56 protein-coding genes and 1 pseudogene (2 of these 57 cut by a window edge) are annotated in these 57,671 nt (G+C 39.1%); 15 read left to right on the top strand and 42 right to left on the bottom strand.

The genetic code is table 11. The features are described 5' to 3' along the window. From HHO41_RS13920 to HHO41_RS13910, 3 genes are all read left to right on the top strand, one after another. Positions 1-1,282, top strand: partial view of a glutamate-1-semialdehyde 2,1-aminomutase gene (locus HHO41_RS13920; protein WP_169099633.1) — the 3' portion only. The gene continues 14 nt to the left of window position 1, outside the view; 1,282 of the gene's 1,296 nt are visible here — the last part of the coding sequence; its start codon lies beyond the left edge, outside the window; its stop codon occupies positions 1,280-1,282. A gap of 328 nt (positions 1,283-1,610) precedes the next feature. Further along, a complete protein-coding gene (locus HHO41_RS13915; RefSeq protein WP_169099631.1) occupies positions 1,611-6,077 on the top strand; it encodes a glutamate synthase-related protein in 4,467 nt (1,488 codons plus the stop codon). A 474-nt stretch (positions 6,078-6,551) separates the two neighbouring features. After that, a complete protein-coding gene (locus HHO41_RS13910; protein ID WP_169099629.1) occupies positions 6,552-7,619 on the top strand; it encodes an FUSC family protein in 1,068 nt (355 codons plus the stop codon). 31 nt (positions 7,620-7,650) lie between these two features. Here the strand turns inward: HHO41_RS13910 and HHO41_RS13905 are convergent, their stop codons facing one another. From HHO41_RS13905 to fabL, 7 genes are all read right to left on the bottom strand, one after another. Continuing rightward, positions 7,651-7,980: a spore coat protein gene (locus tag HHO41_RS13905; RefSeq protein ID WP_169099627.1), complete on the bottom strand. Its 330-nt coding sequence runs from the start codon at positions 7,978-7,980 to the stop codon at positions 7,651-7,653. A 20-nt stretch (positions 7,981-8,000) separates the two neighbouring features. After that, positions 8,001-8,267, bottom strand: coding sequence for a ferritin-like domain-containing protein (locus HHO41_RS13900; protein WP_169099625.1), 267 nt, complete (start codon positions 8,265-8,267; stop codon positions 8,001-8,003). A gap of 111 nt (positions 8,268-8,378) precedes the next feature. Beyond that, the gene (locus HHO41_RS13895; RefSeq protein WP_169099623.1) at positions 8,379-10,157 is read right to left on the bottom strand and encodes an ABC transporter ATP-binding protein; all 1,779 of its coding nucleotides are present in this window, start codon (positions 10,155-10,157) and stop codon (positions 8,379-8,381) included. Positions 10,158-10,310: 153 nt separating this feature from the next. Further along, complete coding sequence (ntdP, locus tag HHO41_RS13890; protein ID WP_147535588.1) at positions 10,311-10,841, bottom strand: nucleoside tri-diphosphate phosphatase; 531 nt, start codon at positions 10,839-10,841, stop codon at positions 10,311-10,313. 205 nt (positions 10,842-11,046) lie between these two features. Next, positions 11,047-11,298, bottom strand: a complete 252-nt coding sequence (locus HHO41_RS13885) for a YgaB family protein (RefSeq protein WP_169099621.1) — start codon at positions 11,296-11,298, stop codon at positions 11,047-11,049. 191 nt (positions 11,299-11,489) lie between these two features. Next, positions 11,490-11,699 carry a gamma-type small acid-soluble spore protein gene (locus HHO41_RS13880; RefSeq protein ID WP_169099619.1) on the bottom strand — a complete coding sequence of 70 codons (210 nt, stop codon included), beginning with the start codon at positions 11,697-11,699 and terminating at the stop codon, positions 11,490-11,492. A gap of 117 nt (positions 11,700-11,816) precedes the next feature. Continuing rightward, positions 11,817-12,566, bottom strand: coding sequence for an enoyl-[acyl-carrier-protein] reductase FabL (gene fabL, locus HHO41_RS13875; RefSeq protein ID WP_169099617.1), 750 nt, complete (start codon positions 12,564-12,566; stop codon positions 11,817-11,819). Between the two features lie 131 nt (positions 12,567-12,697). Between fabL and HHO41_RS13870 the strand changes: the two genes are divergently transcribed. Continuing rightward, a complete protein-coding gene (locus HHO41_RS13870) occupies positions 12,698-12,877 on the top strand; it encodes a hypothetical protein (RefSeq protein ID WP_169099615.1) in 180 nt (59 codons plus the stop codon). A 48-nt stretch (positions 12,878-12,925) separates the two neighbouring features. Here HHO41_RS13870 and mutY read toward each other — a convergent pair whose 3' ends face one another. Then, positions 12,926-14,020: an A/G-specific adenine glycosylase gene (gene mutY / locus HHO41_RS13865; RefSeq protein ID WP_169099613.1), complete on the bottom strand. Its 1,095-nt coding sequence runs from the start codon at positions 14,018-14,020 to the stop codon at positions 12,926-12,928. A gap of 192 nt (positions 14,021-14,212) precedes the next feature. Between mutY and HHO41_RS13860 the strand changes: the two genes are divergently transcribed. Beyond that, on the top strand, positions 14,213-15,193 hold the full coding sequence (locus HHO41_RS13860; RefSeq protein ID WP_169099611.1) for a metal-dependent hydrolase: 981 nt from the start codon (positions 14,213-14,215) through the stop codon (positions 15,191-15,193). An 86-nt stretch (positions 15,194-15,279) separates the two neighbouring features. Here the strand turns inward: HHO41_RS13860 and HHO41_RS13855 are convergent, their stop codons facing one another. Further along, positions 15,280-15,549 carry a YfhJ family protein gene (locus HHO41_RS13855; protein ID WP_169099609.1) on the bottom strand — a complete coding sequence of 90 codons (270 nt, stop codon included), beginning with the start codon at positions 15,547-15,549 and terminating at the stop codon, positions 15,280-15,282. Positions 15,550-15,697: 148 nt separating this feature from the next. On the opposite strand from HHO41_RS13855, the gene HHO41_RS13850 reads away from it, so the two are divergent. Next, complete coding sequence (locus HHO41_RS13850) at positions 15,698-15,877, top strand: small, acid-soluble spore protein K (protein ID WP_169099606.1); 180 nt, start codon at positions 15,698-15,700, stop codon at positions 15,875-15,877. 50 nt (positions 15,878-15,927) lie between these two features. On the opposite strand, the gene HHO41_RS13845 is transcribed toward HHO41_RS13850, so the two are convergent. Continuing rightward, on the bottom strand, positions 15,928-16,254 hold the full coding sequence (locus HHO41_RS13845) for a YfhH family protein (RefSeq protein WP_169099604.1): 327 nt from the start codon (positions 16,252-16,254) through the stop codon (positions 15,928-15,930). 86 nt (positions 16,255-16,340) lie between these two features. Beyond that, on the bottom strand, positions 16,341-17,162 hold the full coding sequence (gene recX / locus HHO41_RS13840) for a recombination regulator RecX (protein ID WP_169099602.1): 822 nt from the start codon (positions 17,160-17,162) through the stop codon (positions 16,341-16,343). 117 nt (positions 17,163-17,279) lie between these two features. Between recX and HHO41_RS13835 the strand changes: the two genes are divergently transcribed. Together HHO41_RS13835 and HHO41_RS13830 are read left to right on the top strand one after the other, a co-directional pair. Then, a complete protein-coding gene (locus HHO41_RS13835) occupies positions 17,280-17,405 on the top strand; it encodes a YfhE family protein (protein WP_169099600.1) in 126 nt (41 codons plus the stop codon). Positions 17,406-17,498: 93 nt separating this feature from the next. Beyond that, positions 17,499-17,597 (top strand): annotated as a pseudogene (locus HHO41_RS13830) (YfhD family protein); the annotation flags it as partial. A 217-nt stretch (positions 17,598-17,814) separates the two neighbouring features. Here the strand turns inward: HHO41_RS13830 and HHO41_RS13825 are convergent. From HHO41_RS13825 to HHO41_RS13800, 6 genes are read right to left on the bottom strand one after another with little or no spacing between them, the layout of a single operon-like run. Further along, a complete protein-coding gene (locus HHO41_RS13825) occupies positions 17,815-18,225 on the bottom strand; it encodes an NUDIX hydrolase (protein WP_348981281.1) in 411 nt (136 codons plus the stop codon). Continuing rightward, a complete protein-coding gene (locus HHO41_RS13820) occupies positions 18,209-20,071 on the bottom strand; it encodes a 2-aminoethylphosphonate aminotransferase (RefSeq protein WP_169099596.1) in 1,863 nt (620 codons plus the stop codon). Before HHO41_RS13820 ends, HHO41_RS13825 begins: the two co-directional genes overlap by 17 nt. Next, positions 20,064-21,194: a phosphonopyruvate decarboxylase gene (aepY, locus tag HHO41_RS13815; protein ID WP_169099594.1), complete on the bottom strand. Its 1,131-nt coding sequence runs from the start codon at positions 21,192-21,194 to the stop codon at positions 20,064-20,066. The genes HHO41_RS13820 and aepY overlap by 8 nt, the downstream gene beginning before the upstream one ends. Beyond that, positions 21,191-22,711 carry a phosphoenolpyruvate mutase gene (gene aepX / locus HHO41_RS13810; protein WP_169099592.1) on the bottom strand — a complete coding sequence of 507 codons (1,521 nt, stop codon included), beginning with the start codon at positions 22,709-22,711 and terminating at the stop codon, positions 21,191-21,193. Before aepX ends, aepY begins: the two co-directional genes overlap by 4 nt. Positions 22,712-22,732: 21 nt before the next feature. Further along, positions 22,733-24,151, bottom strand: coding sequence for a Mur ligase family protein (locus HHO41_RS13805; protein WP_169099589.1), 1,419 nt, complete (start codon positions 24,149-24,151; stop codon positions 22,733-22,735). Between the two features lie 20 nt (positions 24,152-24,171). Then, the gene (locus HHO41_RS13800; protein ID WP_169099587.1) at positions 24,172-26,787 is read right to left on the bottom strand and encodes a putative amidoligase domain-containing protein; all 2,616 of its coding nucleotides are present in this window, start codon (positions 26,785-26,787) and stop codon (positions 24,172-24,174) included. 217 nt (positions 26,788-27,004) lie between these two features. On the opposite strand from HHO41_RS13800, the gene HHO41_RS13795 reads away from it, so the two are divergent. Beyond that, entirely contained in the window at positions 27,005-27,688 is a 684-nt protein-coding gene (locus tag HHO41_RS13795) for an N-formylglutamate amidohydrolase (protein WP_169099585.1), read from the top strand. Between the two features lie 8 nt (positions 27,689-27,696). Here HHO41_RS13795 and speE read toward each other — a convergent pair whose 3' ends face one another. Further along, positions 27,697-28,575, bottom strand: coding sequence for a polyamine aminopropyltransferase (gene speE, locus HHO41_RS13790; RefSeq protein ID WP_169099583.1), 879 nt, complete (start codon positions 28,573-28,575; stop codon positions 27,697-27,699). Between the two features lie 258 nt (positions 28,576-28,833). Here speE and HHO41_RS13785 point away from each other — a divergent pair, with 258 nt between their 5' ends. Beyond that, positions 28,834-29,721: a selenium metabolism-associated LysR family transcriptional regulator gene (locus HHO41_RS13785; protein WP_169099581.1), complete on the top strand. Its 888-nt coding sequence runs from the start codon at positions 28,834-28,836 to the stop codon at positions 29,719-29,721. 90 nt (positions 29,722-29,811) lie between these two features. Here the strand turns inward: HHO41_RS13785 and HHO41_RS13780 are convergent, their stop codons facing one another. The 12 genes from HHO41_RS13780 to HHO41_RS13720 form a co-directional block, all read right to left on the bottom strand. Further along, entirely contained in the window at positions 29,812-30,402 is a 591-nt protein-coding gene (locus HHO41_RS13780; RefSeq protein ID WP_169099579.1) for a CDP-alcohol phosphatidyltransferase family protein, read from the bottom strand. A 60-nt stretch (positions 30,403-30,462) separates the two neighbouring features. After that, positions 30,463-31,470: an ABC transporter ATP-binding protein gene (locus HHO41_RS13775; RefSeq protein ID WP_169099577.1), complete on the bottom strand. Its 1,008-nt coding sequence runs from the start codon at positions 31,468-31,470 to the stop codon at positions 30,463-30,465. Then, on the bottom strand, positions 31,467-32,183 hold the full coding sequence (locus tag HHO41_RS13770) for an ABC transporter permease (RefSeq protein WP_248278466.1): 717 nt from the start codon (positions 32,181-32,183) through the stop codon (positions 31,467-31,469). Before HHO41_RS13770 ends, HHO41_RS13775 begins: the two co-directional genes overlap by 4 nt. A gap of 89 nt (positions 32,184-32,272) precedes the next feature. Continuing rightward, a complete protein-coding gene (locus HHO41_RS13765; protein WP_169099573.1) occupies positions 32,273-33,175 on the bottom strand; it encodes an ABC transporter permease in 903 nt (300 codons plus the stop codon). Beyond that, positions 33,162-34,424 carry an ABC transporter substrate-binding protein gene (locus tag HHO41_RS13760; RefSeq protein ID WP_169099571.1) on the bottom strand — a complete coding sequence of 421 codons (1,263 nt, stop codon included), beginning with the start codon at positions 34,422-34,424 and terminating at the stop codon, positions 33,162-33,164. Before HHO41_RS13760 ends, HHO41_RS13765 begins: the two co-directional genes overlap by 14 nt. A gap of 227 nt (positions 34,425-34,651) precedes the next feature. After that, positions 34,652-35,404, bottom strand: coding sequence for a glycine/sarcosine/betaine reductase selenoprotein B family protein (locus tag HHO41_RS22395; protein WP_348981280.1), 753 nt, complete (start codon positions 35,402-35,404; stop codon positions 34,652-34,654). Then, complete coding sequence (locus HHO41_RS13745) at positions 35,376-36,374, bottom strand: lysylphosphatidylglycerol synthase transmembrane domain-containing protein (protein ID WP_348981278.1); 999 nt, start codon at positions 36,372-36,374, stop codon at positions 35,376-35,378. Before HHO41_RS13745 ends, HHO41_RS22395 begins: the two co-directional genes overlap by 29 nt. A gap of 41 nt (positions 36,375-36,415) precedes the next feature. After that, positions 36,416-37,588, bottom strand: a complete 1,173-nt coding sequence (locus HHO41_RS13740) for a TVP38/TMEM64 family protein (protein ID WP_169099565.1) — start codon at positions 37,586-37,588, stop codon at positions 36,416-36,418. A 23-nt stretch (positions 37,589-37,611) separates the two neighbouring features. After that, entirely contained in the window at positions 37,612-38,343 is a 732-nt protein-coding gene (locus HHO41_RS13735) for a YdjY domain-containing protein (RefSeq protein WP_169099563.1), read from the bottom strand. Positions 38,344-38,661: 318 nt separating this feature from the next. Continuing rightward, positions 38,662-40,545 carry an ABC transporter ATP-binding protein gene (locus HHO41_RS13730; RefSeq protein WP_169099561.1) on the bottom strand — a complete coding sequence of 628 codons (1,884 nt, stop codon included), beginning with the start codon at positions 40,543-40,545 and terminating at the stop codon, positions 38,662-38,664. Beyond that, positions 40,542-42,269 carry an ABC transporter transmembrane domain-containing protein gene (locus HHO41_RS13725; RefSeq protein WP_169099559.1) on the bottom strand — a complete coding sequence of 576 codons (1,728 nt, stop codon included), beginning with the start codon at positions 42,267-42,269 and terminating at the stop codon, positions 40,542-40,544. The genes HHO41_RS13730 and HHO41_RS13725 overlap by 4 nt, the downstream gene beginning before the upstream one ends. A gap of 64 nt (positions 42,270-42,333) precedes the next feature. After that, positions 42,334-42,702 carry a MarR family winged helix-turn-helix transcriptional regulator gene (locus HHO41_RS13720; RefSeq protein ID WP_169099557.1) on the bottom strand — a complete coding sequence of 123 codons (369 nt, stop codon included), beginning with the start codon at positions 42,700-42,702 and terminating at the stop codon, positions 42,334-42,336. Positions 42,703-43,046: 344 nt separating this feature from the next. Between HHO41_RS13720 and HHO41_RS13715 the strand changes: the two genes are divergently transcribed. Beyond that, a complete protein-coding gene (locus HHO41_RS13715) occupies positions 43,047-43,772 on the top strand; it encodes a DUF3784 domain-containing protein (protein ID WP_169099555.1) in 726 nt (241 codons plus the stop codon). Between the two features lie 43 nt (positions 43,773-43,815). Here the strand turns inward: HHO41_RS13715 and HHO41_RS13710 are convergent, their stop codons facing one another. The 3 genes from HHO41_RS13710 to HHO41_RS13700 all read right to left on the bottom strand — a co-directional run bounded on the left by HHO41_RS13710 (position 43,816) and on the right by HHO41_RS13700 (position 46,321). Beyond that, on the bottom strand, positions 43,816-45,354 hold the full coding sequence (locus HHO41_RS13710) for a flotillin family protein (RefSeq protein ID WP_169099553.1): 1,539 nt from the start codon (positions 45,352-45,354) through the stop codon (positions 43,816-43,818). Between the two features lie 12 nt (positions 45,355-45,366). Continuing rightward, positions 45,367-45,897, bottom strand: a complete 531-nt coding sequence (locus HHO41_RS13705; RefSeq protein WP_169099551.1) for an NfeD family membrane protein — start codon at positions 45,895-45,897, stop codon at positions 45,367-45,369. Between the two features lie 241 nt (positions 45,898-46,138). Further along, complete coding sequence (locus tag HHO41_RS13700) at positions 46,139-46,321, bottom strand: hypothetical protein (protein WP_169099439.1); 183 nt, start codon at positions 46,319-46,321, stop codon at positions 46,139-46,141. A gap of 304 nt (positions 46,322-46,625) precedes the next feature. Between HHO41_RS13700 and HHO41_RS13695 the strand changes: the two genes are divergently transcribed. Continuing rightward, positions 46,626-47,153 carry a helix-turn-helix domain-containing protein gene (locus tag HHO41_RS13695; protein WP_169099549.1) on the top strand — a complete coding sequence of 176 codons (528 nt, stop codon included), beginning with the start codon at positions 46,626-46,628 and terminating at the stop codon, positions 47,151-47,153. Between the two features lie 20 nt (positions 47,154-47,173). Further along, on the top strand, positions 47,174-48,157 hold the full coding sequence (locus HHO41_RS13690) for an alpha/beta hydrolase (protein WP_169099547.1): 984 nt from the start codon (positions 47,174-47,176) through the stop codon (positions 48,155-48,157). Between the two features lie 106 nt (positions 48,158-48,263). Here HHO41_RS13690 and HHO41_RS13685 read toward each other — a convergent pair whose 3' ends face one another. Then, positions 48,264-48,422, bottom strand: coding sequence for a hypothetical protein (locus HHO41_RS13685; protein ID WP_169099545.1), 159 nt, complete (start codon positions 48,420-48,422; stop codon positions 48,264-48,266). Between the two features lie 315 nt (positions 48,423-48,737). Here HHO41_RS13685 and HHO41_RS13680 point away from each other — a divergent pair, with 315 nt between their 5' ends. Then, the gene (locus HHO41_RS13680; protein WP_169099543.1) at positions 48,738-50,039 is read left to right on the top strand and encodes an NCS2 family permease; all 1,302 of its coding nucleotides are present in this window, start codon (positions 48,738-48,740) and stop codon (positions 50,037-50,039) included. 35 nt (positions 50,040-50,074) lie between these two features. Here HHO41_RS13680 and panF read toward each other — a convergent pair whose 3' ends face one another. The 6 genes from panF to HHO41_RS13650 all read right to left on the bottom strand — a co-directional run bounded on the left by panF (position 50,075) and on the right by HHO41_RS13650 (position 54,287). Beyond that, entirely contained in the window at positions 50,075-51,508 is a 1,434-nt protein-coding gene (gene panF, locus HHO41_RS13675) for a sodium/pantothenate symporter (RefSeq protein WP_169099541.1), read from the bottom strand. After that, positions 51,505-51,789: a YhdT family protein gene (locus tag HHO41_RS13670; RefSeq protein ID WP_169099539.1), complete on the bottom strand. Its 285-nt coding sequence runs from the start codon at positions 51,787-51,789 to the stop codon at positions 51,505-51,507. The genes panF and HHO41_RS13670 overlap by 4 nt, the downstream gene beginning before the upstream one ends. A gap of 143 nt (positions 51,790-51,932) precedes the next feature. Continuing rightward, a complete protein-coding gene (locus HHO41_RS13665; protein WP_169099537.1) occupies positions 51,933-52,514 on the bottom strand; it encodes a hypothetical protein in 582 nt (193 codons plus the stop codon). A 164-nt stretch (positions 52,515-52,678) separates the two neighbouring features. Further along, positions 52,679-53,113 carry a GNAT family N-acetyltransferase gene (locus tag HHO41_RS13660; RefSeq protein WP_169099535.1) on the bottom strand — a complete coding sequence of 145 codons (435 nt, stop codon included), beginning with the start codon at positions 53,111-53,113 and terminating at the stop codon, positions 52,679-52,681. Positions 53,114-53,210: 97 nt separating this feature from the next. Continuing rightward, the gene (locus tag HHO41_RS13655) at positions 53,211-53,663 is read right to left on the bottom strand and encodes a S1 domain-containing RNA-binding protein (protein WP_169099533.1); all 453 of its coding nucleotides are present in this window, start codon (positions 53,661-53,663) and stop codon (positions 53,211-53,213) included. 297 nt (positions 53,664-53,960) lie between these two features. Then, positions 53,961-54,287, bottom strand: coding sequence for a YnfA family protein (locus tag HHO41_RS13650; protein WP_169099655.1), 327 nt, complete (start codon positions 54,285-54,287; stop codon positions 53,961-53,963). A 188-nt stretch (positions 54,288-54,475) separates the two neighbouring features. Between HHO41_RS13650 and HHO41_RS13645 the strand changes: the two genes are divergently transcribed. Further along, on the top strand, positions 54,476-55,153 hold the full coding sequence (locus HHO41_RS13645; RefSeq protein ID WP_169099531.1) for an HAD family hydrolase: 678 nt from the start codon (positions 54,476-54,478) through the stop codon (positions 55,151-55,153). A 50-nt stretch (positions 55,154-55,203) separates the two neighbouring features. Here the strand turns inward: HHO41_RS13645 and HHO41_RS13640 are convergent, their stop codons facing one another. Together HHO41_RS13640 and HHO41_RS13635 are read right to left on the bottom strand one after the other, a co-directional pair. Then, positions 55,204-56,388, bottom strand: coding sequence for an ABC transporter substrate-binding protein (locus tag HHO41_RS13640; protein WP_169099529.1), 1,185 nt, complete (start codon positions 56,386-56,388; stop codon positions 55,204-55,206). A gap of 515 nt (positions 56,389-56,903) precedes the next feature. Then, positions 56,904-57,671 carry the 3' portion of a Na+/H+ antiporter NhaC family protein gene (locus tag HHO41_RS13635; RefSeq protein WP_169099652.1) on the bottom strand. Its footprint extends 567 nt past the window's final position, so only the last 768 of its 1,335 coding nucleotides appear in the window; its start codon lies off the right edge, out of view — the gene reads right to left on this strand; the stop codon is at positions 56,904-56,906.

Below are 57,671 nucleotides of genomic sequence, written 5' to 3'. Positions count from 1 at the left end.
CTCAGAAAGAATACATAATGAAGCACTGCAACACATCGTCGGTGGAGTGAACAGTCCCTCACGTTCCTTCAAAGCAGTAGGTGGTGGCGCACCGGTTGTCATGGAAAGAAGCCAAGGGGCATACTTCTATGATGTTGACGGCAATCAATATATCGATTATTTAGCCGCATACGGTCCAATTATTACCGGACATGCTCACCCACATATTACTGAAGCGATAAAAAAAGCAGCGGAAACAGGAGTTTTGTTCGGCACGCCAACACCGCACGAAGTTAAGTTTGCAAAAATGTTAAAAGAAGCAATTCCGTCCCTTGATAAAGTTCGTTTCGTTAATTCAGGAACCGAAGCAGTTATGACGACAATTCGTGTGGCCCGTGCCTATACCGGTCGAGATAAAATCATTAAATTTGCCGGTTGTTATCACGGTCATTCAGATCTAGTCCTTGTGGCTGCCGGCTCTGGTCCATCAACCTTAGGTACTCCAGATTCTGCAGGTGTACCAAAAAGCATCGCCCAAGAAGTGATTACCGTACCATATAACGATGTTGACGCCTACAAGGAGGCGCTTGACAAATGGGGCGATCAAGTCGCTGGCGTTTTAGTTGAACCGATTGTCGGCAACTTTGGAATTGTTGAGCCAAAACCAGGCTTCCTACAAGCAGTTAACGATTTAACACACGCAGCTGGAGCTCTAGTGATTTACGACGAAGTCATTACTGCGTTCCGCTTTATGTACGGTGGCGCTCAGGATCTACTCGGAATTAAACCAGATTTAACCGCACTTGGAAAGATTATTGGTGGCGGTTTACCGATTGGCGCGTATGGTGGTCGAGCAGATATTATGGAAAAGGTCGCTCCACTTGGTCCAGCATATCAAGCTGGAACGATGGCAGGTAATCCAGCATCAATTTTAGCAGGTATTGCTTGTCTTGAAGTGCTCCAGCAAAAAGGTGTATATGATTATCTTGACGAATTAGGTGCAGTGCTTGAAGAAGGCATTTTAGCTGCGGCAAACGAACATCAAATCCCGATTACCATCAACCGTTTAAAGGGTGCATTAACGGTTTATTTTACAAACGAAAAAATTGAAAACTACAAACAAGCTGAAAATACGGATGGCGAAACGTTTGGGAAATTCTTCAAATTAATGCTTCACCAAGGAATTAACCTTGCTCCTTCCAAATATGAAGCATGGTTCCTCACCATTGCCCATACAAAAGAAGATGTCGAAGCTACCATCAATGCCGTAAATCATGCATTTTTCATGCTTAAAAATGAATAATTATACAATACACCAAAACAAACCAGAAGAAATGTAAATCTTCTGGTTTTCTTATTAAACCTTGCAGAATGTACATTTCCGGTTACCAAAATTTCTTAAAATTACCACTATAAATACCATTCATTCATATGCACGATTAATTGATTTCTGAAAATTCCTATGATAATATTAAAATACCATTGTGTTAATATTACAATTCTTTAATCAATGCTTGGAAATTCATATCTTTTTTCGATAATTCCAAGCTTTTTTTAGTTTATTTACACAAATATCGATATTAGGAGGTGAAACGGCTTTGTAAGGTATTCCTTTAATAAAGCCGAGAAATATGAATCAAAAATGGAGCCCTTCTCTATTTAGTGATTTCCGTAAGCAAGAGCACGATGCTTGTGGAATCGTGGCAAGTCTAGAAAAGAAAAAAATACCTACTAGGGAAAATATCTTTCATTGTATTGATGCCCTAGTACTGATGAATCACCGCGCTGGCTTTATTAATGGTGAGGGTGATGGAGTCGGGATTCATATTGATATCCCTCGCCAGTTATGGAAGGAAAAGATTGCAAACACAGGTGCTGATTCAAGCGTAACAGACCGCGACAATTTTGTTGTTGGCCACATTTTTATTACCAAAAATGCCGGACCAAAGGAAATCATTCAAACACTGCAAAAAAAGCTATCAAAACATGGCTTTGAAATAGTTTTTCAATCAGACCAAGTCACAGATTCTAGCGCACTCGGTCCAATCGCTATTCAAGAAAATCCTGTCTTTTGGCAATTCGCTTGCCTTGCCCCTGTATCCGGAAAGGAATTATCACAAAAGCTGTTTGAAATGACCGTTGAATTCGAAAAAAATGAAGCGGTTCATGTTGCCTCTTTAAGTCAATACATTGCTGTATATAAAGTAATGGGCGCAGGCGATATACTCCCTAAATATTACGACGACCTCGCTAGCCCAAGTGTCGCATCAACGATTACATTAGGGCATAACCGATATTCAACCAATACATTATCTAGTTTTTTCAGAGTTCAACCATTTGCAGTACTAGGGCATAACGGTGAAATCAACACGATTGCCAAATTACGTGATGAAGCAAGAATGATTCAAGTTCCATTAGTAAAAGATGGCAGTGACTCTCAAGATTTGAGCAGAATCATTGAGACATTTATTTGCCGTGATGGCTACTCTTTGTTTGAGACAATGGATGTTTTATTTCCACCAATCATTAATGAAATCAAGGCTTTCCCTGGGCATTTAAAAGACCTATATACTTATATTCGTGAGGCATGGGGTCATTTCGCACAAGGGCCTGCAGGTATAGTTTCCCGTTTTGCAGATGAAGCCGTATTTAGTGTTGATGCCCTTGGTCTAAGACCACTATGGATGTTGGAAACTGAAAAATCATTCCTATTCGCTTCAGAGCCTGGTATTATCGCAACAACAGAATATATGAATGATCCAAAGCCTCTTGCACCTGGCGAAAAGGTTGGCTTTAAATGGAATGGCGATAACTTAAAGACCTATTTCATGAAAGAATATCAGGAGGAAGTATACGAACGCTTTACTTCTAGAATTGAATTTAAGGATGCTGGAAAAAGAATTCATCCACCAAAAACGGAAAAGACGATTACAATTAACTACCCAACGAAAATTACAAATGGGCAATATAAAGCTTTTGGATGGGAACGAGATCATATTCAATTAGTTGAGCAAATGGCAGAAAAAGGTGTTGAACCTATCCGTTCTCTTGGTCATGATGCACCACTTGCCAGCTTGAATTTAGAGCGCAGAAATATTCCCGATTTTATCAAAGAAAGTGTTGCAGTTGTTACCAATCCTGCCATTGACCGAGACCGAGAAACTGAACATTTCTCAACCCGTACCATTATTGGAAAGCGTCCTGCACTCTTTTCAAAGGGAGAAGCGGGTGTCGTCGTTGAGCTTACAACACCGCTATTAATTGAAGGAAAAATTGGCTATGATTGTTCGGCTGAAATTGAGCAACCTAGTTTTGATCAATTAGTTCACATCTTTCAAACGAATAAATTAGTTTCATATTTACCAACAACCTTTACTGCAAATGAAAATATCCAAGATGCGTTAACTCGCTTAACCGATACTGCTATCGAAGCCGTAAAATCAGGTAAAACCTTATTAATTCTCGATGATGCCGATGCACATCAACAAGATTCATACTGGATTGACCCACATCTTGTCACTTCAGCAATCGATCAAGGGCTAGTAAAAGCGGGTGTACGCAGAGATTGCTCTATTTTACTTCGCTCGGCTGCAATCCGTAATCTTCATGATGTCATGATCGCTTTCGGTTTAGGTGCAGATTGTATTAGCCCGTATTATATGTTCACAACAGTTGTCGATGACTCATTAAAAACTGTTAAAAATCTATACAGTGCTCTTACTAAAGGTGTTGAAAAAGTCATCTCCACGATTGGTATTCATGAATTACGAGGTTATGGACGCTTATTCTCAGCAATTGGATTGAATCAAGAAATTGCTGAAACACTTAATATTACTAACTTCTTTGGTTCGAAGAATCTAGTCTACAATTTTGAGACACTAAAAGAAGATTCACTACTTCGGGCAATTGATTATCATAATGAAAACGAACGAATTGGTAAAACGTTTAATCTTTTCCCAAGAATTTGGAAAGCAATTGGTGAAATGGCTGCTACAGGCAGTTACGATGTCTACCGTGATAAAATTTCTGAACAAGAAGTTCAAAATCCTGTAACCATCCGTCACTTAATTGATTTTAAAAAGGCAAATCCAATCGGAACTTCTGAAGAGGTAGATCTTCGCGTTGGCGAGCATGATTTACCATTCGTGATTGCTTCGATGTCGTTTGGATCACAAAATGAAATTGCCTTCCGGGCTTATGCTGAAGGAGCCAACCGACTAAATATGGTCAGCCTAAATGGTGAAGGCGGCGAAATTAAGGATATGCTTGGCAAATATCCGAAAACACGCGGTCAACAGGTTGCTTCAGGGAGATTCGGGGTTAACGCTGAACTATTGAACTCATCAAATTTACTTGAAATTAAGATTGGTCAAGGTGCTAAACCAGGTGAAGGCGGACATTTACCAGGCTCTAAGGTTACGGCTAAAATTGCTGAAGCGCGAAATGCAACAATCGGTTCGGATTTAATTTCACCATCAAATAACCATGATATTTACTCAATTGAAGATTTGGCTCAGATGATACATGAATTAAAAACAGCGAACGATAAAGCCAAGGTCGCAGTTAAGGTCCCTATCGTACCTAACATCGGTACGATTGCCGTTGGTATCGCTAAAGCTGGCGCCGATATTATTACCCTAAGCGGCTTTGATGGCGGTACTGGAGCGGCAAGAATTCACGCGATTCAGCACGTTGGTCTGCCAGTGGAAATTGGTGTAAAAGCGGCACATAACGCTCTTTTAGAAGCAGGCTTACGACATCATGTAGAATTATGGGCTGATGGTGGAATCAAGAGTGCTAAGGATGTCCTTAAAGTCATGCTGCTTGGTGCAAACCGAATTGGTTTTGGCACCCTATCCATGGTTGCAATTGGTTGTACAACATGCCGTGGTTGTCATTTAGATACATGTCACGTCGGAATTGCGACACAAATTGAATCTGAAGCTCAAGCAAAATCCCATGGCTTACGTCGTTTCGTTCCAAGACAATCAGAACTGGCAGTACAAAGTATTGTCAATCTATTTACCGCTTTTGGCTCAGAATTGAAACATTTGGCAGCTTCAATTGGTATTAAGAATCTTCAAGATGCTGTTGGTCGTTCTGATTTACTTGAACAAACACACGGAACTGGTCAGTTAGACTTAACTTATCTATTAAAGGCATTGGATATAAGTCCATTAAGTGCAAAAGAAGCTGTTGCTTCCTTTGAATCTTCACAGCTCCAGGTTGCTGTTGGTGCGGAATATTTGGATTCAGTTGTTGCTGACCTCCATCATTCCCGTGAATTTAAATCAGTCAATTCCGAGCAGCGCGTCCTTGGTAGTCGTGTCTCCTGCCATCGTGTACGTGGTCGTTTAGATGGTTCATATCATGATTTACCACCTGTTAATTTAAAATATAAAGGTTCTATTCCAGGTAATGGCTTAGGTGCTTACAACTGTGACGGAATCAATATTGAAATTAGTGGGGGCGCCCAAGACGGTATCGGTAAAACGTCGTTTGGCGGCAGTATTCAAGTATTTAAATCAAAAGGAAATGATGGGAAATTCTACAATGGTTCCGTAGGTAAAGGCTTCGGCTATGGCGCACAAAAAGGCCTGCTAGTAGCTCAAGGCGATGCAGACGCTCGTGCTGGAATACGTTTATCTGGTGCCGATATCATTATTGGTGGTCAATTAAAACAACCGATTCCTGAAAATGAAACTGGTAATATCGGTACGAATGCTAATATTAAAGGATTTGCCTTTGAGTACATGACCAACGGAAGAGGCCTCGTTCTCGGTGACCCAGGACCATGGATTTGCGCTGGTATGACCGGTGGTGTCATTTACCTCCGTCATCAGCCGGAAATGGGCTTAACAAAAGATGCAATTGCTCGCAGAATTGCTAAAGGTGCTAAAGTTAACGTAACACCACTTACCGAAAAAGGAAAAGCTGATATTAACGAATTGCTAGGTGTATACGTAGAAGCACTTAAATCACAAGGGCAAACAGAAGAGTCTGAAAGTTTAGCGCAGCTACTTGTAAATCCTGAAAAATATTTTGTTCAAGTAGTCCCTGTAAAAGAACAAGCTGACCCGTCTGTATCAACTGAGTGATTTGAAAAGCGGAAGGCGCCCGTTTATCGGCGACAAGCACAAGACGAGACGGCTAGAAGGTTGATTTTTACCTTCTGGACGGATTGTTCGAAAAGCGGAAGCGGCTGGCCCAGGAGCGGCAGGCATAAGACGAATCACGCAAGAGACGTTAGTCTCTGGAGTGAGTTGGCTTATGACCCGAGCTCCTAGCCGCTGTAGCTAGACACGCTTGTGACCTCGAGCCGATGGCGCCTGAAGCTAGACACAAAACTATATTCAAAGCTTTTATTAATTTAATTTAAACTTAAAATCGTCTGCAAATATTGCAGGCGATTTTTTTCATAAAATATCTCTTGAACTTGTGTAGTAAACATTGTATAGTACAATATTGGTTTTGCTTTTTATAGTTGAGAAACACTCTATGCTATTAATTATCGAGAGCAAACAATCAACTTTGCATTCTCATACAAAAATGTGGATAGAAAGGAATATTTTATGAAGCTCGGAGCCCGCATCTTCAAAACGGGAATCGCCATTATCCTTGCACTTTTACTATCAGAATTATTACAACTGCCTTCACCTATTTTTGCTGGTATTGCGGCAATTTTTGCTATACAACCAACTATTTACCGCTCATATTTATCCATCGTTGAGCAAATTCAAGGCAACCTAATCGGAGCAATCCTTGCCATATCATTTGTGTTGCTGTTCGGAAACCACGTTATCATAATTGGTCTGGCAGCAATCATTGTCATCACAATTAACCTAAAGCTAAAAATTGAAAATACAATTGGACTGTCATTGGTAACATTAATTGCCATCATGGAAACTCCAGGAGATGAATTTATTCAGTTTGGCATTATTCGCTTTTCGACCATTATGCTTGGAGTTCTTTCCGCTTTTATTGTCAATCTGCTGTTTATTCCACCTAAATACGAAAATAAACTTTATAGCAAGGTGACCGAGGTAACCGAAGAAATCATTCGCTGGATTCGCTACAGCATTCGCCATGCCTCAGAGCATCGCCTTTTAAAGCATGATATTAGTAAAATAAAAGATTCAATGCTAAAAGTTGATCAATTATTTTTGATGTACATGGAAGAACGCAATTATTTCAAGAAAATTAATCTGGTGAAATCCCGAAAGCTTGTTGTATATCGGCAAATGGTAGCAACCGCAAAACGCGCCTTAGAGGTGCTCAAGCGATTGCATCGCTATGAACATGAACTGCAGCAATTGCCGTTAGATTTCCAACTAGCTGTTCAGACTCAGCTTGACTGCCTCATCAATCATCATGAACAAATGCTTTTGTTATTTATCGGTAAAATTAAACCGAATGCTGCACTTGACAATCAAGAGCAATGTATGAGCAATCAGGAATTATTCGATTTATTTTTAACACAGCAACAAGCTTTTGGTGATTCGCATTCGCCAATCCAGTTCCATTCAATGCAAGTTATTTCTGCGATTATTGAATACCGGGAACAAATTGAGCATTTAGAAATGTTAATAACTAGCTTCCAATCGTTCCATGACAACAAAAATATCGTCATTCAGAAATAAAACAGTGGCTGAGAAGTTCAGCCACTGTTTTTTAGTATGGATATTGTGAAGAATATCCGTTGAATTGCTGGTAGGCCTGGTCAATTTTCTGCTGCTCTGCTGCTTCAAGCTTGTACCAGCCTTTTTGGAACATTACATTAAACAAATCTCGAGAACATTGATGAGTTTCAGTTAACATTTGTAAGAAATCAGCATGCAACTGTGTATGACTCGCTTCACGAACCGCACTGTTTAAGCTGTCCGTTATATATTTACATGTACTTAAGCCATCATTTATATAATCCCGATCGTTCATTTCCGGGCCTTTAACTTGTGGTAATTGCCCAGTTTGTTGATTAGCAATTTGATTTTGATTTTGCATACGATAAATCCCCCACTCTTTTATTGAAGTTGTTGTCCACCAGGCATATTTGCCAATACACTTTGATTATTAACTTGTAAATGCGTCAATAGTTTTTGATAATGCTGCTGATGTATTTGCCCAACCTTCTCTAATGCTTGTTGAATTTCTTGATCTTGTACCTGCCCCGCTAAAAAGTGGAACTTCTTAAACGCAAGCAGTTCCCATGATAATGCATCCTTAATGTAAGAGAGATCCTTTGTCGTAATAGCATCGGGAGGAGTTTGCATCGTTGTTTGTGATTGCATGTATTGTAGACCCCTTTCAAAAATATCTCGTAACATTCTATAGAGTTATCTTGGACAGAGTAAAATATGATTGTAAAAAATAGGGATTATACAACAAAAAGCCCAAACCGATTATAAACTGGTTTGGGTCTCGATGCTTTGTTTTGGTTCGAGTTGTTGGACCTGAAACAGGCGATAATATCCGCCTTTTTTCTCCATTAATGCTTCATGGCTGCCAATCTCAACAATTTCACCGTGTTCGATTAAGACGATACGATCGGCGTGTGTAATCGTCGATAAGCGATGTGCCACAACAAATGTGGTTCTTTCTCTTGCAAGTTTGTCTAACGCTTCCTGAATCAGATGCTCACTTTCCAAATCTAATGCCGATGTTGCTTCATCAAGGACAAGAATCGGTGGATTCTTCAAGAAGACTCTGGCGATAGCGATACGCTGCTTTTGCCCACCTGAAAGCTTCACACCTCGTTCGCCAACCTTTGTTTGATAGCCTTCAGGGAGGTTCATAATAAATTGATGGGCATTGGCTGCTTTAGCTGCTGTAATGACTTCCTCTTCCGTCGCTGTTGGCTTACCAAGCAAAATATTCGTCATAACAGATTCGCTAAATAGGATGTTATCCTGGAGCACCATACCAATTTTATCCCTTAAAGAGCGAACCTTGAACGATGTAGTATCAACTCCATCGAGAAGGATCTTCCCCTTTGTGACATCATAAAAACGGGGAATTAAACTAACTAAAGAGCTTTTTCCGCCCCCACTCATCCCAACAAGGGCAATCGTTTCTCCCTGTCTAACATGAAGAGAAATGTTTTTCAGTACAGGCTCTTCATTTTCATTATAGGCAAATGTAACATTATCAAAAACAATGTCCCCTTGGACGTTTTTACATTCAATTGCATCATCAGAATCTTGAATATCATACTTTTCATCCATAAATTCAAACACACGGTCCATTGAGGCAATTGATTGTGTTATTGTCGTTGAAGAGTTGACTAATCTTCTTAATGGACTGTATAACTTTTCTATATATGAAATAAAGGCGACCATTGAACCTAAGCTTAAATCATCCTGAATCACTAAATAAGCGGAGTAGCCAATTACGATTAATGGAGCTACATCGGTGATAGTATTCACAACTGCAAACGATTTAGCATTCCAGCGAGTATGGTCAATTGCTTTCGTTAAAAAATTTCGATTTTGCTTATCAAATTGGGTTTGTTCAAAATCCTCTATTGCAAAGCTTTTAATGACTGGCATTCCTTGCACACGCTCATGTAAGTAGCTTTGGACTTCAGCTAGAGCTTGCGAACGGGTTCTCGTTAATATTCTGAGGTTCCCGAAAAAGTAACGAACGGAAAACGCGTAAAACGGGAACAAAATCAGTGAAACCAACGTCAATGAGGCATCCATCGAAAACATAATGACAATAGCAATTACAATCGTCGCAACATCGAGCCAGATGTTCATCAAACCAGATATTACGAACGTTTTCGTCTGCTCAACATCATTTATAACTCTGGAGATAATTTCACCAGATCTCGTATTTGCATAGTATTTGAAGCTTAGCTTTTGGATATGATTGAACAGACGGTCACGGATATCATATAAAATCCGATTTGCTGTCCACTGGGCAAAATACTGCCGGTAATATTCTATCGGTGGACGCAGAACAACAAATATGAGAATCATTAATCCCATTAGCACAAATAATTTATCTAATTTTTCTTGGTTTGAAAGTATTTTGCTACCAATAATGTCATCTAGCACATATTTGAGTATTAACGGGGTAATCAACGGAATCGCAAATTTTAAAATACCAATAAATATAGTGCCGATTATTTGAAATTTATAAGGCTTAACAAAATGTAAATATCGAAATATGTTGCCCAATAGATTACTCTCCTCCTACGAACAAAAGCGCAAGCACTCGTTTAGCGAATATATCTATTCGCACAGTTTAGACCATTTTAGTTTTTACAAAAGAAAACCTGTTGATTATTATCAACAGGAACTTTATACTTACCCACTTTATCCATTTTACCATTATCGTCGATAAGTTAAATACCTTTCATACCAAATATCAATAAAATCAGGTGCAAAAGGGCCTTTCCTTTGACGAATCCATTGTATCAGCTGATCTACATTTCTTTTTAAGATTTGATCAATGATGTCTGGATACTTCATTTCCTTGCGATGGCGCTCGTACTCATCTTCATCGAGCAAATTAAACGTCATATCCGGAAATACTTTAATATCCAAGTCATAATCAATATACTTTAATGCCTCATTATCAAAAATAAATGGTGAACTGATATTGCAATAATAATAAATCCCATCCTCACGAAGCATTCCGATGACATTAAACCAATATTGCGAATGGAAGTACACAATTGCTGGCTCTCGTGTAATCCATGTTCGGCCATCTGACTCCGTTACCATTGTGCGATCATTGCCACCAATGACTAAATTTTGCGTCCCTTTTAAAATGGTTGTTTGTTCCCAGACGCGATGGATGTGCCCATTGTGTTTATAGCTATGAATTTGTACTGTTTCACCTTCGATGGGAACGCCCACTAATCTCCCCTACTTTCATTCAGGACGCTTTGTAACCTAAACAAAATATTCATTAAATTTTTATTACAAAAATAAAAAAGGCACAAAGAACTATTCCTATTTTCTACTATTATAACGGTAAATCGCAGAATTTAAAACAAAGAGCCATTGAAAAAGGAATCAACGGCCAAATTTTGGGTGTTTTTTATTAAAATTCCTAAATAATTTAACAAATTGGTTTAAGTTCCTGGTAAGACCGAATGACTTCCTCTGTTTGCTGTTCAAAAATGGCATGGATTTCTCTTAATGCTTGTTTCTTGGTGATGATATCGGATTGCACTTCTTCCAATGTTGTTACATCTTGGTGTTCTAGAAGTTCTTGCTCGCGTTTTTGTGATAGCTCTAATTCCGACTGAATCTCCAACAGTTGTTCCATTGTTTTCATTTGCGCCGAAATTAAACGGTTAAAGTTGTTCATTTCCTCCACCGTCCCCAGGTAAGTTTCGTAGTATATATGTATTCGTTATTGGATTTGAAATACCTTTGACTTATTATGTGGATTTAGATGAAGTTTTGTCGATTATTCTCAAACATAAAAAAGACACCCTTCATAAAGTAAAATGTACCTTTTGTAGGAGATTTTACTTTAAAGAGTGTCTTTTTTAGTCATTAGCTTTGGCCGAATTGACCAGAACTATTTTGTGACTTGTTTGATTGAGATTGTTGATTTTGACGTCTTACCTCTGCTGCATTTGTTTCGCTAGCAAATTCAGTACCGAATTGCCCTGCGCCACCTTGAGCAGACTGAGCGTTTTGTTGTCTAACTTGCTGAATGTTCGTTCCAGCAGCTGATTTGTTTGGCTGATTGAATTTAGCCATTGATATCACCTCCACGCTAATTAATATAACCAGCATTAAAGGTTCAAATCGTAACATATATTTCCATTTATTCAATCTAGCTGGTAGAAAGTTAATTCCACAAACATCAACTTCAATCTATAATAACAACGAAATTCCACCGTCGACGATAATGGTTTGACCACGAATCATATCTGTCTCATCAGATAATAAGAACATTACCGTCGCGACAATATCTTCAATTTCAACCATTTTTCCAGCAGGAGTTTTGCGTTTAGCTTCAGCTAACATTTCCTCACGGTTAGGGAAATGTTTTAAAGCATCCGTATCAATCGCTCCGCCTGAAACGGCATTAACGATAATATTTTTTGGTGAAAATTCAACCGCTAAATATCTTGTTAACGCTTCTACAGCGGCTTTAGAAACACCAACTGCAGTATAATTATCCAACGCACGAATTGATCCAAGCGAGCTAATGCTAACGATTCTGCCGCCACCGTTTTTCTCCATCAGCTTAGCAGCTTCCTGAGCACAGAAAAGTAAGGCTTTACTGTTGATATTCAAAGTCCAATCCCAATGAGACTCTTCTAGTTCCATTAATGGTCGTTGAACTCCAGAAGCAGCATTGCTAACAAATACATCTAAACGACCAAATTCTTGATCAATTTGCTCAAACATTGCTTTAATTTTGTCTACATCACCAACATTAGCACGTAGAACTAATGTTTTTCGTCCAAGCGCTTCAATTTCGGCAGCAACTTCAAGTGCAGCCGTTTTACTTCTAGCGTAGTTAACAACGATATCATAGCCTTCTTTGGCAAGACGGAGCGCTGTTGCTCGTCCAATTCCCCTACTACTGCCAGTTACAAGTGCTACCTTTTGAGTCATTTGTCTATTTCCTCATTTCTATCTAGTTCTAATACTTGGTACTATATTTATTTTAGCTCTTCCTTGAATAGATGACAACGATAAGAACAAACTAAATCGAAAATCCATCAATTTAGGAAGGAGTATTCCGAATGTCAGTTATGAGAGATATTACAGAATTACAAATGATTTCCAAGACCGAATGGAATGACCACGAGCTATCCCATTACCATAAATCACTGCAACAAGTCGTGCCATACCTAAATGTTGAAGGACAATCTATCCATGCCCAAATCATTAAAGAAATAGAACGCCGCCTTAATCAACAATAGATCAACGCGGTAAAGCATTGGGGGACTGTCCCCCAATGCTTTACCGCGTTAGTGATTTAGGTATTGCTTGTACATTTTTTGGTGGGAGACTGGGAATGCGTAGTCTTTGAGTTGTTCATCTGTAACCAGCTTTAGGTGTGTTGTCTCGTCTACCTCTGAATGGACTTGACCCTGATAAACTTGAATATTCCATTCTAAATGGGTAAACACATGGTCAATTTGGCCAATATGTTCATTTAATGTAACATCAACACCAAATTGTTCATCCATAAATTTTTGGAAGTGCTGCTTGTTACTTTTAAATGATAAATGGGTTTCAACATTGAGAAACTCCCACAAATTGGCTAAGAGGCCCTGATTGGGTCGCTTATGAATTAAAAATCTTCCGTCATCAGAGGTTAATATTGCTGCAACCAAAGAAACGAGGCGTTGCTTTTTCTTTTTTGTTTTCACCGGAAGCTCTTCTTGGACTCCATCATTAAAAGCTTGGCAATGCTCACGTACGGGGCATAATAAGCATGATGGCGAAGTGGGTGTACAAATAAGTGCACCAAGTTCCATCAAAGCTTGATTAAAAAAAGATGGATTGTCTTGAGAAATTAATTTCCGTACAGCTGTCTCAAATATTTTTCTTGAGGATGGTTTGGCGATATCCTCCGAGATTAACAGGATACGCGATAAAACTCGCATGACATTGCCATCAACTGCAGGCTCTGGCACCCCATAAGCAATACTTAATATCGCTCCTGCAGTATAAGGACCTACTCCTTTCAATTTTGAAATTTCTTTGGGCGTATTGGGGACCTGGCCGTTATATTGTTCCTGAACCTCCTTCACCGCACTGTGGAGGTTCCGCACTCTCGAATAATAACCCAACCCTTCCCAAGCCTTTAAGACTTTTTCATCATCGGCCTCTGCAAGTGCCTCGATGGATGGAAATAGTTCAATAAAACGATTAAAGTATGGAATAACCGTATCTACTCGCGTTTGCTGTAGCATAATTTCTGAGACCCAGACTCGATACGGATCTTGATTTTCGCGCCATGGCAGACTTCTTTGTTCAGTCTTAAACCAATCAATCAAGTCTTCTTGAAAAGCTTCAATAGCAAATTGATCAAGACTATTCAAATGTTGTTTTTTCACGTTTCTCCTCCAAAAGTAATAAGTTAATTAATGTTGCATACGCTATTAAATGTTAGGTAAGAAATATCAAATTTATTATGCAAATGTCGAAATATTCAAAGCCCTTCTACTGTAAAAAACAGCAAATTATTGTTACACTATTCTTGAAGGCAATCCTACCGTCTAAACGGGGATATGAGGAGGTTTTTCCTTTTGGATACAGGTACACATGTTGTAATGGGACTGGCTCTGGGCGGATTGGCAACATTGGATCCAGTAGTCGCCGGCAGTGCCGCAACAACAACCAGTGTTCTAATAGCAACTCTAATTGGATCGCAAGCACCTGATATTGATACAGTATTAAAACTCAAGAACAATGCAGTATATATTCGCAACCACCGTGGAATTACACATTCTATTCCAGCAGTATTATTATGGCCGATTGTGATTTCACTTGTCATCTACCTTTTTTCACCAGAGACAAATTTACTGCATTTATGGTTATGGACATTTTTAGCAGTGTTTCTCCATGTATTTGTGGACATTTTTAATGCCTATGGTACGCAAGCCTTAAGACCATTCTCTTCAAAATGGCTGGCATTGGGAGTAATCAATACATTTGACCCATTTATTTTTGGTATTCACGTAGTCGGATTATTATTTTGGGCTTTTGGTTCCCATCCCGGCTATATATTCTTAACCGTTTATGGAATCTTAATCGTCTATTACATCATTCGTTTCATCGCGCAAAGACGTGTCTTGCATGAAGTGCAAAAGATAATACCAGATGCTACCGAAATTATCATTGCCCCAACGATGCGATTCACCCAATGGCGCTTGGCAATTATGAATAAGCACCAATTTTTTGTTGGCAGAGCCCATGATAATGAGGTTAATATTCTCGATCAATTTAATCGGATTCCAGTCCCTGATTCTCCAATATTGGAAGCTGCCAAAAAGGATAAAAATTTATCGGCATTTTTATCGTTCTCCCCAGTTTATCGTTGGGAACTCGATGAATACGATGACTACTACGAGGTTCGCTTTATTGATTTGCGCTATCGCAGTAATGATCACTATCCGTTTGTAGCGGTTGTCCAATTGGATTTACAACTTGAAATTATTAAATCGTATACAGGCTGGATTTTCAGTGAAGAAAAACTTAGGAGAAAGCTTGATCTACTTCCTGGATAAAACAAAAAACACTAAGCCAGTCTCCCAGAAATTTAAATCCAATCCAAATAAATGTTAAAGCGATGCTGTTTAGGCATCGCTTTTTGTTAATGAAGAATTTTTGGTTTTTGATTTAAAAAATCCTTATATTTCGGGTTTTTTGCTACAAACTCATGTAATTTGGTTCCATAAAGATCAATCCACTGCCTTACAATTCTTTCCGTTGTTTCACTACCCATGTACTCTTTTCCAGCTTTAGCATAGGTTGTTTCAAAATCATCCCATAATAGTTCTACCCAAGTAATCGCCTGATCGTAGGATAATTGCTGATTTTTCTCTAATAAAAGATTAGCCAGCCGCTGATGGTAATCATTCATCTCCCATTCCCCCATTTCCAATGATTAAATGACATACCGCTGTGTAAAATCCAAATACTAAAAACACGTATGAATGAATGATGAATGGTCCACATTGTTCCACATTCATTTACACGTTTCCCAATACCAAAAGGCGGGGGTAATCACTATGCGAAATAAAAAACATGGATTTCCTAATCAAAATAACCAAAAGCTCGAAGGTGAACCTCGAGCAAAAGCTGAATTTGCCTCTGTAAGAGCCGACGGAACCATAAACACGCATCCACAAGAGCGGATGTATAATTCCAGTCATCGCGAAAACGGTACGATTGATTTTAAAAATAAATAAAACCCGTACCAAGTTTAAGTCGGAACTTTTACGAAGTTCCGGCTTTTCCTTTACTTCACTTCATTCATTAGCATAGAAATTGGTAAGCCCTCTTCTTTTCCATCTCCATCTAATCGGTAGCCCCAAGCAAAAACACCATTTAAATAATCTACTTTAAAATATGAACCAGGTGCACCAACAATTTCGTAAAGCTTGCCAGCTTCGAAATCCTCTGGATTTAATAAATATGCCTTAGCCATAAACGCTTTACGTTCCAACACAGCATATTCATTAACAATTCCCAATTGCTCTGCCTTTCTCGCTTTGTCATTTAATAAAGCAATCTCCTGCTGTAATTCATATGCGCTCATTTCACTATATCGCTTTTCCTGTTGCATGTCCCCCACCCCACGAAATTTCTTCTATACATTCAGTATAGTCATTTATTGTCGATTAATAAAGAAAGTTAGCTTATGAAACCTATCTATTTTTCCGCCATTTCATCAGCTAATTTGGTTAAGTACTGATCAATTAACTCGAGTGGAAATCCTTTTCTGTATAACGCTTGTTTCATTTTTTGCCGAAATTCAAAGCCCTCATATTTTCGATATTTGCTTTGTAGCTTCTCTGCCTGATTTTTTAACGTATCCATCTCCTGATCGATATCTTCCTCTATTTCGACCGAATCAATCGCTTCATGGATAATCTCAAACGGATACCCCTTCCGAATTAATAATTGCTCCATTTTTTGCTTACTGGCCCTTAATGATTCATGTTTATATTTTTGGATATATTTCCTAACTAATTCACATGCTTTATCAAACTGCTGCTCATATGAATATTCCAAAATCGCTGTCTCAATCGTTGGTGCGGCAATTCCCTTTTCCTTTAATTCCTGCTGAATTACAACCACCCCTTTGTCAGTGGTGTTCATTTGCGTTCTTACAAAAGCGATAGCAAATTCCTGATCGTCTAAAAATTTGTATTGGTACAGCTTATGGACAACCTCATTAATTACTGGTTCTGCGACTTCCTTTTTATATAAATATTGTCTTACTTCTGCTTCAGAGCGCATTCTCGATGCTAAATATTGTACCGCCTGGGAATAGGCTTTACGGATATCATCTTGATAAAATATCTCTGTTACCGTAAAATCATCAAGCTCCATCCCTTTTTTTAGCTGATATTTTATTAAAACATCCTCATCAACACTAAAGCCATATTTTTCACCATTTCCATCATCAATAAAAATGTTATATCGATCCTTCAGCTTTTGCTGGACGGTAATTTTTGTAATCACTGGCATATTCATTCACCTCAACTATAAATGTACCATGAATAATTTCGAAACAGGTATGGTTCTTTTCAATTAGGGAAAAATGGAAACTGTGTTCAATTAACCGTTATGAAAGGATGATATTGAATGGAAAAGAAAAAGCGTGAAAAAATGAGAAATACACTTACAAGTGCTCAAGAGGTGAATTACCAACGCGAATTCAGAATGGCTGACCGCGCTGCTGGCTTTACAGACAGGCGACCACGTTCATAATTTTCCATTCATATCAGCCCCCACACCAGCAAAAGCTATAAAAGGGAAACAAACATGTTTTCACATTTTGCATTTGTGAAAGGGGTATGACGAATGGGTAGAATGCACGGACGTCACCACACACGTGATAGTAATAAAGGTTCGCTTCCTCAAGTACCGAAAAATCTAAAATCCGATGGATTAGATGTTGAAAAAACCGGGTAATTTTGCCCGGTTTTTCCATTTTGATTATTCACAATATAACAAATTGTGCACAGTTTTATCCACAGATATGTGGATAATGTGGATAGTTTTTATGAAAAACGATGAAATAAGATGTATGCATCCCATCAGCCTCTGGATAAATGGTTGTGGAAAACTTCATAAACCTGTTAATATTGTGGATAAAGTTATGGATAAGTTTAACGAATTACATTTCAATTATATATGGAGTATTTTTTTCATTAGCGCATTTAAAAAGGCGATCCTTAAAATTTTTTAATTTAATCATCTGCATTGCCTCATCGTAGCTAAAGAAACCTACCGCCTCATTTTCGCTCGAAGTAGCTAAATCGCCACTGACCTTTTTCCCTTCGAACACAAATACGGAGACAGACCGATACATATCATGCTCAACACCTAAAGTTTTTTTTATGACAATATCAATCCCGGATTCTTCCTTCACCTCTCTGATTGCAGCGGCTTTAATCGATTCACCTCGATTTACATAGCCACCCGGAAACTCCCATCCTCGTCTGTAACCTTTCACCAACAAAATATTGTTTTGATCATCCAACACATAAACAGCAACAGCTAAAGAATGACTAGGAATTTGAATCACCACCTTTTAGCCCAATTAAATAAATTTCTAGTAGGTCGATGAAACGTTTCATATCCTTATCATCAATATTGCCAATGTTAGCAACTCGAAAGGTATTTTGCACATCGAGCTTTCCAGGATAAATCGTAAATCCATTTTCGTAAAAATGATTATGCATTTCATTAAAATTATATTGCGGATGTTCTGGTTCAATGATGGAGGTAATGATTTTCGAATGGCTATTTTTTGGTACTAAGTGGGTCATATTAAGCCTAGATATCCCGGTTATTAATGTTTCCCATGATTTTGTATATCGTGCATATCGGTTTTCAATTCCCTCCCAAATGGTTTCAATAATGGCCTGCTTGAGAGAATATAAAGTTTGCACTGGTGGCGTAAACTGCATCTGCTTCGTCTGCTGAAAGGAACGGTGTTGTTGATACAAATTCAAATACAGATTGCGCGCAGGAATATCCTTAGATTTTTCTAATGCTGCTTTATTGGCGATAATAAATGAGACACCAGCCATACCTTGGAGATTTTTGTTAGAACTTGCCGCCAAATAACTGATGTTCATTTCTTTCATATCAATTGGGATCGCAGCAAAGGAGCTCATAGCGTCAACCATCATCGTGATGTCATACCGCTGACAGATCTTCCCCAATTCGGATAAAGGATTTAATAATCCAGTTGTTGTTTCACAGTGAATGAATGCAAGATAGGAAATTTTCTCCGCTTGTAATGCAATAAAATTTTCAAGTTGGTTAAGATCTAACGGTTGATCAGGAGGACTTCTGTATTCCAAGAATCTCAAGCGATATATTTTTGCGATTTGACACATTCTTTTCCCATAGGCACCATTATTGATAATTAAAAGTGTGGCATTTTCTTCAATAACCGAGCTTAACATCGCTTCAACTGCCGCTGTTCCTGAACCGGCAAATAATACGGTTGTAAAGTCAGTGGGATTTCCGGCTAGCTTCGTCAGTTCAGTGGAAACAAACTCCATTACGGAACCAAAATCCTGTTCGCGCGGACAAATATCAGGTACGATTTGAGCATATTTCACTGTATCAGTTGTTGTTGCCGGGCCAGGATTAAGTAATACATTACGCTGTACAGTCTGATTTTCACTAAGCTTTTCTCGAGCTTTAATCAATGGAAAAATGACTGTTTTCGCCCGTTGCCAATGATGAGCATCATCCACCTCACACCAGACTAAATCGTCGTGTAAAGTCACAATTACTTCTTGGTTTTTAGCCAACTCTATTAAACCCTGTTCATAATCGATGTGTAAATTCTCCGAAATAATCGGTTCTACCACTTGTGTTAGCTCTTGAAATCCTTGTTGCGATAGCTTCGAAATCCCAACTAATTCACCAAGGATATTCTTTAGTTGTGTTTTATTTTTAGACATAGAAAGCAGATGATGAGATTCATCCGTTTCAATGAATACCTCATCACCTGATTGCGTGAACCGACTAGCTAAAATGACATTGTCTTTTTCATGCTCAAGCAGAACAGTTAGTGCCCTTTTTTCGTAAATCACATCGGACTCAAGCAATAAAAAATCGTCCTTCACAACATCCTTTAACAAATAAAGTGTGTACATACTTCCTGATGCATCAAAGCTTGGATTGTGGACAAATTGAAGCTGTGGGTATTTCGCAAAGAGAACATGGTAATCTTCCTGTTTAAAGCCTGTGCCCACGTAAATTTTTTCGATTCCCACCTCAAGTAGTTTTTGAATCGAATGCTCGATGATTGGCAATTGATCAAGCAATAGAAACCCTTTTGGATGCTCCCCAGTTGTCTTTCGGATCCGACTTCCTAACCCGGCTGCTAAAATGACTGCCGTCTTAATCACTTAGAAACACCTGCAATCTTTCTTTAACCTGATAAGGTTTCATTTTCGGTCTCCCCAAGTCTTTTTTTGAGCCCTTCGCAATTTTTAAATAAATAAATGTTAATTGCTGATTACGGTACCAGTATTCAATTGCAGCCTTTAGTTCATCAAGATTATGGGCATAGATGGAGCATGGATAACCACAAGAGGCAGCTAACTCCGTAAACTGAACATTTGCCGAAACTGTCTGTTGCCCTCCAGTTGAATCATGGCATCCGTTATCCAACAAAATATGAAGTAAATTATCTGGTGAATAAGTACCATTGGTGGCCAAATTGCCCATTCTCATCAATAGAGCTCCGTCTCCATCAATTGCGAGCACGGCTTTTTCTCGTCTAACAAGTGCCAAACCAAGACCTAACGCGCTCACACATCCCATGGATCCAACCATATATAAATTGTGGTTCGAATCTTCGAGGTCATAAAGCTCCCGTCCCGTTTTTCCCGTTGTTGCCAATTGTATCGTATCGGCTGCTTTACAAGCATTAATTACGGACAGTGCCTCATAGCGCGTTGGAAAAGAGTCACTACCATTTTTGCGGTGGTGGAACAAATTTTGCTTTTTATTAGCTGACTGCTCTTCCAGTTTTACTGGCCCAAAGGTTGATTTTTTTACAATAAAAAAAAATGATTGATTATTTTCGATGCAGTGGTTAGCTCGCTCTAATTGGCGTTTAGCCTCAGCGAAGTCAGAAGATAGGTATTCCCAACTGATATTCATAACTGTCAACATTTCTGCTGTGATTTGCCCCATTAATTCATGTTGTGGTTCATCCTTTTGTCCGGGTTCCCCGCGCAGACTGACAAAGCCTAAGATTGGAATTTGAAATGGATGTAAGAGTGAGATGAGTGGTGAGGTAGCATTTGTTAAGCCTGAATTTTGCATTAATACAACCGATTTTTTGCCGCCGAGGCAGGCGCCCGCTGCAATCGCAACGCAATCACCTTCGTTAGTAGCCATAACATACTCACAATCGTTAATCGCAAAATTAATTAAGTTTTTCAAGTACGAGCACGGCACACCGCTGAAAAACTCAAAGCCTAATTGTTTTAATTCATACCCGAAGGCTTCAGTATTAATCATCCCGATTCACCAGCACTTTGAATTTTCATATACGTATTAAAATCAAGCCATGCACCCTTTAAATATTTAACAGAAATTTGTTCAAGCGTTTGGAGATAGTTAAACAACTCAAGCCATGTTAGCTCATGAAAATCATCACGTAACGCCAATGTTTCCAAGCTTTGCTTTAACAAGGCTGAACCGTTCCCAGACACCTTCCATACCCCGATAAATTCACCATGAACCTCACCAGCTGTTGCTTTGGCGGTCATTTTAGCATACTCTGCACTTTTTGAGTACAGCATTTTTGAGTATGGTTGCTTTGCTGTAACAAAGCATTTTCTCGACGTATTTACATCAAATTCAGGATCAACGACGATCGTAATATCGCTCGGGTCAGACAGCAGTTCATTAATTACATAGGGTTTATAAACGATATCAGCAGATGAAATAATTGTTGTTTGAGCCAATCTTTCTCGAGCGGAATAAAGTGCAGCTAGTTCACCTTCTGCAGCTCCGCTTTTACTGTTGCTATCTGTATGGTTCGGACTTTGCAAAGTGATAATTTCACCAATACCCAAGTCTTTGAAGCTATTGACTTGTTGAGCTAGTAGCGGATGATCACTTTGTTCATTATTAATAATGATCGCAGCACGATTTTTCGAAGCATTATTTAAATAAATCTTCTCAGCATGCGAAAGTTCCTCAGCACCTTGGAGACGAAAGACCTCCTCAAGTGGAGTAACGTTTTTTTCGACATTTATTAAGCTTTCTTCGCGATAAATCTGGCTTGCAGTTTGTTTGATTGCCTTAATGGAAGCCCTGAGATTGTGATTAGCCCAGATGCACAAATCTACACCGATTTCCCTGAAGCGGTCGGTTGGTACCGAATAATATTTCGTTGGTACAATCACGACCGGCAATCTCCCAGCCCATTCCTTCATAAACGCTTCAATTTCGTTAAAATCAGCCCGTTTACTATGCATCAAAATCGCATCTGTACCCGCCTTGCGGTATGCTTCGGCCCGTTTTAACGCCTCACTTAAACCCCAGCCAGCAATAAAAGCCTCAACCCTAGAAACGACGACAAAATCATCATCGGATTGGCTATCTTTCATCGCTTTGATTTTCCCGGAAAATTCATCAATGTCCGCGAGTGGCTGGGCCTCACCCTTAATAAACGAATTAGTTTTGGGGAAAATTTTATCTTCGATACATACCCCACCAATATTACGCTGTTCTAACTTTTTTACCAATCTCCTAGCGTTATTAAAATTACCATAGCCTGTGTCCCCATCTAGTAAAATAGGGATTGAAGTCGCATCGCTCATAAACTCTAAAACATCCAATACTTGAGTCCAAGAAGCTTCGTTATTATCACGGACTCCTAAGCTGGCCGATATCGATAAGCCACTCCCCCAAATTCCCTTGAAGCCTGCTTCCTCGACGATTTTTGCCGATAAAGCATTATGTGCTTCCATAATGAACTCAAGTGGTTTACTTGTAATTAAGCCTCTAAGTTGTGTCGTTTTCTTCATGGTTACGCTCCTTGCCTTTATTCACTGACCCTCGTTTGGGATGAGCTTTTTTCGAAGCTCTGCAAAGCTTGGTTTTTTCATTACTCGATGGGTAATCTTTAATAGAATATTAGTATTCAGTGTTAGATGAGCTTGAATCACCTCATAAATTTCCTCTCCAGTTTCACAAAAATATAGCTTCTCAGCTGCAAAGCCATGACTTAATGCCGCCTCGCCAATCACCTTAGCCCTTTCGCCAACGATAACTAAAATATCGACATCTGCTTCAACAGCCGTTTTTCCCATTTCACTGTATTGAAGAAAGGCATGGTTTCCTTTTCCAAGCTGCGGCATATAGCCTAGTAATGCAATCGATTTTTTCCCGACAGACACATTTTTCAACACTTCAAGAGCAGACTTCATTGATAACGGTGCAGAGTTCCATGTATCATCAATGACAGTCGCACCACCCGCACCTTGATAAAATTCAAGATGAGACTTAACTTGCTTAAAAGCAGCTAGTCTAATAATCGCTGTATTAATCGGGATGCCCACATAAGAAACGGCGGCAATTGCGGCTAAGGCATTATAAACATTGTGTTCTCCATAACCTGGGACAAATGCTTCATACCGATGGCTATTATGTGAAAATGTAAAATTCATGCCTCCATTGCCAAACTGAGTCTTTTCAATCCGAAACTGGGCCCCTTGAGCTTTGCCAAAGTAGATAACTTGCTTATAAGGACTGGGATCAACAATCCTTTTAATATTTTCATCATCAGCATTTAATATTAATACTCCAGTTTCAGGATTCAACCCATCCACGATTTCACCCTTGGCTTTCATATAGACCTCCGGTGTTTCGCAGTCAGCCAAATGGTGGACACCAATATTTAGTAGAATTCGAATTTGCGGCTTAAAGGCGCGACAGGCGGTACTTAAATAGCCCGGATAAGCAACTGGCATTTCAAATACAGCAACTTCAGTCTCCTCTTCGATTCCCGTTACATACCGAAGATTAACTGACATTGAGTTCATGCTCTTCCAGGTTGCTTTTACCTTAAAATCCTCACGGAGAATTTTCTTCATCATTTCTTTTGTCGTCGTTTTCCCACAGGTACCTGTCACTCCGATAACTGGAATATCAAATAACCCCCGGTAATACTCAATAAAATTCCAATAAGCTGCATCCAAATCCTCGGTTTCAATCAGTATGATCCCCTCACTGAGGTCAGAACAAAGCTCCGGCTTATCAGTGATTATCACAACTGCTTGATTATCCTTCCAGTACTTACCCCTAATTCGTTCATGGTCCATATGAAATACCAATGTATGGTCATCAATTTCCTTTGCTGTCCAATCCATCGCCCGTTTGATAATCGGATTAAGTGCTGCAGCAGGACTATGAACTAAATGGGGGCCAATTTGGGTTAATATTTCGTTTAGAGTTAAGCTTTTCAAGTAATTTCACCTCAACAGGTTTATACTTTAAAATCTTCGCCATCATATCCAGCTAGTGATGCAGCATAATTTAGCAAGCGAATTCCAGCTATGTTTCTTAATTGATAAGCCCCTATTTGTGAGAAAAGATTATCCGGCTTTGAGTTAACCTCCAGGAGCTTAATAGAATTATATTGATCGATACATAAATCAACAGCCATTTCCCCAAACGTTCCGACTTTGTTCTCAATCGTTTCGACTACCCCCCTGGCAAATTTACCTAGTTGGTGGGAAACACTGCGTCGTTCTGATGGATTCTCATATAAGGTTTTTAATACTTTGCTTAATCGCAAATTGATTTCAGTATCCTCTGTCATTACATCCTCGGCTGTTAAACGGGTCACCATCCCAGTTCTAAACCATTTGTGCTGCCCGTTTTTTTGCATATACACTCTGATTTCTAGATTTTTTCCTTTATATTGTTTTCGTCTTATCCCTTCTTGAATTAAATAAGTATTTTCATTCATTAAGGGTGTAATGAATGACCGTAATTGATCATTTGAATGCATTTGGTAAGTCCTTTTTTCTTTTATACTTAATACATGAATTCCTGTAGGACGCCTGTTTACTCGAAGAATTCCTCTTCCTAGCGAACCCCCAACAGGCTTCAGATATATTTCACCATATTTATTAAGCATGACGATCAAATTATCAATATCCTGAAGTAAACAGGCATCCGGTAATATTTTTTCGTGATTTTCACTTAAGAGACAATGGGTTTCCCACTTATTTCTGGTGAGCAGAGAGAGCCTTGTCGAATTAATAAATGGAATATGGTACACATGCTGAAGCTTTGCACGTACTTGATCAATGATTGGGTCTTTTTTCCCAACAACAAGCCGATCATAAATCACTGCAGGAAATGGGAAATACGCACTCCCTTTACTATTTTCACCTTTAATGATCTGCTGTTCCCAATCGATATCCTTCGGTTCAAATACATATACAAGCATTTGTTTTTCATGAGCAAGTCTTTCAATGTGCTGAAAATAGGTTGTTTGCCGATCAAACGGCTTTTGCGCAAGAATCCCAATAATCGGACCGAGTGTGATAACACCATTTGTTGACGATAGCTTAGGATTCCAATCATCTGGTAGTAATAAACTTTCCCGAAGTGCTTTAGAAAGCTGGATTATGTTTGGGTTCCGAAAAGTAAAAGGATAGGGCCGAATCGTTGCTTCGGTGATCTTGTTTCCAGCGCAAACATATGTCAAATCTCCTTCGGTTAAATCGTATTTTAGTCTTGCTTTTTTGGGAATAAGGATTACCTTCCCCCGGTCAAAGCTTTGTGTTGATAGCGTTTCTCCCCAATTAACTCGAATATCATTTGCTTCGGTGAATGGATAGCCCTTTTCAATCACTTCAAACAAGAAGGAAAGCTCATTTTTATAAGCAGAGAAGCTTGCTGTCTTTTGCAATTTATCTTTAATTTCAGGCCATATTTGTTTCAGAATAAATTGATTACCATGGTAATATGCTCGCTGAATAAACGGATTTTCCAAAAATCCTCCAGATAATTCATGATGATGAAGCGCTACAACCCTGGCAAGGCACAGTACTCCCAATGCCAACTGCGGGTCAAGAATCCATGAACTTAGGCTGATGTATTCGAAACCATATGGCTTTAATCTGTAGCGACCTAACCCACCATGATTTGTACGCCTTCTTTGTTTAGCTGTTTGTGGCTTTTCAATCAGCGCGAATGGAATGGCAACGAATTGATCAAGGGCTTTGAGTAATGAAAGGGATATCGGCATGCCAAAATGAATGTGCCCACCACATTGATAGCCTAAAAACGGCATGCTTCCTGCCCTAAATTCAACATTTTCATAAGGAACCATTTCCGATGCCTTATGAATAATGGTTTTGATGTGATTAAATAGCTCATGTGGCGTATCTGCCTTCTCTGGCCGAATTTCAACAAGTGCGTAATCACCACTATCTTGTTCGATTTGCCGTTCATCGCAGCCTACTTCACCACCTAGCGAAAAAAACGTTGAAGCAGGCAGTAACTCCTCTTCACAGCTCAGCATGAATTCTATATCTGCACCCATAGTGAAGCTTGGATTAGGTTTACCGACCGTTTCTATATACGTTGTTTTTGATTCATTTATATCAGTAATTATGATGGTTTCATTTTCTAAAACACCAAGTTTTACAAATCCATTACTTAAACCCGTGACATAAAGGGCACGAATCGCAACTGACTGCCAATCGTTAGGTATACTGTCTTTATCCTGAGTCACCCATTCCCAGCCATAGGCTGTAGTACGAATCGCCACTTCATTAAATACTACTTCTTTTCCTGTTGCAATTTGAACACTTTTCACTTCTAAACCTTCTATTTCTAACATGTATTCAGCTGAAATTGCATACATTTTTGTAAAAAAATCGTATTCTGCACTTAATATCTGCTCTTTTGTATTGATAATAGCTAGGTCTTTTCCATTATGATGACCATACCTTCTGCCGACAATAGGATACTTACATGTCTTTGGATCAACTAGTTCAAAGCAAGGTACATTATTCATATGAAGTATCTGAAGCAATTGTTCTTTGTCTGTCACCATACAGAATCGCTTTCCCATCAATTCCATATGTAAAACCTCCAATTTTTAATAAATCACAAGCTTAGGTTTCTAGCTTTTTACATTTAGCCGGTTAATTAACAATATATTAATTAAAAGCTAGGATGTTTCTAGGCAGTTTTTTGTTAAAAAATAAAAAAGTGTTCATTTTTCATGAATCACTTTTTTGATGAGTCTTTTTTTGATTGAAACTTCTCGCTCCTAACGAAAACAGGAGGCTGTTTATATGGTTATCCCCTATATAAAACAAAGCTATATTAAATTTCATAAAGGTAATGGGTATATTTGTGGACACGTTGATGCCTTACATGCAACTCCGCCAGCAGCAGATAAATTTACCGATAAAATTGTCGAATGTTTAATAACTGAACTTGGCTGTGCAGGAATTATCAGCACTGTTTCAAGGTTGAGTTGTGACTTAAACCGTCCGCCAAACCCGGAAAACTATCCTGGAATTACAGAATACAGACAGGCTATCAAGGAAATATTAACATTTTTGCATATCTTGGACGCGGAAAATCAGCAGTTACTTACACCCTATTTACATCTTTCTTTTCATGGCATGAAGGATACCAACTATGGTCCTTACGCCATCGAAATTGGTACAAAACAGGGGAATTCATGTTCACCTGAGGTTCTAGAATGGTTTGAACAAAAACTGACGAAAGCTGTTCGCATTATTTCCCCAGAAATAACCATCATTTTCGACAGGAAATTTAAGGGGAATGAGTCAATCACTGCTCATCGTTACGGAGATAAAGATGGATATCATGGTTATGGTTTACATTTTCACAGCTTTCAAATTGAGCTTTCACGGACAATTCGCAAAAAACATTTAGCTAAGCTTGTTGCGATTTTCTCAGAGCTTATATCAGACTTTCAAGCTAGGTTTGTCAGTGCCAGTATGTGAAGCTTGTACTATTCATCTATTAAATCATGAACATATTTCGGAAGGTTAAATGAAGCTAAAAACATTTCTGGGCTAATATATTTTGTATCACTGTGTTTAAGCTTTGTTAGATCAGCATTGAGAGGATCATGCTTTTTAGAAGCAAGTGTAAAACTCCATAAACCACAGGGATATAGCGGAATGGACATTAAGTATGTTCTTACGACAGGAAAAAGACTACGTAGGTTTTTCACCGTTTTTTTTAATGTGTTTTGATTATAAAATGGAGAACCAGATTGAAAAACAACCACGCCTTCATCGGATAATGCATCATATACGTACTGGTAAAACTCTGAATTGAACAGTCTTTTCCCAGGACCAATTGGATCTGGTCTGTCTATCATTAATACATCATAATTCCCTGCTTGCTCCTGAATCCAATCGAAGCCATCTCGATGAAATATTTGAAATCTGCCGTCTTTCTCAAAAACGTCGGCCGGTGTTAACCATTTTCGACATATCTCAGTAACCTTTTCGTCAATTTCAATTACATGAATCTGCTCTATTTCCTTATATTTCATAGTTTCTCGTGCATTACCACAATCGCCTCCACCAATCATCGCCACTTTCTTTGGATTTGGATGGGTTACAATTGGAATATGACTAATCATCTCATTGTAAATAAACCCCTCGCCTGTTGAGATTTGGGGAGTGCCATCTAATACGAGCATTTTGCCAAATGCCACGCTGTCGACAATACTAATTTGCTGATAGTCAGATTGCTCATAATGTAATAATGCCGTAAGCTTATAGTTGATTTTTATTTTAGCGTTACTAACATAATTAGAAATCCATAACACACCCTTATCATCTTTCTTAAAACCTGAAAGAGATTTCTTATCTGCCACTTTCTCCACCTCCTTACTTTTCGGCATACTGTCTCTTAATAAGCTATGAAAAACCATGTAGACTCGCTATGCGATAAAAGCACAATTTATCCTTCAACACACTAAAGCGGTGGGGGACAGTCCCCCACCGCTTTAGTGTCATAAAATGTTCTTTTTTTTCGAATGATTTTTTTTCAATTTATTTGTTTTTGTAATACACTATATCTATCGTAAGTTTCTATATGAACGAATCGAATATTCCGATATCGAGGTGATCTTTTGGATTTTCACCAACTCTATGTCTTTACAAAAGTCGTCGAGCATCGCAGCTTCTCAAGAGCAGCCGACGATATCTTTTTAAGCCAATCCACCGTTAGCTCCCATATCAGTTCACTGGAAAAGATGTTAAACATTCATCTATTCGATCGCGTTGGCAGAGAAATCATTCTGACCCCACAAGGAGAGCGGCTTTATTATTGGGCCCAACAAATTTTATTATTAAAGGATCAAGCGATGCTTGACCTTAACCAAGAAATGACCGCATTCCGTGGCAAAATAAGAGTTGCGGTAAGCTCAGTTCCCGGACAATTTATTTTACCAAAATTGGTAAAGAAATTCAGAGAGGAATATTCACAAGTAACCTTCCATATCAAACAATATTCTTCAAAGTTAGTTGCCGAGAAGGTTATCAACGGTTTTGTCGATTTTGGAATCCTTGGTGAAAGATATGAGAATGACAGACTTCACTATATTCCTTTATTAAAAGAAAAGCTCGTTCTGATTACGTCTGCCCAAGCTAATTTCAACTCCCCAATCCAACTGCAGGATATTATTCACTATCCAATTATTATGCGTAATGCTGGTTCAGGGACAAATGCGATGCTAGAACGATTTTTGAAGAAGCAACAAATTGCCAAGGACAAACTTAACATTATTGCCTATACTGATGACAGCCAAAGCCTGATTCAATATGTTATTCAGAATATCGGAATATCCATTATTTCTGAAATAGCCGCAAAAGGATATGCTGACAATCAGTTGCTTAACATGTATGAAATTCCTGAGTTTAATGACGAACGGTATTTCTATCTCATCTACAATAAGCAAAAAACCTTGCCATTAATTTCGAAAACCTTTATTGAACAAGCACCACAGTGGTTGGATTAGCATGAAAGGGACCCATACTATTGAGTATGGATCCCTTTTATACTTAACATTTAATTAACCAGCTAGGTATTTTACCTCAACTAATATTAGCTATTTTAATATTCTGTACGCCTCGAGCAATCTTTGCAGCCCTGTAAGAATTTCAACAATGATAAATACAATAGTCCATAGTATGAGCTGGCTTTGAAATAAGGCTAATAATGAGAATAATATAAACCCTTCGGTACGCTCTGCCAAGCCAGGTTGATAATAAAACGATTTTGCACTTTGTTTATCTGAAACCGCACCGACTGTTAAAAAAATCGTCATCGTAAAAATGATCGAAATAGCTAATACTAAAAATAAAAACAGGATTTGCACATCCGGATGCTTAAGCGCTAAAGCAATTAAAATTCCCGCTTCCACCACGCGGTCAAAGGTCACATCTAGTACCGTCCCCCAACCAGACGTCGTCTTGCTTTGCCGGGCCATACTGCCATCTACAGCATCAAGAAAACCAGAAAGCCACAGCACCAATACTCCAATAATCGCTTGATTAAAATAGATTAGTACACTCGCGGAAATTCCAACGAGGAAGGCGATTACTGTCACCTGATTTGCTGACAGCCCTTTATTAATAAAAAATTGGGCAGTGGCTTGAATCGATGGTTGAACAAGTGCACGTCCATGTGTATCGAGCATGTTATTTACACCTCACTAAACTTGCTGAATCTACTTTATTTATTTACATGATTTCACAAATCAGTTTTCAGGATACCAAATAATTTTTTCAAATGGAACACCGATTCTCACTTGTTCCATTTGGTTTGGAATCTTATCCAACACACTAAGCTCCACCTCAAAGCTGAGCCCTGCCACCTCAACCATTACGAGATAGCCCTTTGGTTCATGCTTAATCCTTGAAACGATGCCTTCACGCCACACAATTTTACAGTTTTCATCTTGAGCCGTTATCTCCCCTAGTTTCTGCAAAATTAGCGCATTCGCCGGAATCCACCCTAACATATTTACATCAATATTACGAAGCGACTTTCCAATCCACTCTTGCCATCGCTGTAAGTTGAAGCGATTAGGCAAAGAAAAAAAAGCTGCAACTCGCTCAGACATAGGAGTTTGGTAAAAATCCAATGGCTTACCAACTTGAAGAATGTTTCCATCCATAATGACACCGACCTTATCAGCGACGGAATAAGCTTCATCCATATAATGTGTAACCCATAAAATTGAAAAACCCTGCTTCCTTTGCAGCTGATACAGCCATTCTGTTAATTGTTTTCGAAGTGGAGTATCCAAGGATGAAAACGGCTCGTCCAACAGCAGCAAATCGGGTTTCATGACGAGCACTCTCCCTAAGGACACTCGTTGCTGCTGCCCACCTGAAAGTTGATGTGGATAACGATTTCCATGCTCCTCCAATTGTAAAATAGACAAATACTCTCGCGCTCTGCTGTTGCGTTCTTTTGCAGGTGTTCCCTGCGCTCTTAAACCAAAGGCTAAATTCTCCAACACTGTCATATGCGGAAACAGGCGTGGCTCTTGAAACACAAGACCAGTCTTTCCTCTAGCAAGTTCCCAAGAAATGGTTCCAGCCTCTAGAGGAATTAACCCAGCAATCCCCTTTAACAAGGTTGATTTTCCGCTGCCAGATGGCCCCATTAACACAAAGATTTCACCCTCTGGGATATGTAAATGACAATTATCGATGATCGTTAGATTTCCATAGCTAATCCGAATTCCATCCAATTTCATGACTCCACCCCCCGAGAACCTTTATTTATTTTTGCTAAAATGAGAAAATATCCTAACACGAAAACCATAATCGGGATGAATATCCAGATACTATAAGCCGCTACCATCGTGGCATTACCACTACTCGCAAATGGGAAAACGATGAGCGGTAAAGTTAACAACGTACCCCCACTCATAATCCATGTAGGTAAATATTGGCTAATTGAAATAATCATGACGAAAAGGCAGGCAAGCAATAGCGCAGGCAAAAGCTGTGGCAGCTCAATCCATAAAATTATCTGCATGTAGCTTGCCCCTAAACTTTGAGCAGCCTCCTGCTGTTTTATACCGAGTAACTTATATTGATAGCTGACCATTGCAATAAAGTATGGTAGGGTAACTAAAATGTGAGCAATAGAGACACAAAAATATTCATTTAAAAACTCGATTTGAATGGCAAAATCATGCAAACCCATCACCGCCACCGTTAGCGGAATGAAAAGCGGCATTAATAGAGTCACGAATACTAAGCCCTTACCAAAAAATTGTCTTTGGCTAAGAATCCTAGCAGCAGGTAGGCCAAGCAGGACACAACCAACTACAGTGATCCCTGCAACTAAAAGACTATTCAATAAACCTTCAAGAGCCTTTCCTGACTGAGAAAAGATATAAGCCCAGGCAGAGAAATGAAACGATTCCGGGAACAATTCGGGCCATGGCCACAACTTTGTCATGCTCCAAATAACCAGGGATATGAAAGGAAGCACAATAAAAAGACTAATAACTATTAAAAACAGCCAGATGGATAGTTTTCTCAGTGATGCTAATCTGACCATATTTTTCTCCCTTTTACATACCAATTTTTTTGCAAGTATATGAGCAACAATCCAACCACTAATGCAATAATGGCCAAAACCATATTCATCGCAATCGCGATGGGTTGCCTTTCAATCCCAAATTGGGTATATTCCTGCCAAGCCATCACCGGAACAAAGCGTAATGAAGTTCTCGCTAATAGCGCGGGAATTTCATATGCACCAATGGCGAAGGCAAACACAACCCACATTCCCCCTACCCATAATGGCATTACCAGAGGTATAATCACCCAGCGAATCAGTTGCAGAAAGCTGGCACCGAGTATTTTACTAGTTTCCTGCCATTGCCTGATCAATTTCAGTAAAAACGGATAAGTTAATAGGACAATAAACGGGATCTCCTTCCACATATATGCTAACACAACACCAATTCCATATCGGTCATGGACAAGCTCCGGGAATTGTTCAAACGAATCGATTAAGCCAAAATGATAAGCAACACGGGAGTACCATCCAGTTTGCATAAAGGTTTGCATCAGCATATAGCCAGCTAAAAGATGGGGTACACCAAAGGGAAGCTGCAATAACATTTGAATCCAAGTATGCTTCGCCGTCGAAGCTGCCAAAATTAGCGATACAATAAAGCCAATCACTCCCGCCAAAAGCGAGATTGCCAGCGCAATACCGACCGTTACACCAATTGACTGAAAAAAGCTGAAGTCTAATAGCTCCCTGTATGCCGCTGCAAATTCGCTGTTGCCATAGTATTCAGGTTCATTTCCGAAACTGATAAGTAATGATTGAATGATACCGCCACCAAAAAAGAATAAAACAAATAAAAAGGCTGGCAGGATACCTAGCAGCCCTTTATATTTGTTTAAAAAACGTGAAGCATTATTATTTTGCAACATGATCGATCCAGCCCCGTTCCAACAATTGAACATAATCTGCCCCAATTTCTGGAATTCTATGCTTTGCAAGCTCTTCTTCAGGCAATGTTGCTGAACCGCGATCGATTTGTTTTAACTCATTTTGATATTTTTCTGGTAAACGATCCACAGCCAGTGATGTGTTTTCGCCCCAATATTTTAAATCCATTTTTGCAAGCTGTGCTTCAGGAGATAATAAATAGTTAATTAGCACCATTGCTCCACTTGGATTTGGAGAATTGTACGGAACAGTTAAAAAATGCGTGTTCGCCAACGTCCCTTTTTCTAACACAAACGTTTTCGTGGTCTTTGGAAATTCGCCGCTCGCAATTAAGTTAGAGGCTCCCGCTTCATCATAGCCCATGGTCATCCATACTTCACCATTTTTATAGAGCTGGTCAAGCTGTGACAATGATTGTGGATAGGATTTTCCTTCCTTCCAAAGATATGGTTCAATTTCATTCAAGAATTGCCACGTTTGCTCGGCATCTTTTTTGATCAACGACTCATCAAAGCCTTCAACATAAGCAGAGTAATTAGCACTTTTTTCATTCAACACCTGACGAATGAACGCACTTCCGGTAAAATCAGGCGGAGCAGGGTAAGTAAATTTACCAGGGTTTTCTTTTACCCATTTTGCTAATTCAACCATTGATTTTGGCGGATTAGTCACTTTTGTGGAATCATAGCTAAACACAAATTGAACTCTTCCCCATGGAGCTTCAAAGCCCTCTGTCGGATAGCCAAAATCATATTGAACCTGAGGACTGTCACCATCGACATAATCCTTGAAGTTTGGTAGTTTTTTCGTAATGGCTCCAAGAAGAAGATCCTTTTCTTTCGCCGTTTTAAAGTTTTCGCCATTTACCCATAGGACATCCATTTCGCCGGACTTTTTATCAGCTTTCTTCTCTGAAAGCAATTTATTAATAAATTCGACCGCATCCATCGGATAGCGTTTGACAACGACATCATATTCTTTCTTTAACTTTGGTGCGACAATCTCATCAATATAAGCATTAATTCCTTCATCGCCACCCCACATATAAAAGTTCACAGTGCTGCCCTTTGCATCAGCAACGATTTTCTCCCAGTCTTGATTCAATACATTGGACGCAGCCTGCCCAGATTGTTTATCATTGTTCTTTTCATTTTCGCTAGATGAACAACCTGTGATAAATGCCAATAGTAATATGAGCAGCAAACTTACGATTTTATTGATATTTTTCATCGAATCCTCCTTTCTTTTATTTCACATTGTGCTAAACAGTTAAAATAACTCTCCCATAATCCAAGGAACAGATATAAGCACAAGGCAAATCCGTGCACCGGTAGCCACTTATCAAGTAGGCACTCTGTCATTATTGAAAATAGGTTATATATCATTAAAATGACAAGCAGCGCCCACTTCGTATGCCAGAAGAATTTTTGGGCTTTCTTTGCAACTTGTGGTTTCAATTATTTCTTACGTCCTTTCCACTTATAAGGAAGCTTCACAATCGTTTCTGCTGAATTAATCTCACTTAAAGATGTAATGCAATCCAATAATATTTGCCTTTGCATATCTGTTTCAAATGCACGTCCAAAACTGCGCCCCAATGGAAAGCGAAGCTGAAGCGCTCGCGGAACGCGAACCTTCTCGGTTAAATCAATTAAATGCGTAATTGAAATCGTCGGAATCCCAGCCTTTTCAATTGCATGTTGAATCAATCCCACGGATTGATGGCATATATATCAGCCGGGATTTAAAATAACGGCATCGACAGCTTCATCTTTAAGTCGCTTTATCATAATTGGTATTGTCTCATCAATTAATGGTTTCGTATTCGGAATGTAGCCCATTAGCCCATAATGAGTCTTTGCAACTCCACCGATTATGCCTTCCGCAGCTAATTCCTTTAAGCGGGTTAACGGGAAGACACAGTTAATATCCTGGTCAGCATCACCCCGGTCGAAATGGGTATGACTTATCATTAAATCTGTTTCGCTGGCATTATAGGGGATGAACCTGACACTATAGTCGCCAGCTTCAACATCGAAAACCTCTTGTGATTTTAAGTGTACCCCTGCCGTTGTGATAAGCGCAAACACGGCATCGCTTGCCTTTTTTTCAAATCGTTGCAGCGGAATTGTCCCTTCAATTGGATTAACCATGTATTTGGCGCGCTGCGTTACAATTGATTCAATTAGTCTGTTGCCCGATAGCTTCACTTGATTTCCCCCTTTCTACTAGCCAAAATAAACCACCGAAAAGGCTGGAAACGGTCACAAGAAGCAAAAAGAATAAGGAAACTGCTACAGAGATTTCGTCCGGAACACCTAGCTCTTTGAAGAAAAAGATATAGCTAGCCTCCCTGACCCCAATACCATTCAAACTCACCGGCAGCATCGTAATAAACGAAATAAGCGAGATCATTACGATTAAATCGAGCCAGCCCACCTCAATTCCAAAACCTAGAAAGAGCAGCTGATTAATCCAAGCAAGTCCAATTTGAAACAAAAGCGAGAGCACAGCAATAACCACCCACCACGACTTACTTTTTTCTCGATATTCAGCTGCCGTCTCTCGTAATTTTACGAGGGCCTGGTTCATTTTATTTATCCACATGGTTATATTACTTTTCTGTGATCGCTCTGGGTTACTTTTTTCGAAATCCCCAATTTTTGCTTGTTTTTTTACCCATAGATTAAGAAGAACAAACAGTAACGTTAATCCACTAGCAACGGTATATATAGGTAACATAAACGGTCTGACACTGTCCATGAACAGTGTTGCAAAGACCACAATAGCCGTTAACGCAACACCACTTGTCAGTCGTTCGAACGCCACAGACGTTGTTGCTTTAACCATTCCGATGTCTTTACTGAGATGCATAATCCGCATGACATCTCCACCGACACTTCCAGGCAGAAAATTATTAAAAAATAAACCGATATAATAATATCGTCCTAATTTCCATAGTGAGATTGATTGGTTGAAAGGGTTTGTTGTGGATTTAGAAATAAGCAGTTGCCACTTCCAGATGCTTGTAGCAACCGTCAGTTGAATCGCAATAAACGCTATAAAAAAATAAAAAAGGGAGCCCTCCTTCATTAGACGGAGGGCAAGGTTCCATTCAATCCCACTTATCAGCCAAATCATCAAACCAGCACTGATGAGAAATCGAACTGTAAGTTTCACGACGTCCGCTCTCCTACTATTTTGCATTGGTTTGGAATTCATTAGCTTTTCACACCTCGTTTGCTAGCAATCATGCTATTTAATTTTGGACGTAATAGCATGCCAATGACCGCTAATGCAATCACGATTGTGAACATAAAGAATAAGATTTTTACTGTATCTGTAGCATTCTGGCCTAAATACGAATATAAAATTGTCGCTGGTAATTGCCCTAAACCAGTTGCCCAGAAGAATTGCCAAAAGGATACAGAAGTAACCCCAGCTGCATAGCTCACTAAATCAAACGAGACAATTGGCAAAAGTCTGGCTATAAAGATTGAATGCTTTCCATATTTTGCAAAGAAGCGATCCCACCAGTCTAGCGCCTTTTTCGTAATGATTTTTTCAACAACCGGTCGACCTAAATATTTTGCAATAAAGAAACAAAGAACGGCGCCGAGCATCGCGCTACTCCAAGATAGAATTGCCCCAAAAAACCACCCAAACATGAGCCCATTACTAAATGTGATAACGAATGCAGGTAATGGTGCAATAATTGATTGAAACACCATCAGCAATGCTGAAACGATTGCAGCTAATGGACCAAACGATAATAAATAATCTCTAAAGCCTTCAACATCAGCATTCTTTAGGTAAATAACAGAGTCATTCACCATGCTATTGATCCCGCCTTGACCTAAATATACAAGCGTGAACAGTGCGATAATGACATACAAAATCATCATCCCGGCACGGTTTCCCTTTGTCATGTGCTGCCAATCCATTTTTGTTTCCTTCGTTAAAATAACCGGGTTACGATGCGACAATAAAAGCATCACAAACCCAATCAAAAGGCTAACAATAAGGAAGATATTCATGTCATCAAGTGTTAGCGCTGTCTCCAAAAATACCGCTTTTCTAACCATATAAGCAGGCAAAATTTTAAGGCTTCCTCCCAAAATGGTTATCCCCAAAATGATGACCGAACTAAGCAAGGTCAGTACGATACTCAGCTTTGATTTTTCCCATAAAGCAAGGGGGCGGGCATTCATGAACACCCTTGCTAGGAAAAACCATACTCCTGAAAATATCATTACCGTTATAAGCATTTCACTATCAAAGCGCATATCCAGGAATTGACTTTGAATTAATAGGAGTGCTACTGCCATTCCGGTAATGAAAAATAAGAAGATAGCTGCAAGTAAATGGATGATTCCATTTAAGATTTGCTTCATGTTACCACACCCTTTTCAATAACTTATTGCACGATTGAATACGTTAATACAACTGGTGTACCGTCAGCAGGAAGTACTTCCGGGTTACCATGGAATTCCGCTGCTCCGCTTTCAAATGTGCCTACCGGATGGGATGCGTTACTGGTAATACCAGCTGGACAGCTATCAAAGCACATATAGCACCCAGTCATTTTAAGATCTTGAGTATCGTAGTTTCCACCGAAATGATATTCTAATTTTTTCCCTGTAGAATCAAGCATAACTTCGTTAATATCATACTCTTTTTTTGCACCTTCCCAAGTAATTTTGACAGCGACTTGGTCACCTTTAATAAATTTACCTTCAGGTGTTTCTTCGAATTCTTTAGTAGTGTCGCCACCTTTTTCTACTGCAGGCACTCCACCAATTTTAATTAATGCGTCATGGAAGTCTAGTGGATTTCCATAGCCTTTAAGAACAGCTTGATCACCATACTTACCTTCAACCCAGTTAAGCCCGTGACGAGTTGGCGTTACTAAATATTTACCATTAACGGTTGCATATACTTTTACTACTTTATTTTTTTCATCTACGAAAATTGGTTTCTCTTGTGTTACTTCAATTTTTGCTTCTTCTTTTACTTTTGTTTCTTCAGTCTTTGATTGCTTGTTTTCTTTGGAAGTGTCTTTTTCTGTAGATGAACACGCTGCCAAAACAAACATTGCTAAAGTTGCGACCATCAATAAGTTGAAAATTGTGCGTAAATTTCTTATCATGCTGTAACCTCTCCCGAATTTTTAAATTTTGTTAACTAATTTGCATCTGTAACAGTCGCGAGTTATTATTCTACAATTATTTTCGCAGAACCTCAGTGTCTTTGTCGAATTTTATCAAATAATATCAAAGACATCGCTCTTTAACAGTATATAAGACAAACTAGACCATTATAAATTCATTTTATCTATAAAGTTGGTCGCAATCTATCGCTTTTTTGAATACTATACTAGAATAATTTTAACCCTTTAACGCATTGGGGGACAGTCCCTCACTGCTTTAAAGCAGTGAGGAACTGTCCCCCCATCATTGTATTGTTGTTAGGCCGTTTCGGTTTGAAAATTTCCGGCTGTAAATTGGCTGTTGTAGAGGTCCGCATAGAAACCGTTTTGTTGTAACAGTTCGTCATGGGTTCCTTGCTCAATTACTTGCCCATGATTCATCACAAGAATTAAATCGGCTTCGCGAATCGTTGACAAGCGATGGGCGATGACAAAGCTTGTTCTGCCTTTCATTAGCGCTTCCATCGCATGCTGAATTTGAACTTCAGTTCGAGTATCCACGCTGCTTGTCGCTTCATCCAATATCAAGATTTTCGGATTAGCAAGAATGGCTCTTGCAATCGTTAATAATTGTTTTTGACCTTGAGAAATATTTGATGCCTCTTCATTTAGAATTGTGTCATAGCCTTCTGGTAGTGTCCGAATAAATTGGTCGGCATGGGCTGCTTTTGCTGCTGCAACAATATCTTCCTCTGTTGCTCCAATTCGACCGTAGCCGATATTATCGCGGATTGTGCCATTAAATAACCACGTATCCTGCAGCACCATTCCAAACATTTTTCGCAATTGATGCTGTTTCATTGCCTGAATATCCATTCCATCAATCATTATTTTCCCACTATTGATCTCATAAAAACGCATAAGTAAATTAACGAGGGTTGTTTTTCCTGCACCTGTCGGACCAACAATCGCAATCGTTTGTCCCGGCTTAACGTTAATATTTAAATCCTCAATTAATGGTTGATCCGCTTTATAAAAAAACTGAACATGCTCGAACACAACTGCGCCCTTTGGATACTCAAGAACATCGTTTCCGGTTTCAATTATTTCTTCCTCATCTAAAATCTCAAAAACCCGTTCTGCTGAAGCAATAGTTGATTGAACAATATTAGCAATTTGTGCCGTTTGTGAAATTGGCTGTGAAAATTGACGAGCATATTGGATAAATGCTTGAATATCTCCAATTTCTATCGTTCTTTTTGTCACAAGTATTCCACCGATTACGCAAATGAGCACATATCCAACATTATTGATAAACATCATTGTCGGCATGATTACACCGGAAATAAATTGCGACTTCCAGCCTGAATTATAGAGTTCTTGATTAATCTGTTTGAAAGTCTGAATGGACATCTGTTCTCGTCCATATGCCTTAATTATCGGATGGCCTGTATACATTTCTTCAACATGGCCATTCAGTTCACCTAAGGTAGCCTGTTGCGCTTTAAAATATTTTTGTGAACGCTTAGCAATCATAATCGTTCCAACAAAAGTTAACGGCAATGTCAGTAAACAAATTAATGTCAATAACGGGCTGATTGTCAGCATCATAATAATGACACCAATAATTGTAATGACCGCAGTGATCATTTGCGTTAAACTTTGCTGCAGTGTATTGCTGATATTGTCAATATCGTTTGTAATCCGGCTTAAAATTTCACCATGGGTTTTAGAATCAAAGTATTTAAGTGGCAGATTGCCGAGCTTAACATTTACCTCTTCCCGTAACTTATAGACTACCTTTTGGGCCACACCAGCCATGACATACTGCTGGAGATAAGTAAACAAAGAACTAATTACATATAGCCCAATTAATATCAAGAGAATTTGTCCGATATAATCAAAATCAACCTCGGCTCCAGGCACGCCTTTAAACTTCAGCATCATCCCTTCAAACAGCTTCGTTATTGCCTTACCTAAGATTTTTGGACTGGCAATTGAGAAAATGGTACTTAATATTGCAGCAACAAAAACAGCCATTAGTTGATATTTTTGCGGTTTAAAATAACGTATTAACCGTTGCATGGTGCCCTTAAAATCTTTTGCCTTTTGTACAGGCATTCCCATGCCCGGTCCATGTCCACCTGGTCCAGGTCGAAATCCAGGCCCGCCTTTTCGCTCCGACTTGCCTTTTTGGCTCATGCTGATTCCTCCTCTGTCATTTGAGAAGCTACAATTTCGCGATAAACTTCACTCGTTTTTAACAATTCATGGTGTGTGCCAATTCCAGCAATTTCTCCATCTTCCAGCACAATGATTTGGTCGGCATTCATAACCGTGCTGACGCGTTGTGCTACAATAATGACCGTCGAATCGGTTGTCTCACCTTTTAAACTAGCGCGAAGTTTGGCATCTGTTTTTAAGTCTAACGCTGAAAAGCTATCATCAAATAAGTAGATTTCCGGCTTTCGTACGAGTGCACGGGCGATGGCCAGGCGTTGCTTCTGACCCCCTGAAACATTAGTCCCACCTTGTGAGATTTCCGACTCATAGCCTTTATCCTTTTCTGAAATAAAATCAGTAGCTTGTGCAATTGTCGCTGCGTGTTGTATTTCGGAATCCGTTGCATCCTCTTTCCCATAACGAATATTTTCAGAAATTGTTCCACTGAACAATACAGCTTTTTGCGGAACATAGCCAATTTTTCTTCTTAACTCTGCTTGTGACTGTTCACGGACATCGACTCCATCCACAAGGAGCTTCCCGGCTGTTATATCAAAAAATCTAGGTATCAGGCTTAATAATGTTGTTTTTCCTGATCCTGTCCCGCCAATAATCGCTGTTGTTTGACCAGGTTTGGCTGTAAATGAGATGTTTGATAGTGCTGGAATTTCCGCACCAGGATAGCTGAACGTTACATTGTTAAACTCAACTAATCCCCGGCTACCTGTTGCACTTTTAGGCTCTGGATGCTGAAGAATGGTTGGCTTCATTTCCAATACCTCTGTGATTCTCGTCGCTGAAACCTGGCCACGCGGAACGAGTACAAACATAAAGGAGGCCATGACAATTGCCATCATAATTTGCATTGCATACTGGATAAAGGCCATTAAGTCGCCAACCTCCATCGCCCCACTATCAATGCGGATACTGCCAAACCAAACAATAGCAACAATCGATACACTCATAATGAACATCATCATCGGCATCATCGAGGCCATAATTCGATTAACCTTTACGGCTGTATCAGTTAAATCAAAGTTTGCTTCACTAAATCTCTCTTTTTCAAACTCGTCGCGATTAAAGGACCGAATGACGCGGATCCCCATTAATTGTTCACGTACCACTTGATTTAGGCGATCCAATTTAACCTGCATCGCTTTAAAAAACGGAACGCCCTTTTTCACTATCAACAAAATCACTACCGTAATGACAGGAACCACACCAACAAACACCCAAGAAAGCTCGGCATCCTGATTCAAAGCCATGAAAATCCCGCCAATCGCCATAAACGGTGCCATGATCATCATTCTTAGCATCATGACTAAAACGTTTTGGACCTGAGTAATATCATTTGTCGTTCTTGTAATCAGTGACGCTGTTCCTATATTGTCAAATTCCTGCAACGAGAAATTTTCAACATGCGTAAATACCTGCTCTCTTGTCTTTCTTCCAAAAGCAGCGGAAATTCTAGCTGAAAAGAAGCTGACGAAAATCGAACAAATCATACCACCGGCGGTGACTAACAGCATGATGCCACCAATTTTCCAAATATAATCTTTATCGCCGGTTACAACGCCCTTGTCGATAATATTTGCCATCAGTCTTGGTAAATATAAATCTGATAAAGTTTGTAAAAATACAAACAAAAACACAAAGGTAACCTGAAATTTATAGTCTTTTAAAGTTCTGAATAATTTCAGCACGCTCGTACCTCTCCAATCGTCATTATGACTTTCAAAATTTTAGGGTTATTTTTAAAAGCTGCTGTTAATCTCGTTGTTCCTCATTCATCTGATGGAGGAAATATTCCTGCATCTTTTTTAATGTTTCAATAAAAACGACTGTTTCCTGTTCACCAAGGTAATCAATCAAGCCATTATACTTAGCTTGGACCTCTTTCTCGACCTCCTGTAGCGCCTTTTTTCCCTCATTTGTCAAACGAATCCACACAGAGCGGCGATCAGTTGACCTTGTGATTCTTTCTACTTGGCCTTTACTTTCTAATTCATTTATTAATTGCGTAACAGTTGGGGCCTTCACATGTAGGTATCTGCTGATTTCCGATACCTTCATTTCACCTTCGGCAGATTTATTAATGGAAAATAACACCATAAGTTCACTTCGTTTTTGCTGCATATTTCCGCGCTGTGAGAATATCTTTGGGAATTTTCTTAGTGTTGTGATTAGCTCCTCTACTAGTTCTTGTTTATTCTCGTTAATTATAAACACCCCCATTTTAGTTAGGATAGTTAATATTTAGGTTGATTAATAATTAGGTTACCTAACATTTAATATACCTAATTAAACAATATTTTTTTGTGTCATGTCAAGCCGTTATCTTAATATATTTTTTCGATTTAACTGTCCTAATTTTGTCAGAATATCAACGCATAGACTGTGTGAATGGTTTACAATTATCATAAAGGAACACATCATATTCTTTTGTTTCAATTGAGCTGAGATAAAGGGGGAGTAATGGTATGTGGATTCTAATTACAGTCCAGTTGTTTATGATTGGTCTGTTCTTTCTACTTGGCTGGGCTATTCGTAAGAAAAAGGCCTATTCACTTATTTCTGGATTTGCAACTCGTCCTCTGGAAGAGCAACAACAATTAATAGAAAATGGCTATCCGCAAAAAACCGGGGCAATGCTTCAAATAACAGCAGTCGGGATGCTCTTATTATTACCACTTGTTTTCACCGATATTAAGTTTGCAATGGAAATTGAGTTTGGATTTATGCTTTTCTTTTTACTGGGTGGATTTGTTTATTTGTCAAAATTTGAACTACCAAAAAAACGAAAACGCAGCTATATTATTAGCACCTCATTTTTCGTCGTCATTACAGGATTTGTAGTAGGTCTTTATATTCTCGGTTATCAAGAATATGAGCTGATTATGAAAAAGCAATCCTTTGAGATCACCGGAATGTATGGAATTGAGTGGGAGATCCAAGATATCAAGAGGATAGAACTACTGGAGGAAATGCCTAAAGTTACATCCAAACAAAATGGTTTCGGCCTAGCAACGCTGGCTAAAGGCTATTTTACTGTGACTGGCTATGGACGCAGCTTATTATTTATTCAAAAAGACCATGCGCCATACCTGTATATCGAGCTAAGTAACAAAAAAATCTTCATCAACAACGAAAACCCCGATACAACCAAGAAATGGTATCAAGAACTTAACACCGCTGTAACGCATTAACGTGTTGGGGGACAGTCCCCCAACACGTTAATGCGTTAAAATGTTATTCGTCAGCTTGTGGTTTTGGTATTGGTTTTGATTCTGGTACTGGTACTGATTCAATCTGTTTACGAAGCGGAGTTGCTTTTCCTGAGAAGTTCTCAATCAACTCTTTCACATCAATACCTGAAGATGCTTTTAAAGATTCTTGAAGAGTTGCCATCAGATTTGTCGCATAGCCTGTTACTTTATTTGCACCGCTATTAGGACCGCTTGAACCTGTGTCAACGACAGTAATTTTATCAATATTACCGAGTGGTGCGGCAACCTGTTTCGCATATTCAGGCAACATTTTCATAATCATATCGAGAATCGCAGCCTGACCGAACTGTTCGAAGGCTTCGGCGATTTTTTCCTTTGCCTCTGCTTCTGCGACCCCTTTTAAACGGATAATTTCGGCTTCCGCTTCCCCTTGTGCTCGTTGGGCATCGGCTTTTGCCAAACCGTCTATACGTACTTTTTCTGCTTCGGCTTTGGCCATCGCTTCAATACGATATTTATTAGCATCAGCGTCATAAATTTGCTTCGCTTTTTGGGCAGCAGCTGCTTGCTCAACTGAGTAACGATCGGCATCTGCTTTTTTCTTAACCTCTGAGTCATACTGTTTTTCACGGCGCAGAATTTCTTTTTCCTCAAGCTCGATTTGCTTTTGACGTTCAATGATTCTCACTTGCATTTCTTGCTCCGTTACTTCTTGCTTTGAACGCGCTGTTTCCAAATCATATGCCTGGTCGGCACGGGCTTTGGCGATATCTTGCTCCCGACGAAACTCAGCTATTTTGAGCTGATTTAATTTTTCAGCCTCGGCGATTTCTGTTGCTCGTTCTAGTTCAGCTTTTTTGGCTTCCTTCGCTGCTTCAGCCCGTTTAATTCTTGTTTCTTTTTCTGCATCAGCAGTAGCGATATCGGCATCACGCTTAACCTGAGCGATTCGCGGTTTCCCAAGTGAATCTAAATAACCATTTTTATCACGCACATCTTTAATGGTAAAAGAGACGATTACGAGTCCCATTTTCGCTAAATCCTGAGAGGCAACACGTTGCACTTCTTGTGAGAATTTATCACGATTTTTATAAATTTCTTCTACTGTCATTGAGCCTAAAATTGAACGTAGATGCCCCTCTAACACTTCACGAGCCTCATTTTCACGATCTTGCTTCGTCTTTCCTAGAAATTGCTCAGCAGCAGTAGCAATTTCGCTAATTGAACTGCCAATTTTGATGATGGCAGTCCCGTCTGCAGTAACTGGTACGCCTTGTTCAGTGTAAACCTCAGGCGTGGTTACTTCTAGCTTGCTTGATAATAAACTAAGCGGTCTAGATTGTTGGAATACTGGAAAAATAAATGCACCACCACCGCGAATGATTTTAATTCTATTATTCGATTCATCCGAGTGCACATTTTTACTTCCAAGGAAACTTCCAGTTACAATTAATGCTTCATCAGGTCCGGCTGTTTTATACTTTGTAATAAAAACACCGATTAAGGCCAATAGGATAAAGACGACAACACCAACAACGACCAATATAATATTAAATTCCATGGGCATTACCTCCTAGAAAAAGTTTTCGGTTTCCTCATAGTTCTCCACTTGCAGTACACCATTCACCACATCGATGATTAAGACTTTTTTTCCATTTGGTATTTCTTTTTTCCTAAAGCTTGTTGCAGGCTTTGAGACGCGGCCACTGATACTCTCAATTAGGACCTCACCATAGCCATCCATTGGCACAGTGGTAATCACCGTTCCCGTTCGACCGCGCAAGTCTGTCTCTTTATAAACAAGGGACTCCTCTGCATTTGAAATGGGAATTAGCACGAACACATTTAACAAGGTTACTAGAATAAGTGCAATTGCTCCACTAAAGGTCGCAATCCAACCACTATGTAGCGATAATAACAATTCACCTAAATAGCCGCCGGCGGAAAATATGGTGATAAACGAAAATACTAATGTTGGGTTGATAAATCCATCTAACATGGCACTGATTGCATCGCCAAATAATAAATAAAGAAGGGTAATGGCGCCAGAAATAATTAAGCCATATAAATAGATGGTTTCAAGCGGTGTTCCAAATAACTCCATGATTCATCTCCCCTTTCGTTGTTTGTGTGTTACATGGCATCATTCCCGACATATATCATTTATTAAGAATATATACGGTTAAAAACCTGAAAAGTTTCAATTCTTCTATAATTGTATTCTACTGGATACAAGCAAACACCTTCACAAAAGCCTTCAGTGACCAACATTCCAGCACCAGAAAGACACACTTTTTTCACACTTTAAAGCGATGGGGGACAGTCCCCCATCGCTTTAAAGTGTGTTAGCAGCCGCATGTTTCACCGGAGTCGCCAAAATCAGGTCCTTGCAGAATTAATCCATTTATTTCTGCATTGTATGCGAGTGTAGTACGATCAGCATGTGGTTTAATAATCGGATCGATTGCCACTTGGATGCCATTAACAGTCGATACTGTATCCTGTTCGCGTGGCTCATCCAGAGCCAAATCAATATTGGTCTTATTTCAGCTAAAGCCAGCAAAAAATACGCGAATTCCAGCAGAGTTGTTTTCCTTTAGCATCTCTTTAATGACTTCACTTGCCTCATTAGTGATTTCCATTGTCCACCCTCCCCATTCCGCCAAAATATAAGCGAATTGTTTATTATTCTTGATTAGTGTTGACTATTAACCCGATACATATTATTATCAAAAGTGAGAATATTAAACACTTTAATCAAATAAATTTTTTTGCACTATTATTATCATTATCGATAACAATAACAATATACATCTATTAGGAGGGATACACATGAAGCCACAGTCAAAAGCAGAGTTAATCCTTCACCCTGTCCGATTGAAAATTATTCAATCACTGACAAACGGCAAGCACTTAACTGCCCACGCAATTGCTGAGCGAAACAAAGAGATACCCCAAGCCACATTGTACCGTCAACTCAACACGTTATTAGAAGCAGAAATTATTCAGGTTGTAAAAGAGAACCCCATTCGAGGAACAATCGAAAAGGTATATGCGCTTAATGAACCATCAATTCAATCTCAACAAGATTTATTAAACCTTTCGAAAGAGGAGCACCTTGAGCTATTTATGACCTTTACGACACAGTTATTAGCCCAGTATGAAGCATATTTAGATAAAGAGGACATTGATTTAGTTAGAGATGGAGTCAGCTATCGTATCGGTAAACTCTATTTGTCAGACGCTGAATTCAAAGAATTAGTGATGAAAATGGGTTCGCTGCTCCAAGACGCCATGCAGCATGAACCTTCTCCAGAGCGGAAAGCAAGAAATCTCGCGACTATTATTATCCCTGAATAAACTAATGGAGGTGCTGTAACATGATTGAAAAAGAAATTAGTTTTGATGGAATAAACTCAGCCTATGGAACCATTGCCATCCCACAATCCGAGGGTGTTTTTCCAGCAATTTTGATTTTACCAGGCTCGGGTGGGCTTGACCGTAATGGCAACGACCGTAAAGGCAAAATCCAAACGAATCTTTATCAAAACCTGGCTCATTTTCTAACCAAGCTTGGTTTTGTAACATTTCGTTATGATAAAATCGGAACTGGTAAGCGCGAAGGAAACATATTAACTGTTGGATTGTCAGATCTAATCGCTGATGCCGAGCATGCATTTCAGTTTCTAAAAGCACAGCCATTTGTTGACAGTAATCGGATTATTTTATGCGGCCATAGCGAAGGAACGATACATGCAACGGCACTTGCCGAAACAGTGAATCCAGCCGGCATCATGCTTTTGGCCGGTGGAGTAGATAACTTGATTGAAGCACTGAAAAAGCAGCGACAGTTAGCTTACCATGAGCTTTTAGCTAAACCAGGGATTCAGGGCTGGCTCAATCGAACGCTAAAAATCGATGTTAAAGGTGAAAAACAAACGGAAAACCTAATGAATAAAATGATCAACTCTAATAAGGATGTAATCAAAATTCAGTTATTCTTCAAACAACCGGCAAAATATTTCCGCGAACATAATGCCTTTAACGCTAGAGCTTCTCTAACAAAAGTAACCTGCCCAGTTTTGGCCATTCAGGGTGATAAAGACCCGCTTTGTGATAATAGTGTCTTAGCTGAACTTGCCGAGCTAGTTCAGGGAAAAAGTGAATATCTCATTATTCCCAACATGGAGCATACGTTAAAAGAACAAACTGAACCAAAAAACATCTTGAATTACCAAAAGCATATCAAGAACACTACTAATCAACCATTTCATCCTGAAGCTTTGAATAAAATTGCTGAGTGGTTAACCTTGAATTTCGGAGACAAAGCAGCCAGCAATGAACCAATTAAAGCAATTAAATAGGATATAAAAAACTGGCTCATTATCTTCTGAGCCAGTTTTTTCATCCTACCTTAATGGGCTAAATGACCTCCACTAAGGCAAGATTCACTATATTTATCCGTTAAGTTTAGCAGCTACTTCCACCTAGCAAAGTAAAACTGCCACTTTCCGGAATGTAATCAAAGACTAAGTCCCGAGTATATTCTTCAATATTTGCAGCAAACGCTACCTTAATTTGATTAATTTCGATAATAACATCTTGTGGTTGAGGCTCCTCCAGAGACACTCCAATTTGTGGACCACCTCAGCCATATCCGCCGAAATACAAACGAATACCAGCTGCATGCTTTTCTTCTAAAACCTGCTTTAGTTGATCGCGTGCTTGATCTGTAATTTTCATCCATTTCATTCCTCTCATTCATTACAGGAAATGTCCTGTTTCCCACTCATTATATACCGCGTGGGGTATTGAAGTAAACATTTTGCTTCAATTGACAAATATTACACTGAATAAATTCTAATCAAGCTTGAAAAGCTATAAGGAAACGAATATTATTATTATTGCACTATAATTTTGTTCGTATTTTATGGAGGAACTTCTATGTTTAAGCTAAAAGAAAACAAAACCACTGCCAAAACAGAAATAATCGCGGGTATAACGACCTTTTTCACCATGGTCTATATCGTTGTTGTCAATCCCGTTATTCTAGCTGATGCTGGAGTGCCATTTGAGCAGGTATTCACAGCAACAATTATCGCTGCAGTTATCGGAACATTATGGATGGGTTTATTCGCCAATTACCCAATCGCCATTGCACCTGGAATGGGACTTAACGCCTATTTTGCCTATTCGGTTGTTGGCGGCCATCAAGATATTACCTATCAAACAGCCTTCGCCGCTGTTTTTGTCGCAGGTCTACTATTTGTCATCCTTTCATTAACCTCTTTTAGAGAAAAATTGATTGAGGCAATTCCTGAAAATCTAAAACATGGTATTACTGCCGGAATTGGTTTATTTATTGCATTTATAGGATTAAGACTTACTGGTATCATTACTGATCATCCCTCTAACCTTGTCGCATTAGGGGATCTTCATGCTCCTAATGCCATACTAGCCCTAGTTGGCCTTGCTATCACACTCGTGTTAATGATGACAGGCGTTAATGGAGCATTGTTCTTTGGAATGGTTATTACAGGCATAATTGCCTTCTTTACGAATCAGCTTTCCTTTGAGCAGGGATTTTTATCATTCCCCTCGCTCCCTGATGGGCTTATTGTTGGTAACCCGATAACAGCATTTTCTGATGTAATCAGTCATAGCCTATATGCTGTTGTATTTTCATTCATTCTCGTTACTATTTTTGATACGACTGGAACGATGATCGGAGTCGCAAATCAGGCTGGTCTCATGAAAGGTAATAATCTGCCTCGTGCTCGCGAAGCACTACTCTCAGATTCGATTGCAACAGCAATAGGGGCGATGTTTGGCACAAGTCCAACCACGGCTTTTATTGAATCATCGTCAGGAGTTGCTGCCGGTGGTCGAACTGGATTAACTTCGTTAACTGTTGGGGTTCTATTCCTGTTATCAGCATTTTTTGGACCACTTGTTAGTGCTGTATCAGGCTTATCGGCCATTACATCTCCTGCGTTAATTATTGTTGGAAGCTTAATGATGGGGAGTATTTCAAAAATTCAATGGGACGAGCTTGATGAAGCATTTCCTGCCTTTTTAATCATTTTAAGCATGCCATTGACTTCAAGTATTGCGACAGGTATTGCACTAGGATTTATCTCGTATCCACTTCTAAAAATCGTCAAAGGTAGATGGCGTGATGTTCATCCACTCCTATATCTTTTTGCCGTGCTATTTTTCTTCCAACTAGCATTTCTGCCACACTAACACATTAAAGCGCTGGGGGACAGTCCCCCAGCGCTTTAATGTGTTACAGGATTTTGCTTTGTCACAAGGCTTACGGCGACATAAGCAATCAATGATATCAAAATAGGAAGAATGACAGTATGAAAGCCAAAGGCGTTAGGATATAAGCGATCAAACAAAATGTAAGTAGTCATTCCTAACACCATGGACGTAACAGCTCCGTATTTATTTCCACGACTCCAATACAATCCAAATATAATTGGCCAAATAAATACAGACTCCAAACCTCCAAACGAGAATAAATTCAACCACACAATTAAATCAGGTGGCCTAAGTGCCAATACAATCACAAGAATACCAACAATCGCAGTTACCCCATAGCTAACCTTTTTAATATGCGCTACTTCAGCATTCGGTTTAATATAGTTCAAATAAATATCCTTCACAATGGTTGACCCCACCAAAATCAAAAGCGCATCAACGGTAGACATAATGGCTGCCATTGGTGCTGCAAGGACGATTCCAGCAACATATGACGGTAGCACTTTCATTGATAAAGTCGGCATGACCATGTCACCAATTTCGATGCCTGGCAGAATAGGTCTAGCCAATACGCCAATCAAATGCATACCAAACATGATAAAACCAACGACAATGGTTCCGATGATAATTGCACTATGCATCGCCTGGGAATTCTTATATGACATCGCTCGCACTGAAATTTGTGGCAAGCCTACAACTCCAATCCCTACTAATATCCAGAACGAAGAAACATATTGAGGTGTGAGCTCCCGAGCGGCACCATAAGGACTGATTAAGTTAGGATTCTCCCGAGCTAAGCTGGAAATAATCTTATCTATTCCTCCTCCAGCATGAATGGTCGCCACCAACAAAATCAGCGTCCCCAAAAACATCACGACACCTTGAACAGCGTCTGTAATTGCAACAGCCCGAAACCCACCAACGACGACAAACACCAAGACAGAACCAACGAAAATTAACAGCGCGGGTGTATAAGGTAAACCCGTTAATGACTCAACTAACCTGGCTCCACCAATCCATTGAGCTGTCATCGACGAAAACAGAAAAATGATAATACTCGCTGCTGATATAATTACCACCGCAGTACTTTGATATCTTTCTTTAAGAAAATCAATCAAGGTAATTGCCTCATATTTGCGAGCAATGATTGCAAACTTCTTACCAAGAACCATCAATACAAAATAACCGGTCGCTAGCTGCGCCATCGCTAAGAATACCCAGCCTAATCCCTTTGTATAAGCAACGCCTGGTCCGCCAATAAAACTGCTAGCACTACCGTATGTTGCGACCATCGTCATCGCCAACACAAAGCCCCCCAACTGCCTTTCTCCCAAAAAATATTCTTTGACAAAAGAATCAGATTGAAGCACAAATTTATTTGACCAAAACCCTACTGCAAAAATGATTCCTAAGAAAATGATTAACGGCGTAATGACGGCCCAGTTCATTTATGATCCCCCTCATCACCTTCAAAAGGGATATCTTTAAAAAGGTACTTTACAGAAACCACTACGAGGAGAATGATCACAACTGTCCCCGCAATGCAGCTATAAAAAAACCACGCTGGAAACCCCAATATATATGTATAATTTTCAACCTTATCTGAACCTAGACCATAACCAAAGCCATACCACCACAGAAAATTAATCAAAACGAGAATAATTCCAATAACAGCTTCTCGATGTGCAATCCTAAACCGCTGATCGTCGTTATTAAAATCATTTTTCAAAATGCTTCCTCCTCAGCAAGCTTTTCATCAAAAAAAGAACCATTTCTAGTGGTTCTTTTTTCGTGTACTATTTACGCACTTATTTTCCATCAAAGCCCCTGTTTTAATACCAATTATTTACTAAGAACCTAATACAAATCATTCTAACTAGTCGCAAGTTCAAGTTGATATTTTTGCGATAATTCCTCTACTAAATAATGATATTCTTCAAGGACCATTAAATATTGATTCATTTTTTCATTTGATTTTTCAAATAGGCTCACATCTTGAGCTTCGATTGCTTTTTGCTGCAACTTTAGCGCGCCATAGTAGATTTCATTTGCTAGTACCATTTTTTCCTTTATTGTTTTAAGCTCAGTAATTTTGGGGTCAAGCCCCTTCAAGTGGTTAACTGCCATTTCATACGCAGGTATTTTTTGATCTACTAGTTCCGTTAATAAGGCCTGATTGCTTATTGCTTCTAAAGATGTAGTCGTTATGCTTTGTAAGGCCTCTTCTTCCATTTTATTAGCTTCGACCAAATCCTGTTGGAAAAAGGTCATGATTACTTGTTTCTTTTCTTCCAAGGGCATTTCTTTTGCTGCCTCACTTACCTTAGTTTTTTCCTTGTGCACAACATTTTTTTGTTGTGATGAATGATCATTACTTTCTTTGCTAACTGTCTCGGGTTGGCATCCTGTTAAAATACCAAATAGGAAAAGCAAAATGGTAATATACAACTTCATATTAATAGACCCCTTTATAAAATTAATCTATCTTTGGAAAACCACTTATTTTTGACCATCATGTCTTCCTATTAATTTTAATAGACAGGATTTATTAATTCAAATTCTTTAGAAAATTCAGTAAATTTTACCTAAAAAATAAATAACTAGTCCCTTTTTCCTAGTTACAAATTTTTCTTGAAAACATAACTAACCTTTTCATACTCCATTTTTTCTTGATAAAATCGATGTGCATCAATGCGTTTGAGCCCAGATGAAAGCGCAACACTTGTATAACCATTCTCCTTTGCCCAATCATGAACAAAATTAAGGAGCGTGTCTCCATAACCTTTCGAACGTTTACTAGCATCTGTCACTAAATCGCATACCCACACAAATTTGCCATAATAAAGGGTGATCATCGGTTTAAAGCCAGTTACTGCAACAATTTTACCCTCATCCTCTAATCCAAATAATCGATAGCTATCTTTTTCGCGAGCCTCTAAAACGAGATCTAAGTATTCTTTCTCATCAAGATGGGTCCTTAATTGATTCATAACAGGAAAAGCACTAACCATTTCGTCTACGGTTTGAAGTTCTTTAATTAACACCAAGTTCATCCCTCCATGCTTTTTCATCATAAAATTAGAAAGGGATGAAAGCTGTTGCAGCTTAATCATCCCCTTGATCTATGTCGAACCATTATATTGTTATGAATTATCCGCGTCTTCCGCCTCGACCACCGCGCTTCGTTTCCGTATTACGCTTAAGTGACGATAAATTCTCTTCACTTGATTTTAAGAATTTAGCCATTTTATCCTCAAAGCTTTCTTTTGGTTTAAAATTACCTTTTGAACGGAAGTCTTTTCCTCCACGGTTATCTGATCTTCCCTGACGAGCCGGACGCTGCGAATAAGATGATTGTTGGACCTCAGGCTTATCGATAGCTTTCTTGATTGACAAGGCAGTTTTTCCGTCTTTTTCACTAATGACTTTTACTTCAACCATATCACCGATTTTTAGATGATCATTCACGTCTTTAACGTAGCTATCCGCTACTTCACTAATATGGACTAAACCCGTGACTCCTCCTGGTAATTCAACGAATGCTCCAAAATTAGTGATGCCTGTTACTTTTCCTTGTACCTTACTGCCTACTTCGATTGACATAAAAAAATGTTCCTCCTCAATAAATTAAAACACTTAGAATTATATTATAACAAATTCAAGGAAAAAAAAGCTCAATTGGATTTATTTTCCCGCAATTTTTTAAAAAATATTTATAAATCTTTTCCAACTAAGAAAAGCGCAAGGCGCCCGCCTATCGGCGACAAGCACAAGACGAGCCGGCCGGAAGGTTGCCGTTTACCTTCTGGACGGCTTGGCTTGTGACCTCGAGCCGATGGCGCCTGGAGCTAGACACCAAACTATGTTCAAAACTTATACTTTCATAAAAAGTAAAAATACTCATTGTCTTGGAGCGAAAAGCATGACGAGGACTCCTATGAGGCAAATAGCACCGCCAACCCAATCGTAGAAATCTGGAGTTTTTTTATCAACTCCCCAGCCCCATAAAATGGAGAGGACGATAAATACTCCTCCATAGGCAGCATACACTCTGCCGAAGCTCGGGAAAGTTTGAAAAGTTGCGATTACACCATATAAAGCCAGCGCAATTCCTCCAAAAATCCCCCAATAGAATGGTTTCCCTTCTCTAAGCCACTGCCAAATAAGATACCCTCCACCAATTTCCCCTATACCTGCCAAAATAAACAAAATGAAAGCATAAACGATGTAAATCACGCCCTTGCAAACTGATTATTTGCAGTATAACTTATTTTTAGAAGAATCCCTAACAAATAATAGAAAATCAATTGTCATAACATTCATTTTACAGAATTAGCTTTTTCATTAATAATAGTTTTATAGCACCATAGTACTTCATTTTAGTTTCATCGCGGTAACATAGAGGAGGAACTTGTTTGTCTCGCAAAATAGAATTAGTCATTTTTGATATGGATGGATTAATGTTTGATACAGAAAGGATTGGGCATTTGGCATGGGAAAGAGTGGCAGAAAAATACCATTTTCCCTATTCTATAGATATTACGAAACGTTTTATTGGCAGAAATTATCAGGCGATTATGGCTGTACTTAAAGCGGAATATGGGGAAGATGCTCCCGTCGAGCTTTGGCATGCAGAATCTTGGGAAGAGCGAAAAAAGATATTCCAAGAAAACGGCACCTTAGGACTTAAGCCTGGCCTTATCGAAATATTAACATTTCTGAAGGATTTGAAAATAAAGATAGCAGTTGCTTCTTCAAGCCAACATTCTGATATCATCCACCATTTAAACCATGAAGGATTAAGTGAGTATTTTGATTTCGTCGTTGGTGGTGATGAGGTCAAAGAAAGCAAGCCGAATCCGGAGATATTCTTAAAGCCGTGCCAAGCTTTTAATATCTCACCGCAGGAGGCGTTTGTCATTGAAGATTCCTATAATGGATTTTTAGCAGCCCGTGCAGCTGGAATTCCGGTAATGATTGTTCCCGATTTGGTTGAGCCTTCAGCAGATGTCCTTAAAGAAGCAGCAGGCGTTTTTCCAACCCTACACGAAGTAAAAGCCTATATCGAAGAATCGCTATGCCTAGTTCCCTAGAATAAATAATAAATGGGAGGTCAGCCGATTGGCTCCTCCCATTTTTTTGATTATTTAGGTTCTACCTTTGTGTTAAATACTTGTTTTCCATCCTTATACTCTAATACAGTCGCCGATTTGACTGGATTGTGGTCCTTATCAATTGTGACACTACCAGTTACAAGTGATAAATCCTTAGTTTTTGCCAGTGCATCCTTAATTTTCGTTGAATCAGTACTTCCTGCACGCTCAATTGCATCAGCTAACAAATATACTGTGTCATAACCTAGTGCATTGAATGCATTTGGGGAAGCATCATATTTTTCTTTATACTTCTTCACAAAGTTTTGAATTTTTTGATCTGGATCTTCAGAAGAATAGTGGTTAGTGATAAACGTATTGTTCAACGCTTTAGCACCTGCTAATTCTACTAGCTTAGGAGAATCCCAACCATCAGCTCCCATTAACGGTACATCAATACCTGATTCACGAGCTTGCTTAACAATTAATCCAACCTCTTCATAATAACCCGGAATAAAAATAAATTCTGGATTTTTTCCTTTAATACGAGTTAAGGTTGAACGGAAGTCTGTATCCTTACCCATATAAGCTTCCTCAGCAATGACTTTACCACCAGCTGCTTCGAAAGTTTTCTTAAAGGATTCAGCAAGTCCTTTCGCATAATCACTTGCACTATCTGCAAAAATTACTGCTGTTTTAACCTTTAGTTCATTCGCTGCAAAATTCGCTGCCACAGTTCCTTGGAATGGATCGATATATGATGTACGGAACGCATACTCATTTAGTTTACCCTTTTCATTAACTGTAACGTTTGGAGCTGTACCAGACGGACTTAATAAAACAGTTTTATTATCGTTTGCAATTTGAACCTGTGCAACAGTATTACCACTTGTGGCTGCACCGATAATGGCTGTTACCTTATCCTGACTTGTTAACTTAATTGCCGCACTTGTTGCTTCTGCAGCCTCAGATTTATTATCTACTTTTACAAGTTTAATTTCTTTGCCGTCAATTCCGCCATCTTTATTTAACTCTGCAACCGCAAGATCAATTCCTTGTTCTAGTGATTCTCCATAGGATGCTACTGCGCCTGAAAGCTCAAGGTTCACCCCAAATTTAATCGTCTTGGAATCGCCTCCACCACCAGAAGATTCTTCCTTACCACCGGAGCAACCGGCTAACAAACCAATCATCATTGTCGAGGCCATAAAAATACTTGCTAGTTTTTTCTTCATTTTGCTGTCTCCTTTTTACTGATTTTTCTGACAAATTAACCTAAAAAATAATGACTTTTTCTCGTTTAGTTCACTTTTTACTGCTTTTCATATTAATAATTAGTATTTTAAAACAATTCTATCTATTCGTCTAGTATAACTATTTTATTTTTTAATATTTCTGAAGTATTTCATTATTTCGTAACATTTTAAATAATTTACTAGAATAATTTGGAAAAATAATTATACTAATATTACATAAGTCGAATTATGACGAAACTTGTTATTATTTTAGAAAAAGCTGATTAAACAAGAATGTTGATTTCCGTTCCAGGCGCTTCACTTTCCGCGGGGCGGGCGGTGAGCCTCCTCGGCGCTTTAGCGCCTGTGGGGTCTCACCTGTCCCGCTGCTCCCGCAGGAGTCTGCGCGCCTTCCACTCCAATCAACATTGCCACAAAACAACATTCTGCTTTATCACAGCCTAAACAAAAAAATCCCGAGCTTATTAGAGCTCAGGATGATTGTAAAAATTCTATTATTCAGCTTTTTTTAGAATGGTTTCAGATTGGGTTGCAATCGGCTTTACACCTTTTAAGTTTGGAAAACCTGTAAATATCGCGATAATAGCGCAAATGCCAATTAATGCTGGATAATAGGAATACGGCAAAATACTCAGTGGTGAGATTTTGGCGACACCTGCAGCAACTAGCAATTGTGCTCCATACGGGATTAACCCTTGAATACTGCAAGAGAACACATCTAAAATACTAGCTGAGCGGCGCGGGTCAATACCATATTGACTGGCAATATTTTTGGCTAATGGACCTGCAATAATAATTGAAATAGTATTATTGGCTGTCGATAGGTCAGTCACACTAACAAGTCCAGCGATACCAAATTCTGCTCCCTTTTTCGATTTAATCTTGCGAGTTACAACATTAAGCAAATAATCAATGCCACCGTTGTGTTGTATCACGGCCACCATTCCGGCAATTAATATAGCAAGGAAGGAAATTTCATACATTCCCGCCATGCCTTCACCTACTTTTTGTATGAATGTAACGATGGAATAGCTACCGTCAATCAAACCAACTCCTCCAGCAAAGATAATCCCTAGTGCCAACACGATAAATACATTCAAACCAACTAACGCTAAGATTAATACTAACAAGTAAGGAAAGATTTTTAACCAGCTATAATCCTGCTGAGCTGAAATGACGGCATCGACTCCCAAAGTCATCACTCCAAGGATCACACAAGTTACAATGGCCGCAGGAAGAACCATTAAGAAATTCATTTTAAA

Origin of the sequence: Bacillus sp. DNRA2 (assembly GCF_012843265.1) — a bacterium.
GTDB lineage: Bacteria > Bacillota > Bacilli > Bacillales > Cytobacillaceae > Bacillus_BU.
This window is presented reverse-complemented; position numbering and strand designations above follow the sequence as displayed.

Bases quoted from the DNA above. Each gene is read 5' to 3' on its own strand.
- HHO41_RS13915 (WP_169099631.1), top strand. From the start codon at position 1,611: ATGAATCAAAAATGGAGCCCTTCTCTATTTAGTGATTTCCGTAAGCAA.
- HHO41_RS13910 (WP_169099629.1), top strand. From the start codon at position 6,552: ATGAAGCTCGGAGCCCGCATCTTCAAAACGGGAATCGCCATTATCCTT.
- HHO41_RS13905 (WP_169099627.1), bottom strand. From the start codon at position 7,980: ATGCAAAATCAAAATCAAATTGCTAATCAACAAACTGGGCAATTACCA.
- HHO41_RS13900 (WP_169099625.1), bottom strand. From the start codon at position 8,267: ATGCAATCACAAACAACGATGCAAACTCCTCCCGATGCTATTACGACA.
- HHO41_RS13885 (WP_169099621.1), bottom strand. From the start codon at position 11,298: ATGAACAACTTTAACCGTTTAATTTCGGCGCAAATGAAAACAATGGAA.
- HHO41_RS13880 (WP_169099619.1), bottom strand. From the start codon at position 11,699: ATGGCTAAATTCAATCAGCCAAACAAATCAGCTGCTGGAACGAACATT.
- fabL (WP_169099617.1), bottom strand. From the start codon at position 12,566: ATGACTCAAAAGGTAGCACTTGTAACTGGCAGTAGTAGGGGAATTGGA.
- HHO41_RS13870 (WP_169099615.1), top strand. From the start codon at position 12,698: ATGTCAGTTATGAGAGATATTACAGAATTACAAATGATTTCCAAGACC.
- HHO41_RS13855 (WP_169099609.1), bottom strand. From the start codon at position 15,549: ATGAATGATTACCATCAGCGGCTGGCTAATCTTTTATTAGAGAAAAAT.
- HHO41_RS13850 (WP_169099606.1), top strand. From the start codon at position 15,698: ATGCGAAATAAAAAACATGGATTTCCTAATCAAAATAACCAAAAGCTC.
- HHO41_RS13845 (WP_169099604.1), bottom strand. From the start codon at position 16,254: ATGCAACAGGAAAAGCGATATAGTGAAATGAGCGCATATGAATTACAG.
- recX (WP_169099602.1), bottom strand. From the start codon at position 17,162: ATGCCAGTGATTACAAAAATTACCGTCCAGCAAAAGCTGAAGGATCGA.
- HHO41_RS13835 (WP_169099600.1), top strand. From the start codon at position 17,280: ATGGAAAAGAAAAAGCGTGAAAAAATGAGAAATACACTTACAAGTGCT.
- aepY (WP_169099594.1), bottom strand. From the start codon at position 21,194: ATGATTAATACTGAAGCCTTCGGGTATGAATTAAAACAATTAGGCTTT.
- aepX (WP_169099592.1), bottom strand. From the start codon at position 22,711: ATGAAGAAAACGACACAACTTAGAGGCTTAATTACAAGTAAACCACTT.
- HHO41_RS13800 (WP_169099587.1), bottom strand. From the start codon at position 26,787: ATGGAATTGATGGGAAAGCGATTCTGTATGGTGACAGACAAAGAACAA.
- HHO41_RS13795 (WP_169099585.1), top strand. From the start codon at position 27,005: ATGGTTATCCCCTATATAAAACAAAGCTATATTAAATTTCATAAAGGT.
- HHO41_RS13780 (WP_169099579.1), bottom strand. From the start codon at position 30,402: ATGCTCGATACACATGGACGTGCACTTGTTCAACCATCGATTCAAGCC.
- HHO41_RS13775 (WP_169099577.1), bottom strand. From the start codon at position 31,470: ATGAAATTGGATGGAATTCGGATTAGCTATGGAAATCTAACGATCATC.
- HHO41_RS13770 (WP_248278466.1), bottom strand. From the start codon at position 32,183: ATGACAAAGTTGTGGCCATGGCCCGAATTGTTCCCGGAATCGTTTCAT.
- HHO41_RS13765 (WP_169099573.1), bottom strand. From the start codon at position 33,175: ATGTTGCAAAATAATAATGCTTCACGTTTTTTAAACAAATATAAAGGG.
- HHO41_RS13760 (WP_169099571.1), bottom strand. From the start codon at position 34,424: ATGAAAAATATCAATAAAATCGTAAGTTTGCTGCTCATATTACTATTG.
- HHO41_RS13740 (WP_169099565.1), bottom strand. From the start codon at position 37,588: ATGAAGCAAATCTTAAATGGAATCATCCATTTACTTGCAGCTATCTTC.
- HHO41_RS13735 (WP_169099563.1), bottom strand. From the start codon at position 38,343: ATGATAAGAAATTTACGCACAATTTTCAACTTATTGATGGTCGCAACT.
- HHO41_RS13730 (WP_169099561.1), bottom strand. From the start codon at position 40,545: ATGAGCCAAAAAGGCAAGTCGGAGCGAAAAGGCGGGCCTGGATTTCGA.
- HHO41_RS13720 (WP_169099557.1), bottom strand. From the start codon at position 42,702: ATGCAGCAAAAACGAAGTGAACTTATGGTGTTATTTTCCATTAATAAA.
- HHO41_RS13715 (WP_169099555.1), top strand. From the start codon at position 43,047: ATGTGGATTCTAATTACAGTCCAGTTGTTTATGATTGGTCTGTTCTTT.
- HHO41_RS13710 (WP_169099553.1), bottom strand. From the start codon at position 45,354: ATGGAATTTAATATTATATTGGTCGTTGTTGGTGTTGTCGTCTTTATC.
- HHO41_RS13705 (WP_169099551.1), bottom strand. From the start codon at position 45,897: ATGGAGTTATTTGGAACACCGCTTGAAACCATCTATTTATATGGCTTA.
- HHO41_RS13695 (WP_169099549.1), top strand. From the start codon at position 46,626: ATGAAGCCACAGTCAAAAGCAGAGTTAATCCTTCACCCTGTCCGATTG.
- HHO41_RS13690 (WP_169099547.1), top strand. From the start codon at position 47,174: ATGATTGAAAAAGAAATTAGTTTTGATGGAATAAACTCAGCCTATGGA.
- HHO41_RS13680 (WP_169099543.1), top strand. From the start codon at position 48,738: ATGTTTAAGCTAAAAGAAAACAAAACCACTGCCAAAACAGAAATAATC.
- panF (WP_169099541.1), bottom strand. From the start codon at position 51,508: ATGAACTGGGCCGTCATTACGCCGTTAATCATTTTCTTAGGAATCATT.
- HHO41_RS13665 (WP_169099537.1), bottom strand. From the start codon at position 52,514: ATGAAGTTGTATATTACCATTTTGCTTTTCCTATTTGGTATTTTAACA.
- HHO41_RS13660 (WP_169099535.1), bottom strand. From the start codon at position 53,113: ATGAACTTGGTGTTAATTAAAGAACTTCAAACCGTAGACGAAATGGTT.
- HHO41_RS13655 (WP_169099533.1), bottom strand. From the start codon at position 53,663: ATGTCAATCGAAGTAGGCAGTAAGGTACAAGGAAAAGTAACAGGCATC.
- HHO41_RS13640 (WP_169099529.1), bottom strand. From the start codon at position 56,388: ATGAAGAAAAAACTAGCAAGTATTTTTATGGCCTCGACAATGATGATT.